Origin of the sequence: Pontibacter aydingkolensis (assembly GCF_019443125.1) — a bacterium.
Classification (GTDB): Bacteria; Bacteroidota; Bacteroidia; order Cytophagales; family Hymenobacteraceae; genus Pontibacter; species Pontibacter aydingkolensis.
In genome coordinates this window covers 57,672-115,342 of sequence record NZ_JAHYXK010000013.1, presented here as the reverse complement: position 1 = coordinate 115,342, position 57,671 = coordinate 57,672, and the positions used below count along the sequence as shown (strand labels likewise).

Here is a 57,671-nt window from a genome sequence, read left to right as displayed (position 1 = left end):
CTGTTTTAAATGCCACTCTCAACGAATCCGGTATAGCAGCCACGCTGCCGTCTGGGTTGCGGTGGGCATAATCTATGGCCTGAATGCAACGGCCGCTTGGCGTATAATACTTAGCAGTAGTAACCTTTAGCTGTGAGTTGTAAGAAAGGGGGCGCGTTGCCTGCACCAGGCCTTTACCAAATGTACGCTCACCAACAAGCACCGCACGATCGTAATCCTGCATTACGCCAGCCACAATTTCGGAAGCAGAGGCACTGCGCGAACTTGTAAGTATAACCATTGGTATCTCTTTGTCCAGCGGTTCATCCAATGCCTTATACGTTTTATTCCACTCTTTTACCTTGCCTTTGGTGCTTACTATATCTTTGCCTTTATCTACAAAAACGTTAGAGATGTTTACCGCCTCGTGCAGCAAGCCCCCCGGATTATCGCGCAGGTCGAAAACAATTTTCTTAGCCCCCATCTCTTTAAGCTTTTGCACTGCCATTTTCACTTCCTTTGAGGCATCTACTGTAAAACCCGATAACTGGAAGTAGCCAATCTGGTCGTCTATCATACCATAGTATGGCACGTTATCTACCATAATATTGGCACGGTTTAGTTCAACTGTTCTTGATTTGTTCTGGCCATAGCTACGAACCTCCAGCTTTACAGCGGTATTGGCCTGGCCTTTCAGAAGTTTGGTAACATCGGTTGTTGATTTACCGGTAACATCCACACCATTTACTTTTAGGATAACATCTCCGATAACCAGGCCGGCTTTGTGGGCAGGCGAGTTTTCATAAGGCATCTGAATAGTGATCTTGCCGTCGTGGCTCCCGATCAGGGCGCCAATGCCGCCATACTGACCAGTGGTCATGGTACGGAAATCCTCAATGTCGTCTTCAGGGATGTAGTTAGTGTAAGGATCCAGGGATTTAAGCATGGCGTCTATACCAGTCCGCATCATTTTGGCAGGAGGCACCTCGTCCACGTAAAAAGTATTTACCTCTTTAAAAAGCGTGGCAAATACATCTAAATTCTTGGCTATTTCGAAATAACGCTCAGATTCTGATTTAAAGGAGAAAAGCCCCAGGGTAAAAACACCAATAAGCAGGGCGGCTATAGACTTCTTGTACATAATTTCAGGTATAAAGGACGAGGTAAGACTACTTACTCAAACAACGTTCCAAACCTGAAATTAGTTTTTTCTGGATAGTATGAAAGGATTTTTTTTCTTTACCAATGTAAAGAATACCCAATAGCTGTGGAGCCTGCTCCGGGTTTTGGGTTAGGAGATGCTTATTAAGGCGGTAAGCCTCACGCATTTGCCGCTTTAAGCGGTTACGGTCTACAGCGCGTTTAAAATAGCGCTTAGATACAGAAATGAGTACCTGTGTTTGTGCAGGAGGCACATCTTGCGGCGTATAAAGTATAAACCGCAGCGGATACAAATTAAAAGAAGAACCCTTGCTGAACAGCAGCGCGATAAGGCGCTTGCTACACAAGTGTTCTTCTTTCGAAAATGTATAAGAAGTTGGCTGTTCGTTTATCGGCTCGTTAGCTGGCTCGCTTTGCATGAGCGGCTACGAATAAATAAGCGAAGCATTATCCCTTAAAAGGGATTAAGCCGCCTTATGTCTTTTTTCGTCAGAAACAGATAGTCTCTTTCTGCCTTTGGCTCTTCTGCTAGCCAATACTCTTCTACCGTTAGCGGTTTCCATTCTTGATCTGAAACCGTGTTTGTTTCTTCTTTTTCTCTGAGAAGGCTGGAATGTTCTTTTCATCGTCTGCCAATGGTTTTATTATGGCCTGCAAAATTAGACAACCTTTTGTAATTAACAAAGTATGCCTTCACTTTTTTACAAAAAACCTGTTGATTGTTGATTGTTCTAATATTTATTTTTCAGAACTATAACTATTGCCTATACTTTGCTGCAGAATCTGCGAACTGATTACCAAGCATTCAGGTACAACAATTTAACAATTCAGCCAATCAACAATTAAAAACTATGATAGCCTACCATCTCTCTTATAGCAACCCACTGACGCACTACCTCGATATAACCCTTACGATCTCTGAAAACACAGCACAGGAGGTATACCTGCAACTGCCAGCCTGGCGCCCAGGACGTTACGAACTGCAACACTTTGCCCAAAAGCTAAGAGCTGTAACTTCATCTGCCAACGGACAAAGTATAACCACCAGCAAGATAACAAAAGACAGGTGGCTTGTGCAGGCAAATGGCGCAGCTACTATTGAAATAAAGTATAGCTTTTATGCCAGGCAAATGGATGGAGGCGGATCGTGGCTGGATGAGGAGCAGCTGTACCTGAACCCGATAAACTGCCTGATGGCGGTAGAAGGACGTGAGCATGAGCCATATTTTATAAAACTTGCTATTCCGGAAAACTGGCAGATTGCATGCGGTTTACAAGAAACAGAAAAGCATACTTTACAGGCCGCCAGCTTTGACGAACTGGTTGACAGCCCTTTTATAGCCAGCGCATCTCTTAAAAAAGAAATGTATGAGGTAAATGGTATACCTTTTTATATATGGATACAAGGCGACTGCCAACCGGACTGGGATAAGATAAAACACGATTTTACCGCCTTTACAAAGGAACAGCTGGAGGTGTTTGGCGACTTTCCGGTGCAGAAGTATCATTACCTGAACGAAATACTGCCTTACCGCACTTACCATGGCGTGGAGCACAGCAACTCTACTGTTATTACACTCGGCCCCGGCGAACTGTTGATGGCGCCGAGCCTGTACAAAGAGTTTCTGGGAGTAAGTTCGCATGAATTATTCCACACCTGGAATATTAAGAAAATTCGCCCTGCCGAGATGACCCCTTACAACTTTGCACAGGAAAATTACTTTAAAACAGGTTATGTAGCCGAAGGCATTACAACATACTATGGCGATTATATGCTGGCAAGAGCAGGCGTTTTCACAGCACAGCAATACTTTGATGAGCTCAACACTACCCTGCAACGCTACTTTGCAGACTACAGCCGTAACAATCTATCTGTAGCCGATTCGTCTTTCGACCTGTGGCTGGATGGCTATAAGCCTGGCATCCCGGATCGTAAAGTATCTATCTACATAAAAGGGGCTCTAACCGCGCTGCTTCTGGACCTGCAATTGCGCCAGCAAACCAGCCGTAACGCCAGCCTGGACACAATAATGCGTTTACTTTGGGAGCGTTTTGGCAAAACTGGCAAAGGCTATACAGAAGCTGATTATGCGAAACTGGTAGATGAAGTAGCTGGGATTTCCTTTGCCTCATACTTTGATCAATATATTAACGGCACTGCACCTATCGAGCAGGCTTTAGATGAGGCTTTATACTTTGTTGGCTGTACATTAAAAAAATCAGAGAACCCAATTATTAACGAAGGCAAGTATGGTTTTAAGGTAACATCGGAGGGTGCGGCTAAAGTAACGGCTATAGCCCTGGGCTCTCCGGCCAGCAAAGCAGTAAGTGTAGATGATGAACTTGTAGCCCTAAACGGACGCAAAATAGAGAACAACCTGCAGCACCTATTGGCATTGCAACCAAAGCAGACAGAACTAACATTTTTTAGGGAGAAACAACTGAGAAGTATAAATCTGGCACCTGATGGCAACAACTACTACAGCAAGTATACAATTGAGAAAAGAAACGATACTACGGAAGAACAAAAGAAAAGCTTTAAACAATGGCTGAAGCAGGAGTTTTAGCACAGGCAGGAGACGCAAAAAATGCATCTCTACAGCAGGAATCCAAAATTTATACTTCCTGTAGCAGAATATCTTTATTAATTTCTATAGGGGAGGCAATAAGTAAAATTATCAATTTGATTTTGTAGAGACGCAATATTTTGCGTCTCTAGCTTGACTCAATTAAACAGCAGCTTAAAGTAAAAAGAAGGCTGCTTTAGCTTTTCTCGCAGGTCAATGTCGTTAAACATGCAGGAGATGGTTTCGGCCAATGCCTGGTTTTTGGTTGCCTTGCTGGCTACCTGGTTAAAAAGCCATGGGTAGTTAAGCAGCTTTTGCATTTGCCGGCTTAGCTTCAGCTCTTTCCAGAGGCGGTTGTAAACGGCTTTATCGTAGGCCTGCATAAAAGCGGCGGAGAAATCCTGTTGTTCTAAACAAAGTATAGCCTGTGCTGCTGCCCAGCAGCCACTTATCATGGCATTGCTCACGCCTTCGCCTGTAAACGGATCTATCAAAGCACCAGCATCGCCTACAAGCATATAGCTATCTCCGGAAAGGCTGCGCTTTTTTGAGCCCAGCGGCAAACCATAGCCTTTTATATCCCCTACCAGTTCTGCTCCGTTAAACCGCCTTTGGAGTTCCGGATGCGTAGCTATCATGCGCAGCATTTCTTTTTTCAGATTGAGTTTTTTGCTGCTGATGGCGCTGCTCAGCATACCAACACCCACATTGGCAAAACCGCCTGGCAGTGGAAAAACCCAGAAATAGCCTGGCAAAAAGTCTTTAAAAAAATGCAGCTCAATAAAATTATCCGCATCCAGATCCTGTACTCCTTTATAGTAAGCACGCAGGCCAGCACAGTAATGCTCCGGCTCCTGCTGCAATCCTGCTATGTGACGCGTAAAGCCTGACTGCGCCCCATTTGCCACAATCAATAACCTGGTCTCTATCTGCTGATCGCCGTTTTTGCCCGAAAGTATAAAGCCTCCGCCCTGCTGCCTCTCATACTTTGTTATATCCATACTTTCCAGTAAGGTAATTTCCGGATGCTGTTTTACCTGGTCTACCAGAAAATTATCGAAATCTAATCGTTTAGAAATGTAACCGGCTGGTGCATCTTGTTCTGGTTTATAGTTATACTTAAATGGCACACTCAGCTTTTGCCCTCCCGGCGATATAAAATGTATACCCCACGAAGGCAGTTGCTCCCGCTGATGACTGAAAAGCGCAGGTAATTCGGGAGAGATGCGACGCAGTTCGTTAACCACTTTCCCGCTCAGGGCATCGCCACATACTTTGTCTCTAGGGAATACAGCTTTATCAACTAAGAGGCAGGAAGCACCTTTTTTAGCCAGGTGTAGCGCAGCCGTAGCACCACCCGGGCCGGCACCAAGTATACAGACATCAGTTTTATACATGCAACGAAGTATGAGCTAAAGAAAGATAAGCATTTAGCTACATACAACGCATACCTATAGGCATAAAAAAAGGAAGAAAGCCATCACGGCCATCCTCCAGTATTTTCATAGCTTTTATTTTGTTTGTAGTATGCCCTACTTTTTATCGTATGGCGTATTGTTACCACCCTTCGCTAAGTTGCGGTTAGGGTTCTGCACCTTGGTAGCATCTTTATTTAATGCATTGCGGTTCGGATTGTCGTCGATATTACCCATCGGCTTCTTTGGGTCGGCCTGATTAGGGTTATTTTTCTTCAACTCATCCATTTTATTCTTATCTTGATTCTGTATGCTCATAATCCAATCTAATTGTTAATGTATAATTGGTTTTACCCCTTTTAACTACATTTTGTTACAAATTACACTAAGCTATAGCATACGTTGGCCATTCTCCAAAATGAAAAAAGGGAAGCTATAGCTTCCCTTTTTATACTTTATATGCTGCTGTATTTATTGTAGCACCGTGTCAAAAGCTACAAGGTTTACAAACTGCTGAACGCGGTTCTCAATTTCCTCTTGTGTCAGGTTTTTAAGGCGCTCAGTACCGAATTTCTCAACGCAGAAGGACGCCATAGCAGAACCATATATAATAGCGCGCTTCATGTTCTCGAAGCTGATATCGTTGGTGCTGGCAATGTAACCGATAAAGCCACCTGCAAAGGTATCGCCGGCTCCGGTTGGGTCGAACACTTCTTCCAATGGCAGGGCTGGTGCAAAGAATACTTTATCCTCGTTAAACAAGAGGGCACCGTGCTCACCTTTTTTGATGATCAGGAATTTAGGCCCCATTGCCATGATCTTTTTGGCAGCTTTTACTAACGAATACTCACCACTTAACTGGCGCGCTTCCTCGTCATTAATAGAAAGTACATCTACCAGTTTCAGCGTTTCTTTCAGTTCGTCCAGAGCAATGTCCATCCAAAAGTTCATGGTATCCATTACTACTAGCTTAGGACGCTCCGTTAAACGCTCGATAACTGTTTTTTGTACCTGTGGCGCAAGGTTGCCCAGCATCAGGTACTCGCAACCCTGGTAGCTATCCGGAATAATCGGGTCGAAGTCGCCTAGTACGTTCAGCTCGGTTACAAGCGTTTCGCGGCTGTTCATGTCATTAAAGTAGCGGCCAGACCAGAAGAAAGACTTCTCGTTCTCTTTTACCTGCACGCCTTCGGTGCTGATGTTGCGCTGGTGCATTAAAGCAACGTGGTCCTGGTCGAAATCGCCACCTACCACCGATACTACATTTACCGGCTTCACAAAGTATGAAGAAGAAAGCGAGATGTACGTTGCCGCGCCGCCTACAATCTTGTCTGTTTTCCCGAAGGGAGTCTCCAGCGCATCAAACGCCATCGAACCTACTACTACTAAGCTCATATTTTTAATTGTTGATTGTTAACTTAAGGGCTAATTGTTAAAGAGTTTATTCACAAATGTACTTATTTTCAACAATTTGACAGTTAAGCCATTTAGCAATTTACTTAAATAAAAAAGCCCCTGAAGGTTCACTTCAAGGGCTTGGGGTGGAAGATGGGGCTCGAACCCACGACCCCCAGAATCACAATCTGGTGCTCTAACCTACTGAGCTACAACCACCGTGTCTCATTTGAGAGTGCAAATATACGCAGCAAATCACATAATGCAATACTTGGAACGCATTTTTTGCACAAAATTTTATCACTCCGGTCAAAGCGCTAAGTAAGTTCCTATACAGAAGAGATTTACTTACTTAGCTTACTGCCGCACCAAGGGCAATAGTTAATCACCACCATCGTAGCGCCACCATTATGCACTGGTATGCCATAAAAACCTTCATCCCATTTGTTGATGATCACTTCCGGATCGTCATCCTTTATTTCCCCATCCTCGTCCAGGCTTTCGTATACTTTATCCGCCATCATCATGCAGCAGTAGTTCTTGTAGTCAAAGCCCCTGGCCTTTAGCTTTTCGGCAGTGGCCCAGTTGTAGCACGTTTCATCTTGGTGTATGGCCTCTTCATAAGCTTCATACTCTTCTGAGTGCACTACCTCTTCTGGCAGGTCTTTCCCGAAAAATCGGGCATGTAAGGATTTGAATTTCTCTAGCTCCATACTTACCTGTCGAACAGTAACCTCTCCCCTTTTTTACTCTCATCGAAAGTGCCGTTGACAAAGGCCAGGTGACCAGAAACTATAGTATGCGTTATAGTTGAATTGAAAGTATGCCCCTCGAAAGGTGACCAACCACATTTGTAGTAAGTATTCTCTTTGGAAACCGTGTAAGGCTTGTTTATATCTACTAACACAAGGTCGGCCCAGTAGCCTTCTCTTATATAGCCGCGCTCACGCACGTTAAAAAGTATGGCTGGTGCATGGCTCATTTTCTCTACCATTTTCTCCAGCGTTAGCTTACCTTTTTTCACAAACTCCAGCATCATCTGCAATGAGTGTTGCACCAATGGTACCCCAGACGGAGCCTGCTTATACTTTCCTTGTTTTTCTTCCCAGGTATGTGGGGCGTGGTCTGTCGCAATAACGTCTAGTTTATCTTCCAGCAGTCCTTTCAATAGCCCTTCTTTATGGCGATGCTCTTTTATAGCCGGGTTACACTTTATCTGGGATCCATACTTGTCGTAATCTTCTTTATCGAACCACAGGTGATGAACACATATTTCTGCGGTAATGCGTTTCTGCTCCAGCGGAATGTCGTTGCGGAATAGCTTCAGTTCCTCTTCGGTGGAGATGTGCAGGATATGCAGGCGCGTATTATGTTTTTCGGCCAGCTTTACAGCCATGTAACTGGATTTGAAGCAAGCTGCTTCGTTGCGGATCTCCGGGTGGCACTTTACCGGAATATCATCGCCATACTTTTCTTCATAGATGGCCATGTTATCGCGGATGGTCTGCTCATCTTCGCAGTGTACGGCAATTGGCAATTTGGCTTTGGCAAAAATTTCTTCTAGCGTTTCGGCATTATCTACCAGCATATTCCCCGTTGAAGAACCCATAAATATCTTGATACCGCAAACTGTATTTGGGTTTGTGAGCAGCACCTCGGCCAGGTTATCGTTGGTAGCCCCCATGTAAAAGGAGTAATTGGCCAGCGAGGTTTCAGCAGCAATGTTATACTTATCTTCCAGCAATTCCTGCGTTACCGCGTTTGGCACTGTGTTGGGCATCTCCATAAAAGAGGTGGTTCCGCCTGCTACAGCTGCTCTGGCTTCTGTTTCGATGTTTGCTTTGTGGGTAAGTCCGGGCTCCCGGAAATGCACCTGGTCGTCTATTACACCGGGCAGCAAGTATAAACCTGTAGCATCTATAGTTTCATCAGCTTCTGCGGTTATACTTTGGCTGATTTTCGCAATACGTCCGTCTTTTACCAGTACATCTGCAGTGGTTATACTTCCTTCGTTTACGAGTTGGGCGTTTTTTATGAGGATTGATTTCATGTTGCTAAGATACGGGAAGGAGCTATTTAGTTCTAAAAGCTTTTTATATTTTGCTATTCACCAGAAAAACATTGATACGTAGAGCCTCCTAATGAATTAACATATTTTGGTACAATATATACATAATCACAATACCAGTTTTACCCACTTTACCTCCCTACCGTAAATTTCCCGTACCTTTGTATATCAACACAAAGTATAAATTACCATAGTTATGGCAGAAGAAGCGGAGAAAGAAGTAACCACGTTCGAAGATTTTAAACTGAACAGGCAGTTGCTGAATGCCATTGAAGAAGCTGGCTACGAAAAACCGACTCCTATACAGTTAAAGGCGATCCCGATTATTATGGGTGGCCACGACGTGATGGGCATTGCCCAGACAGGTACCGGCAAAACCGCTGCCTTTCTGCTGCCTATACTGATGAAGGTAAAGTATGCGCAAGGCAACAACCCGCGCGCGATTATACTGGCTCCTACGCGCGAGCTGGCTATGCAGATAGAGGAGAACATTACACTGCTGGGCAAGTATACCGACCTTCGCCACACCGTAATTTATGGCGGACTGGGCCCTAAAACGCAGATCGAAGCCCTGAATAAAGGCATTGATATACTGGTTGCCACACCAAAACGCCTGATGGAGCTATACCTGAAAGGCGAACTGATACTTAAAGAAGTAAAAACGCTGGTGCTGGATGAGGCCGACAAAATGATGGATATGGGTTTTATGCCGCAGATCCGTCAGTTGCTGGAAATTTTGCCTCGCAAACGTCAGAACCTGCTATTCTCGGCTACTATGCACCCCAAAGTGGTAGAGCTGTCTGAAGAGTTTCTAGAGTTCCCAACCCGCATTGAAGTAACACCACAGGCTACTCCTGTAGAAACTGTAAGCCAGGTATTATACCAAGTACCCAACCTGCGCACCAAGATTGCGATGCTAGAGCACCTGATCCGTGATAAAGAAACATTTAACCGTGTCATTATCTTTACAAGGAGTAAGAAAAATGCGGAGGATGTGGCTAAGTTCCTCGAGCGCCGGGAGTATGGCGAAGTACGTGCCATACACGGCAATAAAGGGCAAAACACACGCATTAACTCTATGGAGGCCTTTAAGGGTGGCGATGTACGCTTTTTAGTGGCTACGGACGTAGCTTCGCGCGGCATTGATGTAACCATGGTGAGCCATGTGATAAACTTTGACGTGCCGTTTGTGTACGAAGACTATGTGCACCGCATTGGCCGTACAGGCCGTGCAGAAAATTCCGGCGCTGCCATTACATTTGCCAATCCTGCCGAGATATTTCACATTCGTAAGATAGAAAAGTTGATACGGATGCAGATACCGGAAGAGCCAATGCCAGCAGAAATAAAAATCTACGAAACGCCTTTTGACGAGCAGCAGGCCATTGCCCGGGATATAGATCATCAGAAACGCAGCGAGAACCCGGACTTCAAGGGCGCTTTCCATGAGAAAAAGGGCAGGCACAAATCTAACTTCGAGAAAGGCAAGAAAAGCGGCGACCCTAAAAACTCATTCTGGCAGAAAACGAAGAAAAAAGGAAGCAGGAGGAAGTAAACTGTTGGTTATTCGTTATTGGTTGATTGTTGTTGGTTTTTGGGAAATGCAGAGACGCAGTACGTTGCGTCTTGTTTACTACAGGGCGGTAGGTTCACTTTACTGGCGCAAGTGTTAAACGAAGTGTCACTTGTAACTTATCATGATGGGAAGTCTCCCCGAAATACTCCGGGGCAGGTCAGATTTCCGAAAGCCGTAGGTTATACTTTTAGATGACCTCTATTGCGTACTTTAAGATGCGCTGCCTGGTAGCAAACAAGACTACAATCCCGATCAACGAACAATGATCAATCAATAATGAAACCTATCGCCCTGTAGCAGACAAGACGCAAAATATTGCGTCTCTACATTCACAAACCACGCACATGTTGTGTTGTGTTTAGCACTTGCACCTGGAAGGGTGCTCGGGCCAGAAAAAAATCAGGGTTTATACTTTAGAAATACTCCGAGGCAATATCACCGAACTCAAACACCATCAAATTTAACAAGGCGCTCCATAAAATAGCACTCCACAACATATGGATGAATATCTGCCTGCGCGATGCACCGAACAGCGCAGCTACAATTGTACCTAGGATCGGCGTAAAAATTACAGGTGTTAAGAAAGCTACTCCTACTACGCCGAAGCTATTCCATACTTTTATAATGCGGCGGTTCTTTTTATTGAAGATAGGCCTGTTCTTTGCCCTTAGGCGTGCAGACCACCATCTGGCAAATGCCCTGCCAATGATAGAGAAGATAATAACTGTTGTCATCATGCCGGCAATTGTAAGCAACACAGATTCCAGGTAAGTTAAGCCTGCTGCCATACCCGCCAAAGGGCCGCCAATAAACTTTACCATACTTACCAGGTACACCGACAGATATTTTAAGACTTCACCCACAGCGCTGCATTAGTTCATTCTTCACAATCATCTTATAATCTACGCTATACGTAATTTGGCTCAATTAAAAGATAAGTATAGCAGCGATATGTTTCGGGCCGGCCGGAATTTTGTGCTCCTACAACTGCTGTAGCACACTACAATTTTACTTTGGCAAATCTGTGCTAGATTTTCGGGCCAAATGCCAGGTCGCCGGCATCGCCTAAGCCGGGCACAATGTATGATTTCTCGTTCAGCTTCTGATCTAACGCGCCCAGCCATATGTTGGCTTCCGGTATTTCCTGTTGTATATATGCGAGCCCCTCCGGAGCGGCTATGGCAGCAGCAATGTGCACTTGTACCGGCTTACCGTGCTTTAACATGCCTTTATAAGACTTTACTAAAGACCTACCGGTTGCCAGCATAGGGTCAGCCAGAATAAGTATCTTATCATGCAGATCGGTAGAGGCCAGGTACTCCATGTTTATCTGCAGCTCTGTGTTCTCCTCCTCCACCCGGTAAGCGCCAACAAATGTGCTATAAGCTTTATCAAAATAATTCAGCATACCCTGGTACATCGGCAGGCCAGCCCTAAGTATTGTTGCTAATACCGGTTGATCTGCCAGCAACAGGGTTTCGGTTTCGGCGAGTGGTGTTGTTATGTTTACAGCCTTATAGGGCAAAGTCTTAGATATTTCGTAAGCCAGCAACTCCCCGATCCGCTCCAGGTTTCTTCGGAATCGCAGGCTGTCGCCTTGCACGTGTATGTTGCGCAGCTCTGCCACATAGTGGTTGGCCAGCGAGGGCTTTTCTGTTAAGATGTAGAGATTGCTTCTTTCCATTTTAGATACCAAGGCGTGTGTTGTCGTGTTAAAGATAAATAGGTTACGGGTTCGGCACCAAAGTTTGCGTAAAATTTAGCCACTGATGGCGCCATACTCCCTTCAAAGTCAAAAATATAGTTCCTGCCTGCATACCTTCTGATCACACTATCTATTAGTAAGGTCATGGCTGCGGTACGCCTGCCCTCTTCGCTGGCCCCGGAAAGCAAGAAAATGATCTTGCCAGGCTGACGTGCAAAAAAGGCAGCTGCAATAGCTTCACCGGCATCGTTTACTACTTGCCACAGCTCTGCCGCATTATGCTTTTTTAGCACCTCATGCATTTTAACCAACAGCCGGTAGTGCTTTTCTTTTATCTCGGTAAGCTCTTTGCCTTTAGTAGATCGGAACAATTGTATCATTGTCTCTATGTTATCAAGCGGCTTTACTTCTATTCCGCTGCGCTGCGCTTTATTTAACTTGTGCCGGTTTTTGTAGTTTTTCAGCAGTTCTTCGTAAGGCGGCAGCAACGACAGGTGATAGTTTATGCGTTCTCCAAATGCTAACTCCGATGTGTTATACTTTATACTTTCTGTGTTATCAGTATTAAGCTGCAAGTATATACTTTTATACTTGGCAGGTATAAGCTGCAAGTAATCGTTTATATTTTTATACTTGCTTTGCGCTGTGGTAAACAAACCCAACTGTTGTGTAAAGTATGGCTGCAAAACACCAACCTGCCCATAGCGCCGGCCAAGGGGCAACGGGAAAACCGAAATATACTTTCCTGTTTCATCTTCCTCTACTACGGCATCCCAACGCTTACAAACAGTATCTAGGAACCACGAAAAGGCATAGATCATACGTTCGGCAGACGCCTTTACACAATCATCCCAGTTTTTTTCGTTTATCTCGTGGTGTGGCAGGTAGCGCAACATCAGGCTTTAATAGTTTATCTGCCTGCTAAAGTATAAATTCGGCGTGTGTTTACAGAACAATATTTTCATAAAAGAGTACATTCGCATTTTAAAAGCTTCTTTTTTCCAAACCTTCCTATGACGAGAAGTATACTTTGTGCTTTAACCATTGCACTACTCTCAGGATTTGCCGCACAGGCACAGGACGTATATGTTCCTTATAACCGCGACGTTTACCATTGGATAGACCGCAACCAGATAAAGTACGGCGACCAGCTGCCATCGCTTCAAACAGCTGTTCGTCCTTTTGGCAGGCAGGATGTGGCTGAGCTGGCCGAGATAAGTGCACGAAATGCCCGCACAACTGTTGACGAATTTAACGCCACTTATCTGCTACGCGATAACTGGAACTATACAGACCAGGAAAACAATGAAAGCGACAGGCCAATCCTGAAATACTTTTATCAGAACAAGACAGACCTTTACCACTACGAAAGCAACGACTTTACCCTGCGCGTAAACCCGGTACTGCACCTGGAGATCGGCCACGATAACCAGACAGACGGCATACGCTATGTAAATACGCGCGGCCTGCAAATAGAAGGCTCTATAGATGAAAGGTTCGGTTTTTATACTTTTATAGGTGAGAACCAAGCCCGCTTCCCGGGTTATGTGAATGACCGCATACGGCGCGATGGTGTGGTGCCGCACGAAGGTTTCTGGAAAGGATTCAAAGAAGGTGGCTACGACTTCATTACCGCGCGAGGTTACCTGAACTACGCCCTGAGCAAACATGTAGAGATACAGCTTGGCCACGACCGCCACTTTATTGGCGATGGTTACCGCTCTCTGGTATACTCTGACTATGCACCTCCGGCCTTTTTCCTGAAGCTGAACACACGCGTTTGGAAACTCCATTACATGAACCTGTTCCAGGAACTTACCTCTGAGTTCAGGAGAGGCGGCGGCGACAGGCTGTTACCCAAAAAGTATATGGCCTTGCACCGTTTAGGCCTTAACGTGACGGATAACCTGAACATCGGTGTTTTTGAGCAGATCGTTTTTGCCCGCGATAAAGGCCGTTTTGAGCTACAGTACCTAAATCCGGTTATCTTTTACAGAGCCATTGAGCAGGCGCTGGGCAGCGAGGACAATGCCATGCTGGGAGCCGATTTCCGCTGGAACATTTATAACCGCGTGCAACTTTACGGACAACTGCAGTTAGATGAGTTTAAACTGGATGAGGTAAAAAGCGGCAATGGTTGGTGGGCCAACAAACAGGCGGGTCAGCTAGGTGCCAAGTATATAGATGCTTTTGGCCTGAGCAACCTGGACCTGCAGGGCGAAGTGAACATTATAAGGCCTTATACTTACCAACACCGCAGTTCAGTAACAAACTATCAGCACTACCGCCAGCCGCTGGCGCACCCCATGGGAGCAAACCTGGCAGAGTTTATAGGCATTATCCATTACCAGCCTATACCGCGCCTGATGCTGACAGGCAAAGCCATTGCCACACGCTTTGGCCAGGATATTATTGCCGGCGGCGACACGCTTAACTATGGAGGCAACGTGCTTTTACCTTATACTACCCGCGTTTCCAATTACGGCAACGAAATTGCGCAGGGCATTACCACCAACCAACTCCACCTTGACCTGACAGCTACTTTCCAGCTTCGCCACAATGTTTTCGTGGATCTCAAAGGCATACTTCGCAGAACAGATGCAGAGGAGAATATATTGGACAAGAACACCACCTTCGCCTCTTTTGCCTTAAGATGGAACATTCCGCAGCGATTGCATGAGTTTTAAAGCACAGCAAGTATAAATACATTAACAAAGAGGTAGGAAGGAAACTTTCTACCTCTTTACTTTTCTACCTTTCTACCTTTTATTAAGTATCTTTGCGCCGGAAACGGAGACGCTTCTTCTATTTTACTTAAGTATAACAAAATCAGAATATTTACTGCAGCAGGACCTTCTGCTGTGGAATAAGTTGCAGGCTGGCACTGATGGCATTGTGCAAGAGACCAGACCGCAACAAAACACAGACCAATGAAGACATACCTTCGCATACTTCAGTTTGCCAAACCCTACAGCAGGTTTGTACCGCTTTACACCATATACACGGTGCTTGGCATCATCTTCGGCATTTTTAATTTCACGCTGATCATCCCATTGCTTAACGTACTTTTTGCGCAGGTAGGCTCCGACGAAGCTGCTAACATGGTAACGCAGCGTCCTGAATTTAGCTTTAACCTAAGCTTCTTTACCGATTTCTTTAATTACTATTTCGGGCAGGTTATACTAGAGCATGGCCGCGAGGGGGCATTGCTTTTTGTGTGTATCATTGTTATCGTGTCCATTTTCCTGGCAAACCTATTCCGATACCTTGCTTTCAGAATTGTAGGCGAGTTGCGGGCACATGTGGTAAAGAAAATGCGCCATGCTATTTATGAGCGCGTAACACAACTACACTTAGGCTACTTCTCCAACGAGCGTAAAGGTGACCTGATGACCCGCCTGACAGTAGACATACAAGAAGTGGAGAGTTCGGTAGTAAGTACACTAACAACGGTTATCAGGGAACCTATTGCCATCATCGCTTTTTTTGCCGTGCTCTTTACGATGTCGTTTAAGCTAACGCTGTTCACGCTTATACTTTTGCCGTTGTCGGGAGGCATTATTGCAGGTATTTCTAAACGCTTAAAACGCAAGGCGCAGCAGGGCCAGGATTCCCTTAGCTTTATACTTACCATTATAGATGAGACCCTGAGTGGCATGCGTGTGATAAAAGCATTCAACGCTGAGCCATTTATACTTAACAAGTTTCACGATCAGAACAACCGCTACGCCCGAATTCAGCGCTCTATTGCGCACAAGCGCGACCTTGCTTCGCCGCTATCTGAGTTTTTAGGTGTAACCGTAGTAGCAGGCCTTTTATACTATGGCGGTAACCTGGTACTAAATCAGCAGTCAGAATTATCACCTGCCGAGTTTATTACTTACATTATACTTTTCTCGCAGGTGTTGGTGCCAGCTAAAGCCATGTCGGCGTCATTCAGTAACATACAGCGCGGCCTGGTTTCCGGCGACAGAGTGCTGCAGGTAATCGACACAGAGCCTCTTATAAATAATAAGCCGGACGCAAAGGTGTTGCCGGAGTTCAGGCATGAGTTGGAGTTTGTGGATGTAAGCTTTGGCTACGGCGACAAACCAATCCTAAAAGGCATTAACTTCACCATCGAGAAGGGTAAAACAGTGGCACTGGTTGGACCATCTGGTGGAGGTAAATCTACCTTAGCTGACCTGATACCGCGCTTCTACGACCCAACTGCCGGTGCTATACTCATAGATGGCCATGACATCCGAAATTATACAATGGAGTCGGTACGAGACAAAATGGGAGTGGTAACGCAAGAGTCTATACTTTTCAACGACACCATTTTTAACAACATCGCTTTTAACAAAACCGATGCTACACTGGAGGAGGTAATGGCGGCTGCCAGGATCGCCAATGCCCACGAATTTATCATGAACACCGAAGATGGCTATCACACGGTGATCGGCGACAGAGGCGGCAAGCTTTCCGGGGGACAGCGGCAACGCTTAAGTATAGCACGCGCCATACTTAAAAACCCTCCTATACTTATACTCGACGAAGCCACCTCAGCGCTGGACACCGAATCGGAGAAACTGGTACAGGAAGCGCTCACCAACCTGATGAAGAACCGTACCTCTATTGTGATTGCGCATAGGTTAAGTACTATTCAGCATGCCGACGAGATTTTGGTACTTCAGGAAGGGCGCATTATAGAGCGCGGAACCCACGAAGAATTGCAGCAAAACAGCGGTCTTTATGCTAAGTTAACACAGATGCAGCTTACCACATAACGGTTAAATAGTATTATTTATAAACTAACAATGGGCATATCAATGAACTAACAGTAAACATTACAAAATAACCATATTTAATTTGTAGATTTAAGCAAACGTGTTGTTGTACTTAAAACCACATAAAACATGAAAGTGCTTAAAGCTATTCTTGAGTTATCTGTAATCGGATATGTTGTGTTTACAGCTTTACTACTCGCAACTGTACTTAACGAAAACACAATATTTGATATCCAAACCGAAGCGCAGGTACTTTTACTGTACAAAGCCATCGTTGCAGTCGGTGGTGTGCTAATGCTGGCAAAGCTACTGGTATCGCGCCTTTACGTAGCCGACCTGAAGCACGAACAGCATCTGGCACAACTTAAGATAAATGAGTTAAAAGCTGACCTTTACGAAAAGCGTCAGGCATTCAGGAGCAACAGTTACAAGCCCCAGCCCGAAGAGGAGCACGAGGTAGAATATTTAAAACAAGCATGACCGCTAAAACCATACTGGCAGAGTTAACGCAGGCACAGGAAGTGCTCAGCGCCTTTTTATCAGAATCTAAAAATATTGCCGCCATCGAGTTGGCTGCAGATGCCATGGCGGCAGCTGTGCAACAAGGCGGGAAAATACTAAGCTGCGGCAACGGAGGCTCTATGTGCGATGCCATGCACTTTGCCGAAGAGCTTACAGGCCGCTACCGCGAAGACAGAAAGGCTATACCCGCTATCTCCATCTCCGATGTAAGTCACATGAGCTGCGTAGGCAACGACTACGGCTACGACTTTGTGTTCTCACGCTACATAGAAGCACTTGGCAACAACGGTGATGTTTTGCTGGCTATTAGTACCAGCGGCAACTCAGGCAACGTGCTTAAAGCTGCAGAGGCAGCAAAGGCAAAAGGCATGAAAGTAATAGGCTTAACTGGAAAAGATGGTGGCAAACTGGCACCGCTCTGTGATGTAGAGATACGCGTACCTCACTTCGGCTTTGCAGATCGTGTTCAGGAGATTCATATTAAGGTGATCCACATACTTATACTTTTGCTAGAGCAGAAGTTAGTGTAAACAGCGGCTGATACAACAGTCCTATTATACTTTACCTCAAGCCATGGCAGTAGCCATGGCTTCTTGCTTTAAAGCAAGAAGCTTTGAGCTTTATGCACTTAGCGACTTCTTCGCGTTCATTGCGGTTTAATTGAAACGCAAAGGGCACAAAGGCTACCGCAGGGAACGCTAAAGCTAAACCTCCATCCTACCAAAATGCCTTTGAGATGACAGGCTGGACTGTAGTGGTTTAGTTAATTTATACTTTTAAAGTATAGCACGGAATTAAATGCCTTGCTCGGGTGTTCCGCATCAAAATAATACAATCATAGAAAGCATGTTGATCAAGACGTACGGCAGCGCCGTTCAAGGTGTTAATGCCTATACCATTACCATAGAAGTTAATGTAAGTGCAGGTACTAAATATGTGTTGGTAGGGCTACCAGACAATGCCGTTAAAGAAGGCGAACTGCGTATCGAGTCGGCATTAAAGCAGTGTGGCTACAAAAGGCCGCGCCAAAAAGTAGTGATCAACATGGCCCCTGCTGATATCCGGAAAGAAGGCTCTGCTTACGACCTGCCCATAGCTATGGGGTTATTGGCAGCATCAGGCCAGATAAACCAGGATAAAGTTTCGCAGTACATGATAATGGGAGAACTGTCGCTGGATGGTTCGCTCCGGCCAATCAAAGGTGTACTGCCCATTGCTATACAGGCCCGCAAAGAAGGCTTTAAAGGCATCATACTTCCGGTACAAAACGCTCAGGAAGCTGCCATTGTAAACAACCTGGAAGTAATAGGCGTGGGCAACATTCTGGAGGCCATTGAGTTTCTGGACGGCCACCGTGACATACAGCCGCTGGTTATCGATACCCGCGAAGTTTTCCAGAATACTGTGGACCAATACGCAGCCGATTTTGCCGATGTGCAGGGCCAGGAAAACATAAAGCGAGCTTTGGAGATTGCTGCAGCCGGCGGACATAACGTGATCATGATCGGACCTCCGGGTGCTGGTAAAACCATGCTGGCCAAACGCCTGCCTTCTGTTCTTCCTCCACTTTCTATGCACGAAGCCCTGGAAACAACCAAAATACATTCTGTGGCAGGCAAGTTAGGTGAAGCAGCCTCTTTATTAACCACACGTCCTTACCGCTCACCGCATCATACAATTTCAGATGTTGCACTAGTAGGAGGAGGTGGTATTCCGCAACCCGGAGAGATATCGCTGGCACACAATGGCGTTCTTTTCCTGGATGAGTTGCCTGAATTTAAGCGCACCGTGCTGGAGGTAATGCGACAGCCTTTGGAAGAGCGCCGAGTGACCATCTCAAGGGCAAAAACAAGCCTCGAGTTTCCGGCAAATTTTATGCTGATAGCAAGTATGAATCCTTGTCCGTGCGGCTATTACAACCATCCCGAGAAAGAATGTGTGTGCGGCCCCGGTGTAGTACAGCGCTACCTGAACAAAGTAAGTGGCCCCCTGCTGGACCGTATAGACCTGCACGTAGAAGTAACGCCTGTTACCTTTGATGAGATGACAGCTACCAGAAAAGCAGAAGAAAGCGCCACAGTACGGGAACGTGTAATGCAGGCCCGCGACAAACAAATTGATCGTTTTAAAGAAGTGCCGCAGATACACTCCAATGCCATGATGCCTTCGCAAATGGTAAAAGAAATATGCCAGATAAACGATGCCGGACGCACACTATTAAAAACAGCCATGGAAAGATTAGGGCTTTCAGCCAGAGCCTATGACCGCATCTTAAAAGTAAGCCGTACCATTGCAGATTTGGCTGACAGCCAGGATATTAAAATTGAACATTTAGCAGAAGCGATACAATATAGAAGTTTAGATAGAGAAGGTTGGGCGGGTTAAACTAATCCAATGTTACCATACTGTTAAATAACTATTTATCCATATTAGGCGGCAATTTGTGCCGCCTTTTTTTATACTAACTTTTGATTGCCCTTTATCCCTGGTGCAAGTTTACCTCCTCATAAATATCTCGCTGTTTTATACTTTTTACAGAACTGTGCGTAATAGAGGCAAGCATTTAGAAAATATTTAACCCAAATGCAAAGTATAATTTTTACTAACGCAATTTTAAATTATGAAAAAGACCCTAATATTATTTCTGCTTGCCTTAACAACAATTACGGCACAGGCACAAATGCAAGCCCCTGCATTGGGTATCAGAGCAGGTGCCAATTACTCAGGATTCTCTGGCGATAACGCCGATAACTTAGATAGAATGTTTGGCTTTCATGCCGGTATAACTTCGCAGTTTTACCTAACAAGCGATAACTTTTTTGCAATACAACCAGAGTTATTGTTCTCTACCAAAGGAGCAGAATCTAAAGACGATAACACGAAGTGGAAGATCAGTTATTTGGATGTACCTGTGCTGGCACGCGTAAATGCAGGACCGCTATATTTTGAAGGAGGCCCTCAGGCATCATTCCGTGTAGGCGGCGACATTGAGGTAGGCGGAAACAATGTTGTTGACGACCTGGACATGTTCAAGAGAACCAGTTTTGGTTATGCTGCCGGTATTGGCCTGGCCACTCCACTTGGTGTAAGTGTTGGTGTAAGATATAATGGAGATATTTCAAAACTATATGACGACGATAGCGTTTCAGATGCAAGGAACAACGTATTTATGTTAACGCTGGCATACATGTTTGGCGGCAGCAGATAATAGTGTATTGTCTTTAGTATAAAATATAAACTATGGAATGAAGAGCCCTGCCAATGCGGGGCTTTTCTGTTTAGTATGTTCAGAAACATAATTTACTAAAGCAGCAAACTGCTTTCAGTTCACTCATGCATTTTACAGGCAAGGCTTATACATCTCAAACATTCAAGACACCCTAACATGCATCTACCCAAACTGTTATATAGTTATCAAAAATATTTTAGCAGTATATATAGGCTAATTCTATACTTTTGGCCTGCTTGTTGCTAAGTGCTAAAGTGCATGCAAGGGTTGCAAACGCCTTTAAAACTTTAGTCTCTAAAATTCAGGCGTTTGCAACCATAGTTTAAAATTTGTACTAAAATTTAAATCTAAAAGTATCCAGTTAACCGTATACTGCTCGTTTAAAAGAGCGTATCAAACATTTTTATGATTATGAAGAAGTTATTATTTGTATTCGTTTTTGCACTTGCGAGCATATCATTTGCCCAGGCGCAGTCATTTGGTATCCGCGGTGGTGCCAATATTTCTAACTTATCCGGCGATTTACGCGATGAGGATAGATTTGAGAACAAAGTAGGGTTTCATGCCGGTGCCACGCTTAACTTTGGCATCGCGGGAGATTTCTTCTCCATTCAGCCAGAATTGCTATACTCTAACAAAGGATTTAAGAACAGCGATGAGGTTTATACTACCCTTACACTACAGCAAAGAAGACGCGAAGGCAAAGTAAATTATAACTACCTGGATCTGCCAATATTAGCAAAGATCAAAGCTGGCCCGTTATACTTTGAGGCTGGCCCACAGGCGAGTTATCTATTAAGCGTAAACAACGAAACCAAGACCTATGATTCTAACGGCACGCTAATTACAAGCACCCGCGATGAGAAAAGTAAAGAAGGATTAACTGATCTGGAGCTTGGTTATGCTGCAGGTATTGGTTTGGCAGCCAAAAATGGTATCAGCTTTGGCGTTCGTTACAATGGCAGCTTTACAGACTTTGCCAAAGACGCACCAAACGATTACTTTGACGGCGACCTTGCCAACGCACGCCACTCAACTATTATGGTTACATTAGGATTTACAATTCCTTCTGCTAAGTAATTAAGTATAATCTATACTTTAAAAGCCAGCCTTACCGATGTAGGGCTGGCTTTTTTATTTGGCACCAGACCCAGCCAACAAATTTATACTTGCGTTAGTAAAACATAATAGCCCGTCCATTTAACTGTATACTATGAAAAAGACATCTCTACTTCTGTTATTTATACTTTTAACTGCGCAATTAGTCCAGGCTCAATTTATCCGGTTTGGCGCTAAAGCTGGAGCTGGCTTTACCCGAGCCTATGGTGACGACGGTTCATCAGATGTTATCAATTCGCTGGCAGGATTTCATGGCGGTTTAATTGGCAGCTATGAGTTTGTGTCGAGGCTGGCGGTACAGGCAGAGTTACTCTACGACCAGAAAGGTTTTACTTACGACGGCTACCCCATAAACCCTACAGAAGCACTTATAGATGATCACCGCCTGCACTATATTACTTTACCCTTGATGCTGAAAATACAGAAAGGCGGCTTATTTGCCCAGGGTGGTCCTTATGTAGGCTATCTTTTAGCAGAAACCACCAAAGTAAACATCATAGATCTTGCAGAGGCCAACGAACCTGAACCTACCATACTAGCTGACTACCCCTTAAGTTTAAATGACTTTGAAAGATGGGATTACGGTTATACCGTTGGAGTCGGGATACAGCTTGATAGCGGCTTATTTATGAGTGTGCACAACTTCGGCGGTTTTAAGTCTTTTTCTAAAGAGCTGGATCAGAAGAACTTTGGGTTTAAGCTTAGTGTCGGTTATTTGCTGGCACCACGGCTTCCGTAATCTCATATAAAGCAGAAGAACCGGCGTGAATCACCGGGCCTTCTACTTTTTTATACATTTATACTTCTTACTTCTTCATCTCTGCAAAATGCTTATAGAACATCGGTATAGTTTCGATGCCTTTCATATAGTTAAAGATGCCAAAGTGCTCATTCGGTGAGTGTATAGCATCCGAATCAAGTCCAAAGCCCATCAGCACAGAATCAAGGCCAAGCTCAGATTTAAACATGGCCACAATCGGAATAGAGCCGCCACTACGCACAGGAATTGGCTTAACACCAAATGTATCTTCGTAGGCTTTAGCAGCTGCCTGGTAAGCAATAGAATCAGTTGGTGTAACAACAGGTTCGCCGCCGTGGTGTGGTTTTACCTCTACTTTTACGCTTGCCGGAGCTATACTTTCAAAGTGCTTCTTGAATTTCTCTGTGATTTCTTCCGATGTTTGGTTAGGTACCAGTCGCATCGAGATCTTAGCAAAAGCTTTAGAAGGAATTACAGTTTTAGCGCCTTCACCAGTATAGCCACCCCAAATGCCGTTTACATCCAGCGTAGGACGAATAGAATTACGCTCCATGGTTACATAGCCAGCTTCGCCGTGTACATCACCTAAGTCAAGGGCTTTTTTATACTTGTCCAGGTCAAAAGGGGCACGGGCCATTTCTGCACGCTCTTCCTGGCTTAGCTCCTGCACGTTGTCGTAAAAACCTGGTATAGTAATGTGGTTGTTCTCGTCGTGCAGCGAGGCGATCATCTGGCAAAGTATGTTTATCGGGTTTGCTACAGCACCACCGTATAAACCAGAGTGCAAATCACGGTTAGGGCCGGTAACCTCTACCTCTACATAGCTTAAGCCCCGCAGGCCAGCTGTAATAGAAGGAGTATCGTTGCCCAGCATGCCGGTATCCGATATCAGGATCACATCGCCCTTTAGCCTGTCTTTATTTTCTTTAACAAACGTAGCCAGGTTTACAGAGCCAACTTCCTCTTCCCCTTCGATCATGAACTTAACGTTACAAGCCAGTGTGCCGGTTTTCATCATCGCCTCAAAAGCTTTCACATGCATGTACATCTGGCCTTTATCGTCGCAGGCACCGCGTGCGTAAATCTTTCCGTCTTTAATAACCGGCTCAAATGGTGGCGAGGTCCAAAGTTCGTAGGGGTCAGCTGGCTGCACATCGTAATGGCCGTAAACGATAACAGTTGGCAGACTTGGATCTACTATTTTCTCGCCATATACCACAGGGTTTCCAGCTGTCTCTACCAGTTCTACATTGTCTGCACCTGCATCTATCAGGCGCTGCTTCACAAACTCCGCTGTGCGCATTACATCCTGCTTAAATTTGGCATCGGCGCTTACAGACGGTATGCGAAGCATATCCAGCAACTCGTTTATAAAACGGTCTTTGTTCTCGTTGATATATTGGTTTATCATAGTTAGTGGTTACGTTTTGGTTTTGACTTAAAGTTACAAAAAAAAGCCACCCTTGCAGTAAAGGATGGCTTCTTCGCATATTTTATACTTGGTTACTTATTTTTTTCGCCCAATGCCAATATTAGCCTTGCTTTCTTCACCGGCAATCAAACGGTTGATGTTTTTGCGGTGCGTTAAAACCACAACGGCAAAAAGCACAAAGCCAAATATGATCAAAATCGGGTTATCCGGATGAAAGCGTGGATGCAACAGCAGTAGCATCGGGAAAGCCAATGCTGCGATCATAGACCCCAGCGATACATAGCGCGAGGTAAACAGCACGACCACAAAGATCACCATACAAACCAAAGCAACCTCTGGCTGAATGGCCAGCATCATACCTAAAAGTGTAGCAACGCCTTTACCGCCCTTAAAACGCTCGTAAACCGGGAATATATGCCCTACTACAGCTAAAGCACCAAACAGCAGTTGGAAAATTACCAGGTTACTAGCAGGTATGGCATCAAAAATAATCAATAAGCCAGCTAAAGATGTAGCTGCCCAACCTTTAAAGATGTCGATCAGCATTACAACAGTGCCCGGCTTTTTGCCTAGTACCCTGAAAGTATTGGTGGCTCCGGAGTTCCCGCTGCCATGCTTTCTGATATCAATGCCATAATATGCTTTGCCCAACCAAACAGCTGTACAGATAGAACCGATCAAGTATGCAACTACGGCTAATGCCGCTATCAACAGAAAATTCATGTGTAATCAAATCTTTTATCCCGGGAAGGGTACCTTGTCACTGTACACCCTACCAATTTTATCCTATACGGTAGTTTAACAGAAACAAATCCAAATATAGGCAAAACTTAATTTAAACGCCAAAATCAAGTATCACACAAACTATATACGCCGTAATTATAGTTCCCGGTTATTAGTTGTTGTTCTCGCCGCCTTCTTCCTGTTCTTCATTTTTGCCTTTCTTGCGCTTCTTTTTCTTACTCTTGCCGTTATCTTCCTCTTCCTCAGAGAAGCCTACCGTGCTGGCTGGTTCGTTTATAGGCTGACCGGTTGCTATCTTAAAACCGTCTTCCCCGTTCAGGTAATTTTTGCGGAAGTGCTCCAGGAATGTGTTCTTGTCTATCTCGCCGCCTTCGTACACACCATAGCTGGAAGTAGAACCACGGCTGCCTTTCGATTTAGAGCGCACCTGCTTGTTAAGTTTCTCGTCGGCAGAGGCGATGGTAAGTGAATTCTCCAAGAAGCTGATGTAGTACCACGCGTAAGGGTTGGCCTGCAAGTATAAGGTAACAGCTGGTTCGCCATTCATATCCTGCCTTACTTCCAGGTAGCCGTTTAGCTGCGCATTAATATCTTCTTTCAGCATGCTGGCCACGCTTATCTTACCAACACTGTACCAGGCCTTTAGTTCGTTAGACCAACGCAGGTCTGCTTTATTGATAATGAGGCTACGCTCCAGCTTTTTTGATAGCTTAGGAAGCGGCACATACTCCATACTTGCACCATACTGCCTTGCTGCCTTGTCGCCGATAAACTCAGCTAGTTTATACAAGGTTGCATCGCTTTTATCCAGTGCTTCTCCTGCTCCGCCAACATTCTCTTTCAGCGATGAGGCCATGGCATTCAGAATGTTATTATGTGCCGACAGGTCAAAAGCCATAAAAGCATCTAGGTTGTAGCGGCTGCTGTCTACATTGGCATCTCCGCTGCCCGAAGTCTCAATGTTGAAGTTCTTCATCGGCTTCACCAGGTTCATTTTACCTTCAAACCTGATCGTATTGGAAGCCTCGTTGTAAAGCAGCATGTTTCCTTCATAAGACCCTTCGTAAGCACGGCCCTCTCTGCCCATCTTAAACTCTGTTTTCTGCTTGTTGTAAGACAAAAGCCCATCTACAGTAAACAAGTCGAGGTCTTCCTCATCCTGCTTTTTAGATACAAATGTGTTATAGAGCTTAGAACTGCCCCTGGATATGTGCAATCCTGTATGGAGCGGCGTACCGTCGGCGGTTTTCGGCTTCGTGATTGGGATACGAACGTTTGCCGGGTTCAGTGAGTCCTTTTTATATGAAAACCAGTCAGAGTCTGCTGGGTTGCCGGTAAAGTTAAGCTTAAGGTCACCTTCGAAGTCTAAATGCTCTTTTGGCGCGTGCATTACCACTTTACCGCGGTACAGGATCCTCGGGAAAATGTAAAACTGGCTCTGCTCATCTACGTTAGCTTCTGCAAACGTAAATATCGGTTTCTTTTTCTCACGCGGGTTACCGTATACATAGTTCGAGAAAGTCAGTTTAAATGAATCGGAGGCAGCGTTAAAATAATCGTGTACGGCTGTTCCTTTAAATGCTTTCCTGGACAGTACATCTATGTTACCGGCATACAATTTATGGTATTGCTGCAGTGTATCGGCAATTATTCTGGCGTTGCGTAGTGTCTTGATAGTAGCATCGGCGGCAACTGCTACATTACCGCTATCCGGCACTACATGCGCATCGCCTACGGTAATATATGGCACGCCGCCAGCAAGTATGGTATTGGCTTTAAGATCGTACTCGCCGCTGGCAGCTGCAAATTGCAAACCTTCCTGTTGCGGATGCTGCGAGTAAAACCAGTTCTTGTTGCCACTTTCATCGGCTTTAAGGCTTACGCGCTGCTTATTCATATCCCAGCGGGCACTGCTCATGGATGTGGTATACTGTGCTTTCGGGAATTCTATACTTGCGGCTCCTTTCACCTCACTCTCAAAATCAACCACACCTTTTACAAGGTCATACTCAAAAGCCATATCGCGGGCTTTGATCGCGGGGCGCCCCGCCACGTCAGATTTTGCGATCATGGTGGCATGGTTACCACTCAGGTTACGTTGCTTAAAGTGCAGTTGCGCAGAGGTTACGTTTGCCACGGGGTTATCTACAACGCCAGCGCCATATAAGCCAGTCGGCGACAGCTTAGCTATACCTTTAAAGGCAAACTCCTCCTTGTATACTTTCATCGGCTCATTCTGCGTCTGAATGTACATGGTATCGGCCTGCGGCAGCCAGTTCATGTGGTAATCTGTAACTTTTGCCACCGGGAACTGAGTACCACCCAAAGTGCCCTCGGCTATTACAGCAGTCTTACCCACTTTGGTAACAACTGCATTTTTATAGTAAGTATAAACCGGGGCCTGTAAAGTGGCTGTCAGGTAAGTTAATTTGCCCTTGCTTTGTATACCGCTGGAGCTCATCATAATGGTATCGTAAGCAATGCCTTTACCTTTAAAAGCTGCAAGGCCTTTTGCACCTGGCTGGTAATAAAAGCCCAGCGTCTCGTCCGGCATCATGATCAGCTTTGTTTTAATAGGCGGAAAAATGCCTCCGGAGTTAAAGGTGCCATCAAAACCAATCGTGTTTTTACCTGAGGCTAAGCTATCTAGTTTAAATGGTGGCATATCAAAGTATACCGTGCTATCGTAGGCGCCGCCGGCTACATCTGGCCTTGCGAAAGCTACCTGCGCTCCTACTGGTGCATCAAATTTAGGGTAATCGGCATAATACTCTTTACCGGATTTATTGTTTGGCTTGTTGATGTACAGTTTACCGGTTATAGAGCCACCCTTACCTGTCAGTACCTGGTCTGTTACTCCCCCGCCCTGCGATCTGCGCTGTCTCGACATTAGGGCAACTGTATCCAGCTTAGTCAGGTCGATGGAGAATTCGTCGTAGTTAAACTTAAACTTAGAGCCTTTAAAAGCAAGGCTGCTGGCAAAAACCTGCCCGTCAAATTCTATATCACGGTTTTTAAGTATGTGTACCTCGCTTTTGTTTGGAACGATGTACACACTTGCCGTATCGTTGTTAAATGATATCTTCTCTACACCGCGTACTGTTAACTTATTGTCTTCCAGGTTTAGCGTAGCGTTTCTGCCGGATGGCACCAATGATTTAATGATCAGATGATCGTAGTCATTTAGGTTGCGTGATGAGCGTACATAGTGCCATGCCTTTTCTTTCATCTCAATGTACTTTGATCCCGGATCGTAGCTGAGATAACCTGCATGCTGCATGGCCAGTGCTGCCTCTTGAATAGCTTTTTCGTTTAGCTTGGTAGATCTGGCTACATCAGAAACATAAAACCCATTACTTTTGGCTTTGGCTGCATACCCTATAAATACCTGCAGCGGGTGGAAAGGCGCAACACCTACCAGTTGCTGATAACGGTTATTAGAGTAATAATGCGAGGACTCTATCTGTACCGGCACCAGTGACTTTGAGTTGATAACGGAAAAATCGATGTCCTGCGAACGAAGATCCCAGTGCAGCCTTTCCGCGGTTATTTCCAGCTTATGGAATGTGTCGTAAAATGGTGTGCGTGCGTAAGGGCCTTTATCTTTAGTAAGGGTGAGCACTTGCTTCGGTTTAGAAAAGCGCAGCTGCATGGCCGGATGCGTCAGCGAGTCTTTTTGCTGGTAAATAGCTATCGAAGCCCGATTAGCCATAATAAGCGAGTCGTTTATAGTATAGTTGCGGGCCATAGAGCGGAACTTGCGTTCCCCGTTAGCAGACACGACAATCTCTGACAAGCTATTATCCAAAGGCCTGCTGCCTAACAGGTTGCCCTGCATCGAGAAGCCTCCTGTATAAGCAATGTTATCGCCTAAGGTCTTTAGCTTGGCATCGTTAGTAAATGTGGCAAACTTAGGATAAGGGTATTCGGCTGTTTTGCGTTTACCGCTGATCCATTCCATAGCACCATCAACGGGTGTTGCCAGAACAGACGGGTATGTTACAGTAACGTCTGGTGCTTTAAAACCGGCAAAGGAGGTGTTAAAGTTATACTTCCGTATCTCAGCAGAGGCCTGTGTGCCATCAGCCTGCCAATCAAACGTGCCCCCCTCGCCTACAAACATGTTGCTTGCAAGCATCAGCTGCCCGTTGGTTTTCTTTATCCCGGTAGAGTCCCAGGGCGTAACGAAGGTCAGGTTTACGTTCTCGAGCTTTAGAACAGGCCCGCTTACTTTGGGCTGCGCAGGTATAAACTGACGCTTTAAACTTTCTTTCCGGTTCTTTTCGGCTTTCTTCTTGTCTTCTTTTTTAGGAGTCGGTGTAACCGTGCCCCATCCATCATCTTCCAGCAGTTCTCCGTTTTCATTTACTTCATCGTCCCATGACGTTCCCCAGGCATCTTCTGTTTTATCATCGCCTGTTGGCTTGCTTGTGCCCTCGTATGCAAAGCTAAAACTGCCCCCGGAAGTATTTAACCTATAGTAGGTATTCTGGTAAATGCGGTTGCTCTTTAAGTATAAACTAGCCGTGTGCAGAAACGTTTCCAGGTGCTTCCCATCTTCATTTTGCACGGCCTTGGCTGTAACTTCCAGCATGTCGTCGAGTTGCTTGCCGCGCATGTTCTGGTTATTTACACCAGCCGTTACCATGGTAAAGAATTGCTCGTAGTGCGGGTTTACGCGCATACGCTTACGATACAGCCCCTGGGTTATGTCGATGATCTCTTTCTGCTGCTTAGTGGTAAGCGTACCGCTGTTCCAGACAGCTTCCAGATCAGCGCCAAGTTTTTCGGCATTCGACGCTTTACCCGTAATCAACATCGCTTTCACATCCGCCACAAAATCAGCAGGCTTCTCCGAAACTTTGGATTGGGCCTGCGCCGCCACTATCGATAAAAAAAAGAAGAAGGGTAAAAGTTTATGCCTCATAGCAGTATGGTTAAGGTTAGCTTGCTTTAAATATTGCTGACACCCAGTTGTTTTTAACCCGGTGCGAGATGTAATTGAGCCCAAGTTCAGTTGCACGCTGCTGTATAACAGGCAAGTCTTCTGTATAAAAACCGCTTAACAAAAGCCAGCCCTCTGGTATAAGCACAGCTTTGTAAGCTGGCATATCTTCTAACAGAACGTTTCTGTTGATATTGGCTAGTATAATATCGTAAGGCTTATCGCCTTCGATGGTCTCAGCACCGCCCAAGCGCACATCTATACTTCCGTAGCCATTTAATTCTGCATTTTCGCGGGCGTTTTCAACAGTCCAGTCTTCTATCTCTACGGCCACTATCTCTGCTGCGCCCAGTTCTCCGGCCATTATGGCAAGTATACCCGTACCGCAACCCATGTCCAGCACGCGTTTGCCCTGGTGGTCCAAGGCCAGCTGGTTCTCTATCATAAGCGTGGTAGTTTCGTGGTGACCCGTGCCAAAAGACATTTTCGGGTTGATCACGATATCATACTTCGCGATGGCCGGTTTCTCGTGAAAAGAGGCTCTTACCGAAACCTGCCCGCCGATGAACAGCGGCTCAAAGTTGCGTTCCCATTCCTCGTTCCAGTTCTGCCGCTCAATTTTTTGGGTAGTATAATCTACTTGTACAAGTGCTGCATAGCGTTGGAAAACCTCTTTCAGATCTTCTTCCGAGAACTTGTCCTCGTCTATGTATGCACTAAAACCGTCTTCTGTCTCCACAAAAGCGTCGAAGCCAAGCTCTCCGAGTTCGGCTGTAAGTATGTCCGCATAATCAGCGTCTACTTTAAGGGTTACTTCTATAAAATCCATATTTGTATTATTCGCGGCAAGCGGCAAACGATCGCACATTGGTAAAATGCACGGTAAAGTCTGCAAAGTTACGGTTGTCGGTTACATAAACTATGTGGTCGGCAAACGCTTTATTAGGTGTAAGATACCAAACTGCAGTAGCATCAGCAAATAGTTTATTGTTCTCCCGGTATACTACCATGTTGGCAAAAGCCTCCTCTTCGTTCAGGTAAACAGTGTGGGCAGCTGTGTTTTTATACTTTGGGTCGCGCTCCAGGTAAACCGCACCATAAATTTTACAGTAATCGCGGGCTGCAATTACTCTATTAACGGGAGCAGGAGCCTCTTCTGTCACAGAAAACAGCGGTAATAAGGCAAACCAAAGTGTAATCAGAATTTGCATACTTTAAAGATAGTTAAATTAACTATATGCCCTAACAAAAAAGGCTGCCAACTAATTGCGTCGGCAGCCTTTTTATACTTTAATTTTATTTTTTAGAAAGACTTGATGATGTCCGTAAAGTCACGGGACTTAAGCGATGCACCGCCAATCAGGCCACCATCCACATCTTCCTGGGCAAAAAGCTCTCTGGCATTGCCCGGGTTGCAGCTGCCGCCGTAAAGTATACTTGTGTTAAAGGCAGCCTCTGCATCGAACATTCTGGATAATTGCTCACGGATATAAGCGTGCATTTCCTGTGCCTGCTGGCTGCTGGCTGTGCGGCCTGTACCAATAGCCCAGATCGGCTCATAAGCCACTGTTACCTGGTCAAACTCTTCATTGCTTAAATAAGAAAGGCTATCGTGGAGTTGCTTGCCCACATACTCAAAATGGTTGTCAGCGTCACGCTCTTCCAATGGTTCGCCGCAGCAGAAGATAGGCTTCAGGCCTTGTGCTATGGTTGCTTTTAGTTTTTTGTAAAGTGTCTGGGCATCTTCGTGGTGGTACATGCGGCGTTCGCTGTGGCCAATAATTACATACTCCGTACCAACCGACTTTAGCATACTTGCTGATACCTCGCCGGTAAACGCACCGCTGTCGTGTTCGCTTACGTTCTGGGCCGCCAGGTGCATCAGGTCGTTGCCTTGCGTTAGCTTACCTAAACTTTGCAGGAACGGAAATGGAGGAGCCACAATCACGGTCACATCGCCGTTTACTTCGTCTCTCACCATGTTATCGATCTCCGATACCAGCGAAAGTGCCTCCTCGTAGGTCTTGTTCATTTTCCAGTTTCCTGCAACTATACGTTTTCTCATGTTTTATACTTTGATGTTTGTTTTATACTTGACTTAGCTAGTACGGCAAGTTAGTAAATTATGGTTTACCTCCCCCAGCCCCCTCCTAAAAACAGGAGGGGGTATTTAAATCGACACCTGATCTCCCTCCCCTGTTTTTAGGAGGGGGCTGGGGCGGGGTAAAATAAAAAAGCCGCTGCATTTATACTTTGCAGCGGCTTTTTATACTTATACTTTCGATTACAACCGCGTTTTCAAAAATCTAGCCGTATGGTTATCCTCCAATTTTGCCATGTCCTCCGGGGTACCTTCAAACAGCAAATGCCCGCCGTTAGTGCCTCCTTCAGGGCCAAGGTCAATGATCCAGTCAGCGGATTTAATGATGTCCATGTTGTGCTCTATGATAACAACAGTGTTTCCGTTTTCAATTAGCGCGTTGATGGACGTTAACAGTTTGCTGATGTCGTGGAAGTGCAGGCCGGTGCTTGGCTCATCGAAGATAAACAAGATATTATCCTGATGCGGCTGCGCGCCTTTGGTTAAAAATGATGCCAGTTTTACACGCTGGGCCTCCCCACCTGACAAGGTATTGCTGGACTGCCCCAAACGGATATAGCCCAAGCCAACATCGTTTAGCGGCCTTAATTTCTCCACAATTTTATTTTGATCTGCAAAGAAGTTTATACTATCGGCAATGGTCATGTCCAGTACTTCGGAGATGTTTTTCTCTTTATACTTTACATCCAGCACATCCTGTTTAAAGCGTTGGCCGTGGCAGCTCTCGCAGGTCAGGTAGATATCAGCCATAAACTGCATCTCGATCTTTACCTGGCCCTCACCCTGACATACTTCGCAACGGCCGCCTTCTATGTTAAACGAGAAATGCGACGGCTTAAAACCACGTGACTTTGCCAGCGGCTGGTCGGCATACAAGGTTCTGATAGCATCGTAAGCTTTTACATACGTTACCGGGTTAGAGCGCGAAGATTTACCGATCGGGTTCTGGTCCACAAACTCCACGTGCTCTATTTTGCCATAATCCCCGACCAGTTTATCGAACTTACCTGTAGCCTCTGAGCTTGAGCCGTGCAGTTTTTGCATTGCCGGGGCCAGAATCTTCTTAATTAAAGTTGATTTACCAGAGCCACTTACCCCAGTTACCACCGTCATCACGCCCAACGGCACTTTCACACTTAGGTTTTTAAGGTTGTTCTCACGGGCACCAATAATTTCGATTGCATTGCGCCATTTACGACGCTGCGCGGGAACAGGCACTTCCATTTTACCGGAAAGGTATTTAGCGGTATAAGTGTCGGCGCTTTTGGTCATCTCCTCAAAAGAGCCCTGGAACATCAGGTTACCACCACCAGAACCAGCCTCCGGACCAATATCAATCAACTGATCGGCGGCGCGCATCATTTCCTCCTCGTGCTCTACCACAATTACGGTATTGCCCAGCTGTTGCAGCGTTTTAAGCACACCGATCAACTGCTCGGAGTCTTTCGGGTGGAGGCCTATACTTGGCTCATCTAGGATATACATAGAACCCACCAAAGCACTGCCCAATGAAGTTGCCAGGCTAATACGCTGGCTTTCGCCACCGGATAAGGTATTGGACAAACGGTTAAGGGTTAAGTAACCCAGGCCCACACGCACCAGGTAGCCCAGGCGGTTTGTAACTTCTGTTACCAGGCGTTCGGACACTTTATGTTCGTGCTCTGATATTTCGAGGTTCTGGAAAAAGGCTAAGGTCTGAGTAATTGGCATCAATACCAGGTCGGTTATACTTTTGCCGTTTACTTTTACATAGCTGGCATCTTTGCGCAACCTGGAGCCTTTGCAATCGGGGCAGGTGGTGCGGCCACGGTAACGCGACAACATAACGCGGTACTGTATTTTATGCGTTTGCTGCTGCACATGCCTGAAGAAATCGTTTAGACCGTCGAAATACTTGTTACCTTTCCACAGCAGTTCCTGCTCGGCTTCCGAAAGTTCGTTGTAAGGCCTATGGATCGGGAAATCGAAGCGTATGCCGTTTTTAATAAGCGGCTGCAACCATTCGTTCATTTTATCAGAACGCCACGGTGCGACGGCTCCTTCATAAACTGTCAGGCTTTTATCAGGGATTACAAGGTCAGGGTCTATACCTAACACACTACCAAAGCCTTCGCAGGTCTGGCAAGCGCCGTAAGGGTTGTTAAAGCTGAAGAAGTTAACCGAAGGCTCTTCAAACACGATGCCGTCCAATTCAAACTTGTCAGAGAAAACACGCTCCTCACCATCGCCATACTTTACGCGGCACTCGCCATGCCCTTCGAAAAAAGCAGTTTGTACCGAGTCGGCAATCCGAAACTGTAGGTCCTCGTCTGATTTGTAGATTACCGCACGGTCTATCAGGATGTATACTTCCTTGCCCAGGTTTGGCTTTTTCTCTTCCAGCAGCTCCTCGATAAAGTATACTTCGCCGTTTGCATATATCCTAGAGTAACCTTTCTGCAAAAGCAGGTCCAGTTCCTTGGCAAGCGTGCGTTCTTTGTGCTGCAACAGCGGTGCCAATATCATTACCCTGGCCTCATCCTCCAGTGAGAAAATAAAGTCCACCACATCGGCCACAGAGTCTTTCTGTACCACTTCGCCAGAAACCGGTGAATAAGTTTTACCAATACGCGCGTAGAGCAGCTTCAGGTAATCATAAATCTCAGTGCTGGTGCCTACCGTAGAGCGGTTATTTTTTATACTTACCTTCTGCTCGATGGCAATGGCCGGGCTAATACCTTTAATGTAGTCTACATCAGGTTTATCCATACGGCCCAGAAACTGGCGTGCGTAAGAACTAAGGCTTTCTACGTACATGCGCTGCCCTTCGGCATACAAGGTATCGAAAGCCAATGATGATTTACCGGACCCGGAAAGACCCGTGACAACTATGAATTTGTTGCGCGGCAGCGCTACGCTAAGGTTTTTCAGATTATGAACACGCGCCCCTTTGATAATAATGTTCTGGCGTGCGTCGAGTTCGTCGAGGTTATAGTCAGGAATGTTTGCCATAAAAGCATCGGCCGTAACAACAGGTTTATACCCGTAACGCGGCCCTTTTCTTTTTAGATAATTTTGTAAAGTTACAAATAGCTACCCTCTTTTTGAAGGAGATTCTAAAACCTGGTAAAAGATGTTTATCAGAGCCTTTAAACCCTCTGTTAGAGTGCACCAAAGCATCTTTTTGTAACAGCTGTGGCAGCAAAAAGGTTTAGGATATTATACTCTTTTAGATAAGCCTTGCATCAGGGCCTCGCATGCCACCTCTATTGCACTGTATTTCACCAAAAAGCTATCCTTAAATATTAACAGGATAACATAAGCCTCGTACACATCTATATAGCCGCTGCATAACTTATAGTTGCTGCAAGGCTGTGCCATTTATTATTTACAGAATATTTTAAAAGACACGCTTTGCCTGGCAGCTATCCTGTTACCAGGTATCATTGCCCTTCCTGGTTTGCACATAAACTGCAATGCTACATTTGGCCTTAGGGCCTACACCCTTCTCTAAGGCAACCTGCCACATTTACCTGTTTTGCTTAGGGGTATGCTGCTGATGCTATCGTGAGAAAGAACTTAAATACCCATACTATGAAAAAGTATACTTTATTACTATACACTGCTCTTCTTCTTGTATTCTGCAGCTATCTGCCTGATAAGGCGCAGGCCCAAAACACCAACCTGCCAGACCAAGAATGCTTCTACGCATCGCCAGATGGCTGCATTACCTTAGGATACCAAAGCGTTACACCCCACGTAAACCTGCCCGGCGAAAGCCAGAACCCGAAGCTTGATGTAGAGATTATTTTTCAGGCATGCACCGACGTTACAGAAATAAGGTTAACACCAACACAAGGGCAGGCAGTTATACTTACAGGCAACCAGATACAACCTGGCGTAATCCAGACCTATGCTTTTGTGGTAAACGAAAACTCATTTAAGGATGGCAAGCTGAAACTAACAATAGAATTTACTAGCGGCCAAAGAGTAACAGTAGATATTATCTGGGATGAAGCCCTGGATTGCGGCGCACTTATACCACTGGCAGTAGAACTAACCAGCTTTACAGGCCTGCCAACCCAAAACGGTATCACCCTGAACTGGAGTACAGCCAGCGAAGAAAATAACAGCCACTTTGAGGTAGAACGCAGTGCTGACGGCCAGGCCTTTGAGCAAATAGCTAAAGTAAATGGTAACGGTAACTCAAGTATAGCCATAAACTATACTTACCTCGATATAAACCCACTACAAGGCACAAATTACTACAGGCTAAAGCAAGTGGATTACGACGGACAGTTTGAATACTCCAAAACTATTGCTGTAAGCAACGACAGGGCAACCGCTATGCAGGTTACGATGGCACCAAACCCTTGCCGCAACGGTAACTGCGAAGTACTTATCCGAAATAGCAGGGAAACGCGCCAAACCCTGCTGGAGTTAAAAGACATGTCGGGTAAGGTAGTACTCACAAAGTTGGTACAACGTGGAGCCGTGCAGCTAAGCCCTGATGAGCTGCGCCAGTATAAAGGGTTATTTATACTTACAGCCACTTCCGGCGATGAGGTAGTGCACCAGCGGGTTATACTGGAGTAATTAAAGTATAAGTAACCTGTTTTTATACTTTGTGCGTATGGCTAAATAGTAACTAACCATACTAACCAAATCACTTATGGGAAAAGGCGATAAAAAATCACGCAAAGGCAAAATTACCAAAGGCACGTACGGCAACAGACGCCCACGCAAAGCCAACAAAGCCCAACAAGAGAAAAAGGAAACAGCTAAATAGCGATTCCGTAAAAAGAAAAGAGGCGCCCCGGACGATACCTGCTCTGGGGCGTCTCTGCTTTTGTATAAAAAGTATACTAAGCCAACTCCGGTTTAGGTGTCATGTCCAGGTTGCGGAGTTTATCTGCTTTAAAAGCTGTTACCCCAACTACCAGCAATGTCATCAGGCCACCAAACACCACAGCAGGTACGGTACCCATTAGCCTTGCCGTAAACCCAGATTCGAATGCGCCTATTTCGTTAGAGGAGCCCACGAAAATACTGTTCACAGACGACACCCTGCCTTTCATGTATTCAGGAGTTAACGTATGGATGAGGGTAGAGCGGATGATAACGCTTATACTATCAAAAGCGCCGCTTAAGGCCAGCAGCACCATCGAGAACCAGAAATTAGTAGAAAGGCCAAACAGCACGATACACACTCCAAACCCTGCCACGCACCACAGCATTTTCCTGCCTGCATTCCGCGATATAGGTTTATAAGCCATAACTACTGCCATCAGCACAAAGCCTACTGCAGGTGCGGCTCTCATAAAGCCAAGCGCTTCGGGACCCATATTCAATATATCGGAGGCAAAAACAGGCAGCAAAGCTACAGCTCCGCCAAAAAGTACGGCAAAAAGATCAAGGGAGATGGCGCTAAGTATAATTTGGTTGCCAAATACAAACTTTAAACCGGTGCGCAGGCTGTCTTTAAAATTTTGTGGGTTGGCATTTTCGGGCAAAGGCCTGGAAGCGATGAGTGTGAAAAACACCAGCGATAGCAATACCAGTACCAGATCTGCGGAATAAGCCATACTTACACCCCAGAAACCATAGATCAGGCCACCCAAAGCCGGGCCAGCCAGCGAGGCTGCCTGCCAGGTGGTAGTGCTCCAGGTAATGGCATTGGCATAAAGCTGCTTGTTGGCTACTAACTGTGGCATAAACGAAAACACAGCCGGCCCCATAAACCCACGGGCAAGTCCGCTTAAAAAGATTATCGCATAAATAGGCATTACCCCGTGCTGCTGTAGTATTTGGCTGACATCCAATGTAAAGAACAGCAGCGCAGCAGAGCAAAATAACAACACTATAATAACTGCTACAATGATCTTTTTACGCACCACCACATCGGCTACATAGCCCGCATACAACGATACAACTATGGAAGGCAGAGCCTCAGCCAGACCAATAAGCCCCAGCGAAAGCGGGTCTTTGGTAATATCGTAGATCTGCCAGCCAACAATTACGGCCTGTATCTGCATGGCCAGTGTTATACATAGCCGGGCCGAAACATACAACCTGAAATCCGGAATGCGCAGTACCGCGAAAGGGTCGTGCGGGGAGGTAAGCTTCATGAATTGGGGTAAAGTAAATTAAGAGGGCACAAAGCTACATAAACTGCCGCTGCCATGCACTGGTTCCTGTTCAGATATTGCAGTCCTCAGGCCGGGTATTTGCATCATAAATATTACACTTAGCAGATTCTTAAAATCAGGCTTAAAACCAGTTAAAAACATTGTTTGCAGCGAGCAAAGCGTCATTTAAAAGTATAAACAATCCAATACTGCCCCAGCTATGCCAACCCGCCTTCGTTTTTTTAACTTTTTTATGGGTTTAAAGGGCAACACAACGCGTACATCTTAAGTATAAAAATTTATAGCTCGCCATCTGCGCAGAAACACAGCTATAGCCATTCGGCCTTTTTAAAAATTATTTCAAAGTAACCATTCTGTTAAAGTCTTGTTACTAAAACTAAGTAAAGATTAACGTATTGCTATTTTAACTTTTTCGTTAGTGTGCGCTTGCAATTTTAGCGTACTTTAAATTGCCGCAAGGCATTATATAAAACATCTTACCACTATTAAAGTTTGAATTATGAAGCAACTGGACATCCGATATTTATTGGAGAACATTGAGCGAAAGGTGTACCAGCAGGAGATAATGACTGATGCTGACTTGACAAAGATGATCAATGTTGAGATTTCGAAAGCTATTAACCTGAAGTATAAAACTGAAACTGACACCACCGACGATACACTTAAAAATGTATCCTGCACCACGCTAGAGTGCTACCTGGAACATTTAAAAGCAGTAGAGAAAAAACTACAGAAACCATGCGACATTACGGCGCAGTGCAAACCTGTAGAAGAACGTGAAATCAACCGTAAACTACTCCTGATCTTAAACCGCCTGAAAGGCTATAGCAGGAAATAATACCCGATTTTATTTAGCAAATTATCCTTCGGCAAGAATCCTCAGCTCTTTCGAAGGATTTTTTATGCCCGATACTTTCCGGTTACTGCTAATGTCCGGCTCAACGGTTATACTTTGTTTTAAAGTTTATACTTCAAAGTGACCTATATCATTTTCTTGTAGCAAAAAAGCCCTTAAACTTGTGCTTCTTTTTAAGAATACTGCTCTTATACAGCTAACAAACTGATTTAGTCAGCTGTAAGAGCAATAGCAATAAGCAAAGAGATTAATGAAACGAGACCTGGAAAACGAAGAGGATATTAAATTACTGGTTAATACTTTTTACGATGCCGTAAACCAGGACGAGTTGCTGTCGCCGGTTTTTAACGGTTTTGCTAAAGTAAACTGGGATACCCATCTGCCCCTGATGTATACTTTCTGGAGTACCGTGCTATTGGGAAGCATGGCTTATAAAGGCCAGCCATTTCCGAAGCACGTGAGCTTACCAATAGAGCGGCATCACTTTAGCCGGTGGGTGGAGCTGTTTACAAAAACTATAGACAAACTGTTTGAAGGCGACAAGGCAGCCGAAGCAAAACAAAAAGCTATCAGCATTGCACAGGTTTTTCAGATGAAGATGGGCATGATCGATACACGTACCAGGCAGCCTATAGTATAGTTACAGGCAAGTAAAACGTTTAACGGCACCCGCCGTGTAAGCACTTGCATGACACACTCCAATCTGCAACTATCTATTTTCAGACATACAGTATAAGCATTAAAAACGGCCTTATAAATTAAGGCCGTTTTTGCTTTAATCTGCTTAAAAATTCTGGCTCAGCAGCTTAATTATATCTTTAAATTTCCGCAGTTGATGCATGCTCTAATGCAGCGTAATAACTTAATTCTTTCACACAACTTATTCAGAAACCGCCTAATTATTAAAACAAGGCACATTTACTATATGTGGAAAACTAAATTGAAGGATTTTAACACTCTTTTATATTATCCTACCGTATAAGGTTTTATCAACTATAGTAAGCTTCTGCACCGGAAGCTTTGATAATGCTGAAGGTAACAAATTTATTTAGGCAAGGGTACGATGCCAGGCTTGCACAAATAAAATGCATTACATATATTTGATTCTTCACTTCAAAAAAACTTTGTTTAAAAACCTAAACGCAACAATATGATATAAAGCTCTACGTTAAACTAATGTAGCTTTAAGATGAATACAACTACGCAAGTAAGCGACTCTGCTTTAGTCTCGCTTTACATCGCAGGTAATGAGAATGCGTTTGAACAGCTAGTAAACAGACACAAAAACAAAGTTTACACCACGATCTTATTAATTGTAAAGGACACGTATACAGCCGAAGACCTGATGCAGGATGCTTTTATTAAAGCTATCCACACCATGAAGAGCGGCAGGTATAACGAAGAAGGCAAGTTCTCTTCCTGGATATGCCGTATTGCCCATAACCTGGCAATCGACTTTTTCCGCAAAGAGAAACGTAGCCCGATGATCACGCTGGAAGACGGTAGCAATGTGTTCAATACCATGGCTTTTGCAGAAGACTCTGCGGAGCAGTTCCAGGTAAAAGAGGACACCCATGCCCGTTTAAGAGAGCTTATCCAAACGCTGCCGCAGTCGCAGCGGGAAGTGCTTATGATGCGCCATTACGCCGACATGAGCTTTCAGGAGATAGCAGACTCTACTGGTGTGAGCATCAACACTGCCTTAGGCCGTATGCGCTATGCGCTTATAAACCTGAGGAAAAAGATGCTAAACAGTAATATTGCTTATGATAAAAACCTCTACTCAGAATGAGCTGATCCAGTATGTATATAACGAGTTGGCAGATGATGCCTGCACGCAGCTGGAAGCGGCATTTATGCACGACAACGAGCTGGCTGAAGGCTGCTCCGAGCTCTTACAGATCCAGAACCTTTTAGACACTGCGCTTAAAAGCCCACACCAGCGCGCTGTACAAAATATACTTAATTACTCAAAAAGCTTAAGTTTGCAGTCTTAACCGATTGCAAACTTTTTTTATGCTTAAGAAACAACGTTACAGGCTGCTGGTAGACTACTTTACACAGAACTTCCCGGAGCCTGAAACCGAACTCGCGTACACCAACCCCTACGAGCTTATACTTGCCGTTGTACTTAGCGCGCAATGCACCGATAAGCGCGTAAACATGGTTACGCCTGCCCTGTTCGAGGCTTTTCCTACGCCGGAGCACCTGGCAGCGGCTGCCCCGGAAGAGATATTCCCTTACATTAAAAGTATATCCTACCCCAACAACAAGGCAAAGCACCTTGCCGGCCTGGGTAAAATGCTGGTAGAGCAGTTTAACTCCGAAATCCCCGATACCGTGGAGCAGCTGGTAAAGCTGCCCGGCGTAGGCCGCAAAACAGCCAACGTTATTGTATCGGTTATCTGGAACCAGCCTGCCATGGCCGTAGATACGCACGTGTTCCGTGTAAGTAAACGCTTAGGGTTGGTTGATAAAAAAGCGAAAACCCCACTAGAGGTAGAAAAGCAGCTGGTAAGCAACCTGCCAAACGACCTGGTAGCCAAAGCGCACCACTGGCTTATACTTCATGGCCGCTATATCTGTGTTGCCCGCCGTCCTAAATGCGAAGAATGCCCCCTCACTCACTTTTGCGCCTTTTTCCAAAAATACTTTCCGAATATTCCCGATGACCCGGAGAACAAGGTGGGTGGAATGTAATAGGGTTAAAGTATAAAGTATGGAAGCCTGCTGCGACTATTGTTGCGGTGGGCTTTTTTGGTTGTGGGTTGATATAGTTTATACTATATTACATTTATATAATTCAGTTTATCTGTCAAAATCAACAGATAAGCCGAATAGACTTCCGTTAATACACTAGCTAGGGCAAATAAAAGCAAATAATGAAATATGCATTAATCACGTTCTTACTACTTCCATTGTATTCTTTGGCATGCTCCTGCGATCCACCACCTGTCGCTCTGGAATTCCTACAATCGAAGTATGTTATTTGGGGTTCAGTTATTGAAAAGGAATATGCAGCCGACTCCCTGACCTATACAGTTACTCTAAAAATAGATAAGCACTTTAAAGCAAATAAGGCAAAACCCAAAGAGCTCACATTCACTCAAAATGCAGAAGGCAGGTACACAGGAAACTATACTTCATGCGACTTTAGTGTAAATGAAGGAGAAAGCTGGCTCGTTTACGCCTATGAGTATAAAGGAGATTTAGCTTTTGGCTACTTCTGCTCTAACTCCAAGCCTTATAGCTCCTTTGAGAATATCAGGAAGGAAGAATTGGAAATCTTAAAGTTAGGTAACAGTATAGACCTAAATAAGATTATTTTCGAGAGAACCGCGATTCGGAACATTGCATATTCAGAAGAATATCAAAAGCCTGAGCCTAAGGTTCCGCTGGACACGCTGCTGATTCAAGTAGATAGTGAACTCTACAGTGGCCTTGATGACTCAAATTTTCAAAACTTTATCATCAATGTTGATACTAAAGGTAAAATTAGTGTAATAGCAGTACACAGAAAGCAAAAGAACTTTGAGATTAAGAGAGTTTACGATGTAATGTATCCAGCATACACTTCGATTGATAGTCTCAATACAAAGCTTCAAAACGAAATAATCAAAGCTATCATGAAAGGCAAGGTGTGGAAACCAGCTGAGTTTATGGGTAAAAAAGTCAATTCTCAAGTTCACTTGCAAGTGTATTTCAAGAAGAACAAAAAACCTTATACATCACCATTATATTAATCGCACTAACCACACTCATAAACCAGCTGCGCCGCCTGATGGCCAAACCCGTTGAGTGCAAGTATAAATAATGGCTCAATCAACATAATCCAAACAATTAACACCATCTCCCAGCATACTAAAATGCTATACACTCACTATGGCAAATAAAAAGGAATTAACTCCAGCACAACGCGAAGAACTAATTAAAACGCTAAATGCCCGTTTTGAGAAAAACAAAAGCCGCCATCAAGGTCTGGAATGGTCTGAAGTACAAGCAAGGCTGCAAGCTAATCCTGAAAAGCTGTGGTCGCTCTATCAAATGGAAATAACCGGCGGCGAACCAGATGTAGTAGGCTTTGACAAGAAAACAGGCGAATATATTTTTTTTGATTGTGCACCGGAAAGTCCCAAAGGCCGCCGAAGCGTTTGCTATGATCGTGAAGGGCTGGAGTCCAGAAAAGAACACAAGCCGGAAAACAATGCTTTGGATATGGCTGCTGCTATGGGACTTGAGCTATTAACAGAAGAGCAGTACCGGCACCTGCAAAAACTTGGAGAATTTGACGCTAAAACATCCAGCTGGGTAAAAACACCTTCTGAAATTAGAAAGCTCGGAGGAGCTTTGTTTGGTGATTACCGCTACGGACATGTATTTATATATCACAACGGAGCCCAATCTTACTATGCTGCCAGGGCCTTTCGTGGTTCACTTAGAGTTTAGCACAAGAGTAAATGGTCTTTATTTGAAACTGCTTATACTTCAAAATTCCTATATTGTCTGTTCATACTTGATCCAAAGTATGAACTACCTTTACAACATACTAAACTTTACCGCATGCACCCTATTTTAAACCAGAATTCATACTTTGTAAAAGAGCATACCGGCATTTTTAAAGCTGCTAATAACTACGATATCTACGATCCGCACACCCAGAAGGAAATCCTGACCTGCCGTGAAGAAAGCCTTGGCTTCTTTACCAGGCTGATTCGCTTTACAGATTACAAGCGAATGACACCTTTTAACATTGAAGTAAGAGCCGCCGACGGTGAAAAAGTGTTGACTGTGCGAAGAGGTGTAGCCTTGTTTGTATCCACAGTAGAGATTCTGGACGAGAACGATGAAGTGATAGGCCGTTTAAAGCAGAAATTTTTCTCGATTGGCGGAAAGTTTAATATAGTAGATGCTGGTGATAATTACCTGTTCACGCTGCAAGGCAAATGGACCAGCTGGGACTTTAAATTTGTAAAAGATACCCTGGAGTTTGCTCGCGTAAGCAAAAAATGGGCTGGCATTGGCAAAGAGCTTTTCACATCAGCCGACAACTACATACTTACCATTACCGACCAGGTGCCGCAGGATAACAACATACGCCTGCTTATACTTGGCGCCGTTATGTGCATTGATATGGTTCTGAAAGAGTAGGTTTATACTTTACAGTAGACAAAAAAGGGGAGGCTGTGTAGCCTCCCTTTTTGCATTCTCTTATCTTTCGCTTCTTTGCATTCTTCCTCCTCTTTGAGCTTTGCGCTGTTCACGCTTTTGCTCATGCTTAGCATGTTTTGCAGCTTTATCGGCTTCGTACTGGGCATACTGCTTTTTGTTTAAAATATCCTTTAGCTCGGCCTCGTAACGCGCTTTGCTGCCCTGCATTTCGCCACGTGCGCTCCTATGGTCTCTGGCTTCGCCGCGGTTGGCGTGCAAAGCATGTTTCTCCTGTGCATGTCTCAAGTTCAGGGCCTGCAGTTTCTTTTCCTGCGATTTGTTCAGGTCATACTTTTTTGTGAGCATCTCTGTGCGTTTGGCAGCCATCTCCTCAGGAGACTTCTTTTGCTTCTGCATGCGCTCTCCGCGTTGCTCAGTCCGTTGCTTTTTGTCTTTCTTTGGAGCATCCTGCGCATAAGCCGCACCGGTTATCATCAAACCCATTGCCAGCATTGCTATGATCTTTTTCATCTTCGTTCTTATTAAAAAGGTTAGATAGTTCTATTATAAACAGAGCCATAACCTAGGATATTTGCCCTGTTGTTTCTGCCTATCCAAAAGCTGTGCCATAAAATAAAAAAGCAACGAAGCCTCGAATTTATACTTGCCTAATGCTATACTTACTGCTCATTTTCAGTTAAACTTATTTTTTATTACAGCTACAAAACCTATTGCCTTATGCCCGAATCCGTCCCTGAGATAAAGTATAAAACCTGCATCAATAAACTGTCACACCTGTTGGGCATGCATTACCTGGAGGTGCCCCAGGAGGTAGTGCAGCAACTTGGCGGTAAGTATAATGTGCGCCTGCTCTGCACCATTAATAACAGCCTTACTTTTCAGGGTGGCCTGGTAGCCTTAGGCAACGGAAGCGGCTACATCAGCATCAACAACAAACGCCTGAAACAACTGGCTTTACAGGCCGGCTCCGACGTATGGGTAAAGCTGGAGAAAGACGAAAGCAAGTATGGCATGGAGGTACCCGAAGAACTGGAAGAGCTGCTGCAGCAGGACCTGGAAGGCAGAAAACGATTTGATGGCCTCACACCCGGCAGGCAACGTTACATCATCCATTATGTGGCTAGTGTAAAAAGCAGCCAACTCAGGATTGACAGGGCTATACTTTTGATCGGAAACTTAAAGCAATTGCCTGTAGGGAAAGAGTCGTTTAAAGAGATGCTGGGGAAGTAGCAACTGATCAAGTAATGCTGATTTGTAGGGACAGGTCGCGACCTGTCCGCAAGACGGCTTATCAATTAAGTAAAGGCTCGTACTTTACAATATCATTTACAGGTCCATCCACTTGTCATTAACCGTGACAGTAAACATCTGCTATTCCAATGTCCTAAGTATAAGATTCATAGCTGCTGCCATTTCCCGGACAGGTCGCGACCTGTCCCTACGAAAAAAACTATACTCTAGCAGATCCAACCAACACCTGCTCAACCTCCTTTACCAGCTCCTGCCTGTCAAACAGCTGGTAGGCAATTGCTTTTCCTCTGGCTCCTGCTGCTTTCAATTCTTCTGGCTGACTAAGTGCATACTTTATACTTTCTGCCAAAGCCTCTGGCTGCTCTGCCGGCGTGTACCAGCCTACTCCATACTCTTCTACAAAGCGTTTCGTCCAGCCGGGGTTGGTAACAATTACAGGAGTGTTACAGGCCAGGCTATCGTAAAATTTAGACGGGGAGTTGGTAGCAAGTACAGGCAGATCGTTAAAAGTAACCAGCGAGATAGCCGCAAGCCTGAACAAATTAAAGACCTCTGGCCGTGGCTGTGGCTTCAGCAATAATAAATTAGGTACCTGCGCTGCCAGTGCCTTTAGCTGGGGCTCATAGTAACCGTTGCCTGTAAGTATAAAAGTTATACTTGCATCAGCGGCCATACTTTTGATGGTCTTCATCAGGGTTAGCATATCGTTGGCGCGGCCATAAGTGCCGGCATACAATACAACCTGTTTCCCCTGTAGGTTATACTTTAGGCGTAGCTCTTCCACTTCCTGCTCGCTTATAGCATCTGCCTGAGCTATGTCTGTGCCGTTATAGTTTGTTGTGATTTTTTTGATTGAAATATCTAAGCCAGCTACATAAGCACTCATGTCCGGTGAAAGGGTAATAATGTGGCTGGCACTGTTATAGAGATTTTTCTCGGTGCGATAAAGCAACTGCTCCATCCATTTATAGTTTACAGCCCCCATCTCTATCGGGAAACTCGGCCACAGGTCCTGCACCTCAAACACCCATGGCACGTTTCGTATACTTGCAACCTGTGCTGCCACCCAAGGGGTACTAAGTGGTGTGGAAATGGCCCAGATTACGTCGGGCTTCGGCATAGTTAAGCCTTTCCAGAAGCTATAAGCTGCGTAGCCCGCAAAAGAGAAGAAGCGCTGCAATATACCCATCTTATTGGCGTAAGGTATTTTACATTCGTGCAATTTTACGCCTTTGGGTGCCCAGTTATACTTATCGGTTATCCGGATGCTGCGCCAGCCGTTGCTGGTAATAAGCGTAACCTGGTGCCGTTTTGCCAGCTCCTCCAAAAAGGTATAATGCCTGCAGGTAGCAGGGCAATCAGGGTTGTGGTGGTGCTGGTTAAATACGGCTATATGCATCAGGGGCTAACCCATCGGGTTACTTCTTCTTAGGCTTATACTTCGACTCGCTGAAAATCTTCCGGTAATCTGTGTCAGCCATCAGCTGAGGCAGTGTTACATTAGGGTTGCGCTCCATGTAAGCACGCACGATCTGCCAGCCAAGCCAGGTACCAATACGCCCCGGTGCTTTACCATCTATTTCTGGCGTAGAAGGTCGTTCGCCGATGTATTTCTGGATCTGGAAAGGGTTTTTCTCATATAACAGGCTCTTCTCAATAAAGTGTGCCCAAATACGGCCCTCGTTGTGGTGCACATCTACCAGTTGCTGGTCAGTGTAGCTGATGATCAGAGAATCTGGGGTGCAAGGCATCACCTGTTGTACAAAGTAGTAAGCCTTACCCATACTTATCATCTCCGAAAGCAACGATCTGTCTTTCAGGTTGGCCTTGTTAAAACGGTTAGATAATAGCAGCATGGCAGCAGGCACCATCTTTTCGCGTTCGTAGCGCTTCAGAATATACTCGTATGCCTGAGGGCGGTAGGTAGCGTCTTTGCCAATAAAATAATCCAGGCCAAAAACCAGCAGTGTATCCGACACAAACAAATCATTGCCCAGTGTGCCGAGCCCGGTTACAAATGTTTTTACCTGCGGCGGATCAAAATCAGGGTAATGGTGTTTGATAAATTTGAAGGCGGTTTCCAATTGCTCCTTCTCTGGTTGCATGTCGCCAAATTTATCCACTGCTTCCTGCACCAATGTATCAAGCGATGCATTGTTTGTTAAAGGCAGCAACGATCGCATCAGCACAGAATCGGAAGGGTACTCGCTGCGCTGCAGGTATACTTCTGCGAACAATGGATTTTTATCCAGAAACCCGGTCATGGCCTCTCTTGTATCTGCGCCATAAAAAGGCTTCTCTAAACGCTCTATTTCAACCTGTACCGGTATTTTAGCTACCTCTTCGGGTATATCACATCCCTTTTTTTTGCACCCGAAAGTAAATAATAGTACTGCTAGTATTAAAAATCTGTAATACATTATCGTGTATATTTGTACAAAAATAGAGGGTTCTTACGTATTAGTGTAACACTAATGCATCAATTTAATTATGCTCATGAAGAAAATCACACTCTTAGTACTCTTTTTATTGGCTGGGTTTACGTCTATGGCCCAGGTTGAAATTGGTTTAATGGTATCACCCACCATATCAAGCCCACGCTTTATAGCCGAAGATAGGCATAACTTTAAGAACGAAGGCGGCAAACTTGGTTTAGGCATTGGCGTTGTAGCGGATTATTTCTTTGCCCAGAACTACGCTTTCAGCACAGGGCTTGTGTATCGCAGCAAAGGCGGCGAGATTTCTTATACCTATGTTGATGAACTTGGCAGTTCAAGAACAGAAAAGGATGATAATTCTTTACAATATATCGAACTTCCAGTTACGCTTAAGCTTTTTACGAACGAGGTTGCCCCAGGCACTATTTTATACTTCCAAGTTGGTGGCTCGCTTAACACGAAAGTTTCTGCTAAAGTTGATGACAAAAAAGTGATCAGCGGCGAAAAAGTATCCAAGCGCTTTAGCATTTTTGAGACCGATGCTATACTTGGCGGCGGCGCTGAGTTCCAGATGGGTGAGAGCACCAAGCTTTTTGCTGGCCTTACCTATCACAGAGGCCTTTCCAACACCGACGATTTTTACCGTGATGTGTTAAATGACAAGAACATTGGTATTAAGAACAACGGCTTCTCGCTGGATGTGGGAGTAAAGTTCTAATCAGAAAACATAAAAGCAAAAAGCCGTCCCGATAGCTATCAGGACGGCTTTTTTGTTGCAAAATATATTTTTACTCTTCGTCTTTGTCTTGTACTTCTATCGGTTCTACGAAAGTCGTACGTAGTTCAATCTCATCACCCCGATCATCCATTACTTTAAAATCTGTAATGCCAAGTGATGTATCTTTTACCAGTTTCACCCACTTAAAGTACTTAAAGAACCATTTCGTTTGTTTCGATATCATACCCTTAGTATAATAATCGTACACAAACGGGTGCAGGTAAATTGTAAGGCCTTTGTGGTTGTGGCTGGTCAGCAGGTCGTCTACCGCTGCTTCAATTTCGTCTGTAACCAGTATACTGGCTGTAATTTTACCGGTACCGTTGCATGTTGGGCAAACCTCGCCGGTTACTATATTTTGCTCTGGCCTTACACGCTGACGCGTTATTTGCATCAGGCCAAATTTTGAGATCGGAAGAACCGTGGATTTTGATCGGTCACGTTTAAGCTCTTCTTTTACAACCTCGTATACTTTCTGGCGGTTTTCCGGTGTCTTCATATCAATAAAGTCCACCACTATGATACCACCTATATCCCGAAGGCGAAGCTGACGTGCTACCTCTTTGGCAGCCATCATGTTCACGTTTAGCGCTGTAGCCTCCTGATCGGTTTCGGTATTAGATTTATTCCCACTATTCACGTCGATCACATGCAGTGCTTCGGTGTGCTCTATTACCAGGTATCCGCCACCTGGTATAGTTACTGTTTTACCGAACGCAGCTTTAAGCTGTTTCTCGATGTGGAAGTGTTCGTAGGTCTTGGTTTTGCCGGTGTACTGCTTCAGGATCTTTAACTTATCCGGTGCAATACTTCCGATGTACGTCTTGATCTCGTCATAGAGCTGACTATCGTCTACTACTATGTTATCAAAACTCTCGTTTAACAAATCCCTCAAAATGGAAGAAGAACGGTTTAGTTCACCTATGACTTTGTCACATGGTTTAGCCGTTTTCAACGCCTTAAAGCCTTCTTCCCAGTTAGCGAGCATGTTGCGCAGGTCTCTGTCGAGCTCTGCTACCTCGCGGCCTTCTGCCACTGTTCTGATGATCACACCAAAGTTTTCGGGCTTGATCGAAGTGATCAAACGCTTTAGCCGGGTGCGCTCTTCTTTACTGACAATCTTTTTGGATACGCTTACCGTGTTTGAAAACGGCACCAGTACCAAAAAGCGGCCTGCCAGAGATATCTCGCAGGAAAGTCTTGGGCCTTTGGTAGAGATAGGTTCTTTTACGATCTGAACTAACAGCTGCTGTCCTTTTTTAAGCACATCAGCTATTTTGCCCAGTTTATCTATCTCCGGCTCAAATTTAAGCTGGTTTAATTTTGGCGTTGCGTTCTTCTGAGTCTGAGCTGCTTTTAAATACTTGTTAAGCGTTTTGATATTGGCGCCCAGATCAAGGTAATGCAAAAAAGCATCCTTCTGGTAACCAATATCAATAAAAGCAGCGTTTAGGCCTGGCATTACTTTTTTTACAGTACCCAGAAAAATATCGCCAACGATGTAATTTGTGTCTTTACGTTCGAAGTGATACTCTACCAGTCGTTTGTCCTGTAAAAGCGCAATACGCTCTCCATCCTGAGTAGAATTGATAATTAGTTCATTACTCAATTTCTCTCAAAGATTAGTTGGATGTATAGACCAAAGCCCACTATTGCTGAGCAATGTGGGCCTCATACTACGCAGAAGAAATTACTTCTTCTTATGTCTGTTTTTTCTTAGGCGCTTCTTTCTTTTGTGAGTAGCGATCTTATGTCTTTTTCTTTTCTTTCCGCAAGGCATAGTCTTGTACGTTTATGTTTTAAAAATTCTTTAACTACTGGTTTAATTTAGCCAGTTCTTCATCAACAGAGGTAGTAAGCGCAGGATCGTTGCTCATGCCTTTTACCTTGTTGAAAAGTGCTTTGGCTTCTTCTTTTTCGCCTGTGTTAGCCAGCGACAAAGCTAAATAAAATGTTGCTTCCACGTGTTGCGGATTAACAGCCACTAACTGGCGGAAACGCTCTACAGCTTTATCATACTGCGTAGACTGGATAGAAAGTATACCCAGATTAAACAGTGCCTTCTGGTTGTTAGGATCAGTAGCAATAACCTCACGAAGCAGCGTAATTCCCTGCATAGGGTTTGAGCTGGCAATGTAAGTCATGGCTACGTTTGTCTTCGCATCCAGGTCAGACGGATTGTTTTTAAGCACCTGCTCATACATGTTACGCGCTTTGGCACCTAACTCGCCGGCGCGTTGCTGTGTAGCAGCAAATGTAAAAGCCTCATAATAGGCATCGCCGGCTCTCTTATAGCTTTTTTCACCGCCACGGGCGTTTGCTGCTATTTCGTAATAATAACCTGCGCTGTCATATTTAGAGGCAGTTGCATAAGCAGCTGCCAGTTCTGCGGCCAGACGGTTCTTTATCTGGGCATCAGTTGCTTTGTTATACTTGGCACGTGCAGTAGTCAAAGCCATCATTTGCTCTGGCGTTGCCATTGTATGCACGTCTGATGCAGCTTCGCCTTCTGCACCATGACCGTGACCATCATCCTCAGAGTGGCCTTCTGGTATGGCAGCAGTGGTTTCGCCTTTTGCCAGGCTCTCTTTGTCATCATTAACAACTACTTTAGGCAAAAAGAACATAGCGGCTACCAACGCGACAGCTATTACAACGATCAGTATTTGGGACCGGGACATTCTTTTTACCTTAGTAATTGATTAATGATTTCAAAATTTGCACTGCAAAGATACAAAAAATTAAGCAGTAGCTAATTCTTTGATTTTTTTGCTGTTTTTGATTTTCTGGATGAAAGTTTTAGACGGCTTAAAGCTCGGAATAAAGTGTTCATCGATGATAATAGACGTATTTTTAGAAATGTTACGTGCTACTTTCTTCGCGCGCTTCTTGTTCACAAAGCTACCAAAACCTCTCACGTAGATGTTGTTGCCATCAGCCATAGAGTCTTTAACTACTTTGAAAAAAGCCTCAATTGTAGCTTGTACATCCGCCTTATCAATCCCTGTTTTATCAGCAATTTCTGATATTACTTCTGCTTTAGTCACTTTCTTAGATTTTTATAAATTAAATAATAAGATAATTTTCACCGTTTAAGAATCAATTAGTTACATCAACTTGCTGATTTTCGGGGCACAAAGGTAGTTTTACTTTTCGATAAGTAAAAACATTCGTGCAAATTATTAGCGGCTGATACTTACCTTTTTAACCTTATAATTTAGTTAAAGGCAATACCCATGCCACAACTACCTCCCCTTAACGCGCCATGTTCAGTTATATTTCGGAAGCGCGCAGATAAGGTCGCGTTCAGAACAAATGATTACTTTTACCTGTTCCATCCCAACACAAAAGAAGTCAATTAATTCATACTATGGCTATTACGCCTGCATTATATTTTTCACAAACGCTTATAAACTGGTATAGCCGGCACAAGCGGGCCCTACCCTGGCGCGAAACAACCGACCCATACTTTATATGGCTGTCGGAAGTTATACTTCAGCAAACCAGGGTTGCACAAGGCATGCCCTATTACTTAAAGTTTACAGAGGCTTACCCAACCGTGCACGATCTGGCAGCTGCCCCGCAGGATGAGGTACTGCGCCTGTGGCAGGGGCTCGGCTACTACTCCCGGGCACGCAACATGCACCACACTGCCCAACTGGTGGTAGAAAAGTATGGCGGCAACTTCCCGGACAAGCATGAGGAGCTGCTTAAACTAAAAGGTATTGGCAGCTATACAGCCGCAGCTATTGCCTCTTTTGCTTTTAAAAAACAGGTTGCTGTGTTGGATGGGAACGTGTTCAGGGTGCTGGCGCGTGTATTTGGACTTACAGAGGATATTGCCGCACCAGCCTCACGGAAAGTATTTCAGAAACTGGCCGATGAACTGGTTCCTGCAGATGCGCCTGACAATTTTAATCAAGCTATTATGGAGTTTGGGGCTATACAGTGCACACCGGTTATGCCCGACTGCCTGTTTTGCCCGCTGCAACAGAGCTGCTTTGCCTTTAACCATGGCATGGTGCAGGAACTACCAGTTAAATCTAAGGCAAAAGCTGCTAGGCCAAGATTCTTCCATTACATTGTACTCGAGTCTGAAGGGAGTTTTTACATGCGTAAGCGGCTGGCAGGAGACATTTGGCAGGGACTTTACGACTTCTACTTATACGAATCAGATAGCAAGGACCTGGCGCTGGAAGCACTCATAAGGGAACTTTCTGAGGCAGGCATAGAGCTAAGCAGTTCACACGCAAACCTACCCTCTAAAGAGTACAAGCATATCCTGAGTCATCAGAAAATAACAGCACGTTTTTACTATTTCAAGCTTGATTCTCGTTTAAAGGAAGAAGTTCTGCAAGAGAGCCGGTTAGCGCTTTATAGCCCTGAAAAAATAGACGAACTCCCGAAACCTGTTTTGATCAGCAACTATTTGAAAGATGCTAAGATTTTAGTACATTTATAAACTGAACTTTTATAACCATATATTTGTAGTTCAGTAAGCCATATTTGCCTCCGGCTTGGTTGCCGGAGTAGCCCAATTAATTAACTATTTAGACAAAAAAAGACATGGCAAGTGTAAACAAAGTAATCCTTATCGGAAATCTGGGCAAAGACCCTGAAGTACGTCATTTAGAAGGCGGCGTGGCAGTAGCCCGTTTCCCTATCGCCACATCGGAATCCTACAAGGATAAGAGCGGTAACAAGCAGGAAAAAACAGAGTGGCACAACATTGTGGTGTGGCGCGGTTTAGCTGAAGTTGCTGAAAAGTATCTGAAAAAAGGTCAGTCAGTTTTTATTGAAGGTAAGATCAGAACCAGCCAGTATCAGGACAAAGAAGGCAACCAGCGTTATTCTACCGAGATCGTAGCAGATAACATGACTATGCTGGGCGGCCGCAGCGATGGCAGCACAGGTGGTGGAAACTACCAGGAAACAGCTTCCTCGTCTTCTTCTGCCGGCGGCAACTATGGAGGCAATGCCTCTGCCACACAGAACGACGAGCCGGACGACCTGCCGTTCTAAATAATGTTTGACCCAATTAAGTAATTTTGGAAAGTTTAGATTCCGGAGACCCCCTGAGTTATAGTTTACTTCAGTTATTCCAAACGTCGATAGACCAACTCAGAATTGAATATATAGCAGCAGTTTTTGCTGGCTTAATCCTTTTGCTGCTTTCTGCCCTGGTATCCGGGGCAGAAGCAGCTTTTTTTTCGCTGTCGGAGCAGGAACTTGAAAGGTGCAGGACGAGTCCCATACCTGCAGAGCGCACCATCCATCGCCTGTTGCAAAACCCTAGAAAACTCCTCAATACACTACTTGTTTTCAACAACGGCATTAACGTAAGCATCATCACACTATTTGCTTATGTGGCCTGGCAATTGTTTGCAACCAGAACGCTACCGGCTGCTACTTTGGCGGCAAGCGCATTATTCGCTACTTTCTTTATTGTCTTCTTCGGGGAGTTACTGCCAAAAGTATATGTACAAACGCGCCAGCTGGCTATAGCACGTAGTACTGTACCTCTAATAAAATACATGCAGTTTGTCGCAAGGCCGCTTTCGTGGATAATGTCTGGCATTAGCCGCTACATCGATAAGCATTATATGATACGGGGCTATAACCATACGATAGAGGAATTGCACCAAAGCCTGGACATGGCATTAACCAACGAGGAATCGTCGCCGGAGGAGCGTAAGATCTTACGCGGTGTAGTTAACTTCGGAGCCATTACTGTAAGGCAGATCATGCGGCCGCGCCTGGATGTGATTGCCTTTAACTCTACTACTAAATTCACAGAGCTGTTGCCCCAGATTGTACAATGGGGATATTCCAGAGTGCCGGTATATACTCAAAGTACCGATAAGATAGATGGTATACTTTATGTAAAAGACCTACTGCCATACTTAGACCAGGGCGATGATTTTAACTGGCTTAAATTGCTAAGGCCGCCGTTCTTTGTACCAGAAAACAAACGCATTGCCGACCTGTATCAGGACTTTAAAGACAAGCACGTACACATGGCAATTGTGGTAAATGAGTATGGCACTACATCAGGCTTGCTTACCTTAGAGGATATTATCGAAGAGATTGTTGGTGAGATCAACGATGAGTTTGATGACGATGATGACATTATCTACTCCCAATTAGACGAAAATACCTTTATCTTTGATGGTAAAACGTCGCTGCACGATTTCTGTAAGATAGCTGAGCTACCTTTTGATGCCTTTAACGAAGTAAAAGGCGAGAACGAGACAGTTGCCGGCCTGATGCTGGCACTTTTCTCACGGATACCGCGCGTAGGCGAAGAGGCCCAGTATGGCCGTTTCCATTTCACAGTAGAGTCAGCGGATGCCAAGCGTGTAAAACGAGTAAAAATCAATGTCAGAAATAAAAGAGAACACTACCATAAAGCCAGCTAAGCTAAAGGCATTTCTGTGGTTTGCTTTAGCGGCAAGTATGGTAGCCTGTGGTGCAGAGTATACGCCCAAACCCAAAGGCTATAATCGTATTGACCTGCCGTCGCAAACTTACCAGCAGCTGCAGGCAGAGCACCCCTATACTTTTGAGTTTTCAGAGCACGCCAAAATCCGACCCGACTCTTCTACCATTGCACAACCGCATTGGATACATATACTTTACCCGGGCATGGGTGCTGATGTGCAGCTGACTTACAAAAACCTGAAAGGGAACACCGAAGCGCTGAACGCCATGATTGAAGATGCGCGTAAGCTAACAGGTAAGCACCAGATAAAGGCATACTCTATTGAAGAAGCCGAAGTCAGGACACCCTCAGGCGATATAGCTTCTGTTTTTGAACTGGAGGGCGAAGTACCCAGCCAGTTTCAGTTTTACGTTACCGACTCTACCACGCACTTTTTAAGAGGCGCTTTATACTTCAGAACCGCCACTCAAAATGACTCCCTGGCTCCGATCATCGAGTTTGTGAAAAAGGATATCATCCACATGCTGAACACGCTGCAGTGGAAGGAGAAAAAGTAGTTATTGGTTGATGGTTGTTAGTTATTAGCTTAGCAAGTATAAATTAAAGACCTAGCAGCATGCGCAGCTCCTGCTAGTGTCTGGAAAAGTTAGAAAATCAAAGAGTTAGAAAATTTGGGAGTTAAATTACTCACCCATGCACTAATTCGCTCATTCAAAACTTACCCCAGCCAGACACTCGCAGGACCTACGGGCACTGCGAGGTCTTTAGTAAAAAGTATCATACAAAAGCCCCGTCAGCAATTACACCTGTCGGGGCTTTTGCTTAAATTTGTATTCATACTTTCACCCTTACCACCAAAGGCAAAACAAAGAGTTGAGCAACTTCTTCCATACTAAGATAGAGTTCCTGAAAGGCGTAGGGCCAATGCGGGCGGAGCTGCTACAAAAAGAGTTGCAGATCTTCACCTACGGCGACCTGATACAGCACTACCCTTTCCGTTACCTCGACCGCACCCAGTTCTACAAAGTATGTGAGCTGGATGAAAGTATGCCTTATGTGCAGGTAAAGGGCCGTGTGCGTGGCAAAGAAGTAATTGGCGAGGGCAGAAAGCAACGACTGGCGGCAACGCTGGTAGATGAGAACGGCGACCAACTGGACCTGGTATGGTTTAAGGGTGTGAAGTGGATGGAGAAATCGCTGAAGAACCATACCGATTATATTGTATTTGGCAAACCTACTGAGTTCAACGGCAGGTTTAGTATGGCGCACCCCGACCTGGAAGAACTGGCCGAAGAAAAACAGACCACATCCTTCCTTCAGCCGGTTTACAATACTACCGAAAAGCTAAAAGCCCACCGCATCGATAGCAAAGTCATCAGTAAGATGATGGAGCATTTGCTAAAAGTGGCTGTGCCTAACATACAGGAAACCCTTTCTCCTGACCTGATTGATCATTACAGACTTACAGATAAACGTAGCGCACTTATAAACATACATTTCCCGCAGTCAACAGAGAAGTATAACGCGGCTAAGTTCAGGCTAAAGTTTGAAGAGCTTTTTTACATACAGTTGCGCCTGTTACGTCATAAGGTAGTGCGTAAGGCTGACCTGAAGGGCCAGATATTTAAGAACACCGCCACACTTACCGATTTCTACAAAAACCACATGACCTTCGACCTGACCAATGCGCAGAAGCGTGTAGTGAAGGAGGTTTACGGTGACTTAACGGCAGGCAAACAGATGAACCGCCTGCTGCAAGGCGATGTAGGCTCGGGCAAAACCATCGTGGCTTTTATTACTATGCTTATCGCTGCGGATAATGGGGCACAGTCGGTACTGATGGCTCCAACTGAGATTCTGGCCGACCAGCATTACGTCGGCTTAAAGCAATTTGCAGACAGATTAGGTATAAACCTGGGCAAGCTGACAGGTTCTACCAAAGCTAAAGAGCGTAAAGTGCTGCATGAGCAACTGCGCTCCGGCGACATGAAAATGATCGTGGGTACGCATGCACTGCTGGAGGATGTGGTGCAGTTTCAGAACCTGGGCCTTTGCATTGTAGACGAGCAGCACCGATTTGGCGTGGAGCAGCGTTCTAAACTATGGCGCAAAAACCCGCGCGTTATCCCGCATGTACTCGTGATGACAGCCACTCCTATTCCCCGCACATTAGCTATGACCTTGTATGGCGACCTGGACGTGTCGGTGATTGATGAACTACCTGCCGGCCGTAAGGAGATTGTTACCGTGCATCGTTTCGACTCGCACCGTCTGCGTGTGTTCCAGTTTGTGCGCGACCAGATAAAACTTGGCAGGCAAGTATACATCGTGTACCCGCTTATAGAAGAGTCGGAGCAGATGGAGAATTACAAAGACCTGATGGACGGCTTTGAAAGTGTGCAGCGCGCTTTTCCAGAGTATAAGGTAAGTATGGTACATGGCAAAATGAAGCCACAGGACAAGGATTACGAGATGCAGCGCTTTGTGCATAACGAGACTCAGATTATGGTAGCTACTACTGTAATTGAGGTTGGTGTAAACGTCCCGAATGCCTCCGTGATGATCATCGAAAGCGCCGAACGTTTTGGTTTGTCGCAGCTGCACCAGTTGCGAGGGCGCGTGGGCCGTGGTGCCGAGCAAAGCTACTGCATACTTATGACAGGCTATAAGCTTAGCAAAGACAGCAAGACAAGACTTGAAACAATGGTGCGCACTAACAATGGCTTCGAGATAGCAGACATCGACCTGAAACTGCGCGGCCCCGGCGACCTGATGGGTACACAGCAAAGTGGCGTACTGGACCTGCTGATCTCGGATCTGGCAAAAGATGCGCCTATACTTCAGGAGGCACGCGCCGCAGCGCAGCGTGTACTACAGCAGGATGCTCAGTTGGATCAACCACAACATGCAAATATCCGCAGACATATACAGTCGCTAAGTGCTAATACTGTAAACTGGAGCAGAATAAGCTAGTTAATTTAACCGTAAATGTGCCTCTCCTGTAGCTTAGCCACAGGCAATTAAAACCAGAAAATAATAGCCGCTTTAAAACAACCGAATAAAAACTGACTTTGCTTTCCGCAAAATGTGGTTCAAAGATTGGTATTTAGTAAAAGTTTATC

Annotated in this window: 52 protein-coding genes and 1 tRNA gene (1 of these 53 only partly in view); 27 read left to right on the top strand and 26 right to left on the bottom strand. The window is 45.0% G+C overall.

Features of this window, described 5'->3' with window-relative positions:
- The 3 genes in view from K0O23_RS14925 to rpmH are tightly spaced (at most 45 nt apart) and all read right to left on the bottom strand, a layout consistent with a single transcriptional unit that may run on beyond the window.
- Window positions 1-1,120, bottom strand: partial view of a S41 family peptidase gene (locus K0O23_RS14925; protein ID WP_219878237.1) — the 5' portion only. It extends 530 nt beyond the left edge of the window; the window shows 1,120 of its 1,650 coding nt (coding positions 1-1,120); it begins with the start codon at window positions 1,118-1,120; the stop codon falls past the left edge of the window.
- Between the two features lie 28 nt (window positions 1,121-1,148).
- Window positions 1,149-1,559, bottom strand: a complete 411-nt coding sequence (gene rnpA, locus K0O23_RS14920; protein WP_219878236.1) for a ribonuclease P protein component — start codon at window positions 1,557-1,559, stop codon at window positions 1,149-1,151.
- A 45-nt stretch (window positions 1,560-1,604) separates the two neighbouring features.
- Entirely contained in the window at window positions 1,605-1,766 is a 162-nt protein-coding gene (rpmH, locus tag K0O23_RS14915) for a 50S ribosomal protein L34 (RefSeq protein WP_219878235.1), read from the bottom strand.
- 225 nt (window positions 1,767-1,991) lie between these two features.
- Here rpmH and K0O23_RS14910 point away from each other — a divergent pair, with 225 nt between their 5' ends.
- Window positions 1,992-3,707, top strand: a complete 1,716-nt coding sequence (locus tag K0O23_RS14910; RefSeq protein ID WP_219878234.1) for a M61 family metallopeptidase — start codon at window positions 1,992-1,994, stop codon at window positions 3,705-3,707.
- 158 nt (window positions 3,708-3,865) lie between these two features.
- Here K0O23_RS14910 and K0O23_RS14905 read toward each other — a convergent pair whose 3' ends face one another.
- The 6 genes from K0O23_RS14905 to K0O23_RS14880 form a co-directional block, all read right to left on the bottom strand.
- Window positions 3,866-5,104 carry an NAD(P)/FAD-dependent oxidoreductase gene (locus K0O23_RS14905; protein WP_219878233.1) on the bottom strand — a complete coding sequence of 413 codons (1,239 nt, stop codon included), beginning with the start codon at window positions 5,102-5,104 and terminating at the stop codon, window positions 3,866-3,868.
- A gap of 135 nt (window positions 5,105-5,239) precedes the next feature.
- A complete protein-coding gene (locus tag K0O23_RS14900; protein ID WP_219878232.1) occupies window positions 5,240-5,440 on the bottom strand; it encodes a hypothetical protein in 201 nt (66 codons plus the stop codon).
- A gap of 153 nt (window positions 5,441-5,593) precedes the next feature.
- Window positions 5,594-6,517, bottom strand: coding sequence for a PfkB family carbohydrate kinase (locus K0O23_RS14895; protein WP_219878231.1), 924 nt, complete (start codon window positions 6,515-6,517; stop codon window positions 5,594-5,596).
- A 142-nt stretch (window positions 6,518-6,659) separates the two neighbouring features.
- Window positions 6,660-6,736, bottom strand: a tRNA-His gene (locus tag K0O23_RS14890).
- 125 nt (window positions 6,737-6,861) lie between these two features.
- Window positions 6,862-7,230, bottom strand: coding sequence for a DUF6980 family protein (locus K0O23_RS14885; protein ID WP_219878230.1), 369 nt, complete (start codon window positions 7,228-7,230; stop codon window positions 6,862-6,864).
- Window positions 7,231-7,232: 2 nt separating this feature from the next.
- Entirely contained in the window at window positions 7,233-8,567 is a 1,335-nt protein-coding gene (locus K0O23_RS14880; RefSeq protein ID WP_219878229.1) for a dihydroorotase, read from the bottom strand.
- A 214-nt stretch (window positions 8,568-8,781) separates the two neighbouring features.
- On the opposite strand from K0O23_RS14880, the gene K0O23_RS14875 reads away from it, so the two are divergent.
- A complete protein-coding gene (locus K0O23_RS14875; protein ID WP_219878228.1) occupies window positions 8,782-10,140 on the top strand; it encodes a DEAD/DEAH box helicase in 1,359 nt (452 codons plus the stop codon).
- 434 nt (window positions 10,141-10,574) lie between these two features.
- Here K0O23_RS14875 and K0O23_RS14870 read toward each other — a convergent pair whose 3' ends face one another.
- The 3 genes from K0O23_RS14870 to K0O23_RS14860 form a co-directional block, all read right to left on the bottom strand.
- Window positions 10,575-11,024 (bottom strand): hypothetical protein, encoded by a 450-nt coding sequence (locus K0O23_RS14870; RefSeq protein WP_317195699.1) that lies wholly within the window; start codon window positions 11,022-11,024, stop codon window positions 10,575-10,577.
- 164 nt (window positions 11,025-11,188) lie between these two features.
- Window positions 11,189-11,845: a uracil phosphoribosyltransferase gene (upp, locus tag K0O23_RS14865; RefSeq protein WP_219878227.1), complete on the bottom strand. Its 657-nt coding sequence runs from the start codon at window positions 11,843-11,845 to the stop codon at window positions 11,189-11,191.
- Window positions 11,818-12,762, bottom strand: a complete 945-nt coding sequence (locus K0O23_RS14860) for a GNAT family N-acetyltransferase (protein WP_219878226.1) — start codon at window positions 12,760-12,762, stop codon at window positions 11,818-11,820. The genes upp and K0O23_RS14860 overlap by 28 nt, the downstream gene beginning before the upstream one ends.
- A gap of 117 nt (window positions 12,763-12,879) precedes the next feature.
- Here K0O23_RS14860 and K0O23_RS14855 point away from each other — a divergent pair, with 117 nt between their 5' ends.
- From K0O23_RS14855 to K0O23_RS14820, 8 genes are all read left to right on the top strand, one after another.
- Window positions 12,880-14,553, top strand: a complete 1,674-nt coding sequence (locus K0O23_RS14855; RefSeq protein WP_219878225.1) for a hypothetical protein — start codon at window positions 12,880-12,882, stop codon at window positions 14,551-14,553.
- A gap of 243 nt (window positions 14,554-14,796) precedes the next feature.
- Window positions 14,797-16,635 carry an ABC transporter ATP-binding protein gene (locus K0O23_RS14850; protein WP_219878224.1) on the top strand — a complete coding sequence of 613 codons (1,839 nt, stop codon included), beginning with the start codon at window positions 14,797-14,799 and terminating at the stop codon, window positions 16,633-16,635.
- A gap of 129 nt (window positions 16,636-16,764) precedes the next feature.
- Window positions 16,765-17,115: a hypothetical protein gene (locus tag K0O23_RS14845; RefSeq protein WP_219878223.1), complete on the top strand. Its 351-nt coding sequence runs from the start codon at window positions 16,765-16,767 to the stop codon at window positions 17,113-17,115.
- On the top strand, window positions 17,112-17,687 hold the full coding sequence (gene lpcA, locus K0O23_RS14840) for a D-sedoheptulose 7-phosphate isomerase (RefSeq protein ID WP_219878222.1): 576 nt from the start codon (window positions 17,112-17,114) through the stop codon (window positions 17,685-17,687). The genes K0O23_RS14845 and lpcA overlap by 4 nt, the downstream gene beginning before the upstream one ends.
- A gap of 316 nt (window positions 17,688-18,003) precedes the next feature.
- Window positions 18,004-19,542: a YifB family Mg chelatase-like AAA ATPase gene (locus K0O23_RS14835; RefSeq protein WP_219878221.1), complete on the top strand. Its 1,539-nt coding sequence runs from the start codon at window positions 18,004-18,006 to the stop codon at window positions 19,540-19,542.
- A 235-nt stretch (window positions 19,543-19,777) separates the two neighbouring features.
- On the top strand, window positions 19,778-20,365 hold the full coding sequence (locus K0O23_RS14830) for a porin family protein (protein WP_219878220.1): 588 nt from the start codon (window positions 19,778-19,780) through the stop codon (window positions 20,363-20,365).
- A gap of 432 nt (window positions 20,366-20,797) precedes the next feature.
- Window positions 20,798-21,466, top strand: coding sequence for a porin family protein (locus K0O23_RS14825; RefSeq protein ID WP_219878219.1), 669 nt, complete (start codon window positions 20,798-20,800; stop codon window positions 21,464-21,466).
- A 133-nt stretch (window positions 21,467-21,599) separates the two neighbouring features.
- Entirely contained in the window at window positions 21,600-22,244 is a 645-nt protein-coding gene (locus K0O23_RS14820; protein ID WP_219878218.1) for a porin family protein, read from the top strand.
- Between the two features lie 67 nt (window positions 22,245-22,311).
- Here K0O23_RS14820 and K0O23_RS14815 read toward each other — a convergent pair whose 3' ends face one another.
- The 7 genes from K0O23_RS14815 to uvrA all read right to left on the bottom strand — a co-directional run bounded on the left by K0O23_RS14815 (window position 22,312) and on the right by uvrA (window position 34,478).
- Window positions 22,312-23,673, bottom strand: a complete 1,362-nt coding sequence (locus K0O23_RS14815) for a dipeptidase (protein ID WP_219878247.1) — start codon at window positions 23,671-23,673, stop codon at window positions 22,312-22,314.
- Between the two features lie 99 nt (window positions 23,674-23,772).
- Window positions 23,773-24,420 carry a glycerol-3-phosphate 1-O-acyltransferase PlsY gene (gene plsY / locus K0O23_RS14810; RefSeq protein ID WP_219878217.1) on the bottom strand — a complete coding sequence of 216 codons (648 nt, stop codon included), beginning with the start codon at window positions 24,418-24,420 and terminating at the stop codon, window positions 23,773-23,775.
- A gap of 172 nt (window positions 24,421-24,592) precedes the next feature.
- The gene (locus K0O23_RS14805; protein WP_219878216.1) at window positions 24,593-29,368 is read right to left on the bottom strand and encodes a hypothetical protein; all 4,776 of its coding nucleotides are present in this window, start codon (window positions 29,366-29,368) and stop codon (window positions 24,593-24,595) included.
- 16 nt (window positions 29,369-29,384) lie between these two features.
- Entirely contained in the window at window positions 29,385-30,215 is an 831-nt protein-coding gene (prmA, locus tag K0O23_RS14800; RefSeq protein ID WP_219878215.1) for a 50S ribosomal protein L11 methyltransferase, read from the bottom strand.
- A gap of 7 nt (window positions 30,216-30,222) precedes the next feature.
- Window positions 30,223-30,597: a DUF6150 family protein gene (locus K0O23_RS14795; RefSeq protein ID WP_219878214.1), complete on the bottom strand. Its 375-nt coding sequence runs from the start codon at window positions 30,595-30,597 to the stop codon at window positions 30,223-30,225.
- Window positions 30,598-30,689: 92 nt separating this feature from the next.
- A complete protein-coding gene (gene tpiA, locus K0O23_RS14790; RefSeq protein WP_219878213.1) occupies window positions 30,690-31,451 on the bottom strand; it encodes a triose-phosphate isomerase in 762 nt (253 codons plus the stop codon).
- 219 nt (window positions 31,452-31,670) lie between these two features.
- A complete protein-coding gene (gene uvrA, locus K0O23_RS14785) occupies window positions 31,671-34,478 on the bottom strand; it encodes an excinuclease ABC subunit UvrA (RefSeq protein ID WP_219878212.1) in 2,808 nt (935 codons plus the stop codon).
- A gap of 582 nt (window positions 34,479-35,060) precedes the next feature.
- Here uvrA and K0O23_RS14780 point away from each other — a divergent pair.
- Window positions 35,061-36,062, top strand: a complete 1,002-nt coding sequence (locus K0O23_RS14780; RefSeq protein WP_219878211.1) for a T9SS type A sorting domain-containing protein — start codon at window positions 35,061-35,063, stop codon at window positions 36,060-36,062.
- Between the two features lie 76 nt (window positions 36,063-36,138).
- Window positions 36,139-36,255, top strand: coding sequence for a 30S ribosomal protein THX (locus tag K0O23_RS14775; RefSeq protein ID WP_219878210.1), 117 nt, complete (start codon window positions 36,139-36,141; stop codon window positions 36,253-36,255).
- A 76-nt stretch (window positions 36,256-36,331) separates the two neighbouring features.
- On the opposite strand, the gene K0O23_RS14770 is transcribed toward K0O23_RS14775, so the two are convergent.
- Window positions 36,332-37,594: an MFS transporter gene (locus K0O23_RS14770; protein ID WP_219878209.1), complete on the bottom strand. Its 1,263-nt coding sequence runs from the start codon at window positions 37,592-37,594 to the stop codon at window positions 36,332-36,334.
- Between the two features lie 520 nt (window positions 37,595-38,114).
- Here K0O23_RS14770 and K0O23_RS14765 point away from each other — a divergent pair.
- The 8 genes from K0O23_RS14765 (at window position 38,115) to K0O23_RS14730 (ending at window position 43,619) form a co-directional block, all read left to right on the top strand.
- Window positions 38,115-38,453 carry a hypothetical protein gene (locus K0O23_RS14765; RefSeq protein WP_219878208.1) on the top strand — a complete coding sequence of 113 codons (339 nt, stop codon included), beginning with the start codon at window positions 38,115-38,117 and terminating at the stop codon, window positions 38,451-38,453.
- Between the two features lie 268 nt (window positions 38,454-38,721).
- Entirely contained in the window at window positions 38,722-39,111 is a 390-nt protein-coding gene (locus K0O23_RS14760) for a group III truncated hemoglobin (protein WP_219878207.1), read from the top strand.
- A 549-nt stretch (window positions 39,112-39,660) separates the two neighbouring features.
- The gene (locus tag K0O23_RS14755; RefSeq protein ID WP_219878206.1) at window positions 39,661-40,263 is read left to right on the top strand and encodes an RNA polymerase sigma factor; all 603 of its coding nucleotides are present in this window, start codon (window positions 39,661-39,663) and stop codon (window positions 40,261-40,263) included.
- A complete protein-coding gene (locus tag K0O23_RS14750; RefSeq protein WP_219878205.1) occupies window positions 40,238-40,468 on the top strand; it encodes a hypothetical protein in 231 nt (76 codons plus the stop codon). The genes K0O23_RS14755 and K0O23_RS14750 overlap by 26 nt, the downstream gene beginning before the upstream one ends.
- Before the next feature lie 19 nt (window positions 40,469-40,487).
- Entirely contained in the window at window positions 40,488-41,171 is a 684-nt protein-coding gene (gene nth, locus K0O23_RS14745) for an endonuclease III (protein ID WP_219878204.1), read from the top strand.
- 182 nt (window positions 41,172-41,353) lie between these two features.
- Complete coding sequence (locus K0O23_RS14740) at window positions 41,354-42,214, top strand: hypothetical protein (protein ID WP_219878203.1); 861 nt, start codon at window positions 41,354-41,356, stop codon at window positions 42,212-42,214.
- Window positions 42,215-42,353: 139 nt separating this feature from the next.
- Complete coding sequence (locus K0O23_RS14735) at window positions 42,354-42,917, top strand: DUF4256 domain-containing protein (protein WP_219878202.1); 564 nt, start codon at window positions 42,354-42,356, stop codon at window positions 42,915-42,917.
- A 114-nt stretch (window positions 42,918-43,031) separates the two neighbouring features.
- Window positions 43,032-43,619, top strand: a complete 588-nt coding sequence (locus K0O23_RS14730; RefSeq protein WP_219878201.1) for a phospholipid scramblase-related protein — start codon at window positions 43,032-43,034, stop codon at window positions 43,617-43,619.
- Between the two features lie 60 nt (window positions 43,620-43,679).
- Here the strand turns inward: K0O23_RS14730 and K0O23_RS14725 are convergent, their stop codons facing one another.
- Window positions 43,680-44,150 carry a hypothetical protein gene (locus tag K0O23_RS14725; RefSeq protein ID WP_219878200.1) on the bottom strand — a complete coding sequence of 157 codons (471 nt, stop codon included), beginning with the start codon at window positions 44,148-44,150 and terminating at the stop codon, window positions 43,680-43,682.
- A 207-nt stretch (window positions 44,151-44,357) separates the two neighbouring features.
- Between K0O23_RS14725 and K0O23_RS14720 the strand changes: the two genes are divergently transcribed.
- On the top strand, window positions 44,358-44,870 hold the full coding sequence (locus K0O23_RS14720) for a YdeI/OmpD-associated family protein (protein ID WP_219878199.1): 513 nt from the start codon (window positions 44,358-44,360) through the stop codon (window positions 44,868-44,870).
- A 220-nt stretch (window positions 44,871-45,090) separates the two neighbouring features.
- On the opposite strand, the gene K0O23_RS14715 is transcribed toward K0O23_RS14720, so the two are convergent.
- Both K0O23_RS14715 and gldB read right to left on the bottom strand, forming a co-directional pair.
- Complete coding sequence (locus K0O23_RS14715; protein ID WP_219878198.1) at window positions 45,091-46,290, bottom strand: glycosyltransferase family 4 protein; 1,200 nt, start codon at window positions 46,288-46,290, stop codon at window positions 45,091-45,093.
- Between the two features lie 19 nt (window positions 46,291-46,309).
- On the bottom strand, window positions 46,310-47,311 hold the full coding sequence (gene gldB, locus K0O23_RS14710; protein ID WP_219878197.1) for a gliding motility lipoprotein GldB: 1,002 nt from the start codon (window positions 47,309-47,311) through the stop codon (window positions 46,310-46,312).
- 76 nt (window positions 47,312-47,387) lie between these two features.
- On the opposite strand from gldB, the gene K0O23_RS14705 reads away from it, so the two are divergent.
- The gene (locus K0O23_RS14705; protein WP_246597132.1) at window positions 47,388-48,047 is read left to right on the top strand and encodes a porin family protein; all 660 of its coding nucleotides are present in this window, start codon (window positions 47,388-47,390) and stop codon (window positions 48,045-48,047) included.
- Window positions 48,048-48,117: 70 nt separating this feature from the next.
- On the opposite strand, the gene K0O23_RS14700 is transcribed toward K0O23_RS14705, so the two are convergent.
- The 3 genes from K0O23_RS14700 to K0O23_RS14690 all read right to left on the bottom strand — a co-directional run bounded on the left by K0O23_RS14700 (window position 48,118) and on the right by K0O23_RS14690 (window position 51,154).
- A complete protein-coding gene (locus K0O23_RS14700; RefSeq protein WP_219878195.1) occupies window positions 48,118-49,716 on the bottom strand; it encodes an Rne/Rng family ribonuclease in 1,599 nt (532 codons plus the stop codon).
- A 205-nt stretch (window positions 49,717-49,921) separates the two neighbouring features.
- Window positions 49,922-50,788: a tetratricopeptide repeat protein gene (locus K0O23_RS14695; protein WP_246597131.1), complete on the bottom strand. Its 867-nt coding sequence runs from the start codon at window positions 50,786-50,788 to the stop codon at window positions 49,922-49,924.
- Between the two features lie 60 nt (window positions 50,789-50,848).
- The gene (locus K0O23_RS14690; protein ID WP_187068752.1) at window positions 50,849-51,154 is read right to left on the bottom strand and encodes an HU family DNA-binding protein; all 306 of its coding nucleotides are present in this window, start codon (window positions 51,152-51,154) and stop codon (window positions 50,849-50,851) included.
- Window positions 51,155-51,477: 323 nt separating this feature from the next.
- Here K0O23_RS14690 and mutY point away from each other — a divergent pair, with 323 nt between their 5' ends.
- From mutY to recG, 5 genes are all read left to right on the top strand, one after another.
- A complete protein-coding gene (gene mutY, locus K0O23_RS14685; RefSeq protein ID WP_219878194.1) occupies window positions 51,478-52,569 on the top strand; it encodes an A/G-specific adenine glycosylase in 1,092 nt (363 codons plus the stop codon).
- 104 nt (window positions 52,570-52,673) lie between these two features.
- Window positions 52,674-53,129 (top strand): single-stranded DNA-binding protein, encoded by a 456-nt coding sequence (locus K0O23_RS14680; RefSeq protein ID WP_219878193.1) that lies wholly within the window; start codon window positions 52,674-52,676, stop codon window positions 53,127-53,129.
- Window positions 53,130-53,155: 26 nt separating this feature from the next.
- Window positions 53,156-54,526 (top strand): gliding motility-associated protein GldE, encoded by a 1,371-nt coding sequence (gldE, locus tag K0O23_RS14675; protein ID WP_246597130.1) that lies wholly within the window; start codon window positions 53,156-53,158, stop codon window positions 54,524-54,526.
- 37 nt (window positions 54,527-54,563) lie between these two features.
- Window positions 54,564-55,106 carry a gliding motility lipoprotein GldD gene (gene gldD / locus K0O23_RS14670; protein ID WP_219878244.1) on the top strand — a complete coding sequence of 181 codons (543 nt, stop codon included), beginning with the start codon at window positions 54,564-54,566 and terminating at the stop codon, window positions 55,104-55,106.
- Window positions 55,107-55,422: 316 nt separating this feature from the next.
- Window positions 55,423-57,522, top strand: a complete 2,100-nt coding sequence (gene recG / locus K0O23_RS14665) for an ATP-dependent DNA helicase RecG (protein ID WP_219878243.1) — start codon at window positions 55,423-55,425, stop codon at window positions 57,520-57,522.
- Window positions 57,523-57,671 lie beyond the last annotated feature (149 nt).

Excerpts from the sequence above, each read along its gene's own strand:
- rnpA (WP_219878236.1), bottom strand. The coding sequence starts at position 1,559 with ATGCAAAGCGAGCCAGCTAACGAGCCGATAAACGAACAGCCAACTTCT.
- rpmH (WP_219878235.1), bottom strand. The coding sequence starts at position 1,766 with ATGAAAAGAACATTCCAGCCTTCTCAGAGAAAAAGAAGAAACAAACAC.
- K0O23_RS14910 (WP_219878234.1), top strand. The coding sequence starts at position 1,992 with ATGATAGCCTACCATCTCTCTTATAGCAACCCACTGACGCACTACCTC.
- K0O23_RS14905 (WP_219878233.1), bottom strand. The coding sequence starts at position 5,104 with ATGTATAAAACTGATGTCTGTATACTTGGTGCCGGCCCGGGTGGTGCT.
- K0O23_RS14900 (WP_219878232.1), bottom strand. The coding sequence starts at position 5,440 with ATGAGCATACAGAATCAAGATAAGAATAAAATGGATGAGTTGAAGAAA.
- K0O23_RS14895 (WP_219878231.1), bottom strand. The coding sequence starts at position 6,517 with ATGAGCTTAGTAGTAGTAGGTTCGATGGCGTTTGATGCGCTGGAGACT.
- K0O23_RS14885 (WP_219878230.1), bottom strand. The coding sequence starts at position 7,230 with ATGGAGCTAGAGAAATTCAAATCCTTACATGCCCGATTTTTCGGGAAA.
- K0O23_RS14880 (WP_219878229.1), bottom strand. The coding sequence starts at position 8,567 with ATGAAATCAATCCTCATAAAAAACGCCCAACTCGTAAACGAAGGAAGT.
- K0O23_RS14875 (WP_219878228.1), top strand. The coding sequence starts at position 8,782 with ATGGCAGAAGAAGCGGAGAAAGAAGTAACCACGTTCGAAGATTTTAAA.
- upp (WP_219878227.1), bottom strand. The coding sequence starts at position 11,845 with ATGGAAAGAAGCAATCTCTACATCTTAACAGAAAAGCCCTCGCTGGCC.
- K0O23_RS14860 (WP_219878226.1), bottom strand. The coding sequence starts at position 12,762 with ATGTTGCGCTACCTGCCACACCACGAGATAAACGAAAAAAACTGGGAT.
- K0O23_RS14855 (WP_219878225.1), top strand. The coding sequence starts at position 12,880 with ATGACGAGAAGTATACTTTGTGCTTTAACCATTGCACTACTCTCAGGA.
- K0O23_RS14850 (WP_219878224.1), top strand. The coding sequence starts at position 14,797 with ATGAAGACATACCTTCGCATACTTCAGTTTGCCAAACCCTACAGCAGG.
- K0O23_RS14845 (WP_219878223.1), top strand. The coding sequence starts at position 16,765 with ATGAAAGTGCTTAAAGCTATTCTTGAGTTATCTGTAATCGGATATGTT.
- lpcA (WP_219878222.1), top strand. The coding sequence starts at position 17,112 with ATGACCGCTAAAACCATACTGGCAGAGTTAACGCAGGCACAGGAAGTG.
- K0O23_RS14835 (WP_219878221.1), top strand. The coding sequence starts at position 18,004 with ATGTTGATCAAGACGTACGGCAGCGCCGTTCAAGGTGTTAATGCCTAT.
- K0O23_RS14830 (WP_219878220.1), top strand. The coding sequence starts at position 19,778 with ATGAAAAAGACCCTAATATTATTTCTGCTTGCCTTAACAACAATTACG.
- K0O23_RS14825 (WP_219878219.1), top strand. The coding sequence starts at position 20,798 with ATGAAGAAGTTATTATTTGTATTCGTTTTTGCACTTGCGAGCATATCA.
- K0O23_RS14820 (WP_219878218.1), top strand. The coding sequence starts at position 21,600 with ATGAAAAAGACATCTCTACTTCTGTTATTTATACTTTTAACTGCGCAA.
- plsY (WP_219878217.1), bottom strand. The coding sequence starts at position 24,420 with ATGAATTTTCTGTTGATAGCGGCATTAGCCGTAGTTGCATACTTGATC.
- K0O23_RS14805 (WP_219878216.1), bottom strand. The coding sequence starts at position 29,368 with ATGAGGCATAAACTTTTACCCTTCTTCTTTTTTTTATCGATAGTGGCG.
- prmA (WP_219878215.1), bottom strand. The coding sequence starts at position 30,215 with ATGGATTTTATAGAAGTAACCCTTAAAGTAGACGCTGATTATGCGGAC.
- K0O23_RS14795 (WP_219878214.1), bottom strand. The coding sequence starts at position 30,597 with ATGCAAATTCTGATTACACTTTGGTTTGCCTTATTACCGCTGTTTTCT.
- tpiA (WP_219878213.1), bottom strand. The coding sequence starts at position 31,451 with ATGAGAAAACGTATAGTTGCAGGAAACTGGAAAATGAACAAGACCTAC.
- uvrA (WP_219878212.1), bottom strand. The coding sequence starts at position 34,478 with ATGGCAAACATTCCTGACTATAACCTCGACGAACTCGACGCACGCCAG.
- K0O23_RS14780 (WP_219878211.1), top strand. The coding sequence starts at position 35,061 with ATGAAAAAGTATACTTTATTACTATACACTGCTCTTCTTCTTGTATTC.
- K0O23_RS14775 (WP_219878210.1), top strand. The coding sequence starts at position 36,139 with ATGGGAAAAGGCGATAAAAAATCACGCAAAGGCAAAATTACCAAAGGC.
- K0O23_RS14770 (WP_219878209.1), bottom strand. The coding sequence starts at position 37,594 with ATGAAGCTTACCTCCCCGCACGACCCTTTCGCGGTACTGCGCATTCCG.
- K0O23_RS14765 (WP_219878208.1), top strand. The coding sequence starts at position 38,115 with ATGAAGCAACTGGACATCCGATATTTATTGGAGAACATTGAGCGAAAG.
- K0O23_RS14760 (WP_219878207.1), top strand. The coding sequence starts at position 38,722 with ATGAAACGAGACCTGGAAAACGAAGAGGATATTAAATTACTGGTTAAT.
- K0O23_RS14755 (WP_219878206.1), top strand. The coding sequence starts at position 39,661 with ATGAATACAACTACGCAAGTAAGCGACTCTGCTTTAGTCTCGCTTTAC.
- K0O23_RS14750 (WP_219878205.1), top strand. The coding sequence starts at position 40,238 with ATGATAAAAACCTCTACTCAGAATGAGCTGATCCAGTATGTATATAAC.
- nth (WP_219878204.1), top strand. The coding sequence starts at position 40,488 with ATGCTTAAGAAACAACGTTACAGGCTGCTGGTAGACTACTTTACACAG.
- K0O23_RS14740 (WP_219878203.1), top strand. The coding sequence starts at position 41,354 with ATGAAATATGCATTAATCACGTTCTTACTACTTCCATTGTATTCTTTG.
- K0O23_RS14735 (WP_219878202.1), top strand. The coding sequence starts at position 42,354 with ATGGCAAATAAAAAGGAATTAACTCCAGCACAACGCGAAGAACTAATT.
- K0O23_RS14730 (WP_219878201.1), top strand. The coding sequence starts at position 43,032 with ATGCACCCTATTTTAAACCAGAATTCATACTTTGTAAAAGAGCATACC.
- K0O23_RS14725 (WP_219878200.1), bottom strand. The coding sequence starts at position 44,150 with ATGAAAAAGATCATAGCAATGCTGGCAATGGGTTTGATGATAACCGGT.
- K0O23_RS14720 (WP_219878199.1), top strand. The coding sequence starts at position 44,358 with ATGCCCGAATCCGTCCCTGAGATAAAGTATAAAACCTGCATCAATAAA.
- K0O23_RS14715 (WP_219878198.1), bottom strand. The coding sequence starts at position 46,290 with ATGCATATAGCCGTATTTAACCAGCACCACCACAACCCTGATTGCCCT.
- gldB (WP_219878197.1), bottom strand. The coding sequence starts at position 47,311 with ATGTATTACAGATTTTTAATACTAGCAGTACTATTATTTACTTTCGGG.
- K0O23_RS14705 (WP_246597132.1), top strand. The coding sequence starts at position 47,388 with ATGAAGAAAATCACACTCTTAGTACTCTTTTTATTGGCTGGGTTTACG.
- K0O23_RS14695 (WP_246597131.1), bottom strand. The coding sequence starts at position 50,788 with ATGTCCCGGTCCCAAATACTGATCGTTGTAATAGCTGTCGCGTTGGTA.
- mutY (WP_219878194.1), top strand. The coding sequence starts at position 51,478 with ATGGCTATTACGCCTGCATTATATTTTTCACAAACGCTTATAAACTGG.
- K0O23_RS14680 (WP_219878193.1), top strand. The coding sequence starts at position 52,674 with ATGGCAAGTGTAAACAAAGTAATCCTTATCGGAAATCTGGGCAAAGAC.
- gldD (WP_219878244.1), top strand. The coding sequence starts at position 54,564 with ATGGTAGCCTGTGGTGCAGAGTATACGCCCAAACCCAAAGGCTATAAT.